Annotated in this window: 49 protein-coding genes (2 of these 49 cut by a window edge); 28 read left to right on the top strand and 21 right to left on the bottom strand. The window is 43.3% G+C overall.

The genetic code is table 11. The features are described from left to right. The 9 genes from ABD036_RS06775 to ABD036_RS06735 all read right to left on the bottom strand — a co-directional run. Window positions 1-6: the 5' end (the start) of a hypothetical protein gene (locus tag ABD036_RS06775; protein WP_343857879.1), read on the bottom strand. 123 nt of this gene lie to the left of the window's left edge; the window shows 6 of its 129 coding nt (coding positions 1-6); the start codon lies at window positions 4-6; its stop codon lies off the left edge, out of view. A gap of 391 nt (window positions 7-397) precedes the next feature. Then, window positions 398-517, bottom strand: coding sequence for a bacteriocin (locus tag ABD036_RS06770; protein ID WP_343857876.1), 120 nt, complete (start codon window positions 515-517; stop codon window positions 398-400). A 130-nt stretch (window positions 518-647) separates the two neighbouring features. Continuing rightward, on the bottom strand, window positions 648-770 hold the full coding sequence (locus ABD036_RS06765; RefSeq protein WP_343857874.1) for a hypothetical protein: 123 nt from the start codon (window positions 768-770) through the stop codon (window positions 648-650). 130 nt (window positions 771-900) lie between these two features. Further along, entirely contained in the window at window positions 901-1,023 is a 123-nt protein-coding gene (locus ABD036_RS06760) for a hypothetical protein (protein ID WP_343857871.1), read from the bottom strand. A 339-nt stretch (window positions 1,024-1,362) separates the two neighbouring features. Continuing rightward, window positions 1,363-3,579, bottom strand: coding sequence for a peptidase domain-containing ABC transporter (locus tag ABD036_RS06755; protein ID WP_343857868.1), 2,217 nt, complete (start codon window positions 3,577-3,579; stop codon window positions 1,363-1,365). Next, a complete protein-coding gene (locus ABD036_RS06750; RefSeq protein WP_343857866.1) occupies window positions 3,579-4,823 on the bottom strand; it encodes an HlyD family secretion protein in 1,245 nt (414 codons plus the stop codon). The genes ABD036_RS06755 and ABD036_RS06750 overlap by 1 nt, the downstream gene beginning before the upstream one ends. Before the next feature lie 6 nt (window positions 4,824-4,829). Next, complete coding sequence (locus ABD036_RS06745; protein WP_343857863.1) at window positions 4,830-5,174, bottom strand: nuclear transport factor 2 family protein; 345 nt, start codon at window positions 5,172-5,174, stop codon at window positions 4,830-4,832. Between the two features lie 753 nt (window positions 5,175-5,927). Next, a complete protein-coding gene (locus tag ABD036_RS06740; RefSeq protein WP_343857861.1) occupies window positions 5,928-6,518 on the bottom strand; it encodes a hypothetical protein in 591 nt (196 codons plus the stop codon). A gap of 211 nt (window positions 6,519-6,729) precedes the next feature. Then, window positions 6,730-6,915 carry a hypothetical protein gene (locus ABD036_RS06735; protein ID WP_343857858.1) on the bottom strand — a complete coding sequence of 62 codons (186 nt, stop codon included), beginning with the start codon at window positions 6,913-6,915 and terminating at the stop codon, window positions 6,730-6,732. 530 nt (window positions 6,916-7,445) lie between these two features. Between ABD036_RS06735 and ABD036_RS06730 the strand changes: the two genes are divergently transcribed. Continuing rightward, window positions 7,446-10,625 carry a lantibiotic dehydratase gene (locus ABD036_RS06730; protein ID WP_343857855.1) on the top strand — a complete coding sequence of 1,060 codons (3,180 nt, stop codon included), beginning with the start codon at window positions 7,446-7,448 and terminating at the stop codon, window positions 10,623-10,625. 301 nt (window positions 10,626-10,926) lie between these two features. Here the strand turns inward: ABD036_RS06730 and ABD036_RS06725 are convergent, their stop codons facing one another. After that, complete coding sequence (locus ABD036_RS06725) at window positions 10,927-11,790, bottom strand: YicC/YloC family endoribonuclease (protein WP_343857853.1); 864 nt, start codon at window positions 11,788-11,790, stop codon at window positions 10,927-10,929. A gap of 247 nt (window positions 11,791-12,037) precedes the next feature. On the opposite strand from ABD036_RS06725, the gene ABD036_RS06720 reads away from it, so the two are divergent. The 4 genes from ABD036_RS06720 to tusA all read left to right on the top strand — a co-directional run bounded on the left by ABD036_RS06720 (window position 12,038) and on the right by tusA (window position 15,761). Beyond that, window positions 12,038-13,999, top strand: a complete 1,962-nt coding sequence (locus ABD036_RS06720) for an alpha/beta hydrolase family protein (RefSeq protein WP_343857850.1) — start codon at window positions 12,038-12,040, stop codon at window positions 13,997-13,999. A 138-nt stretch (window positions 14,000-14,137) separates the two neighbouring features. Further along, complete coding sequence (rph, locus tag ABD036_RS06715; protein WP_343857846.1) at window positions 14,138-14,851, top strand: ribonuclease PH; 714 nt, start codon at window positions 14,138-14,140, stop codon at window positions 14,849-14,851. A gap of 18 nt (window positions 14,852-14,869) precedes the next feature. Next, window positions 14,870-15,511 carry an orotate phosphoribosyltransferase gene (gene pyrE, locus ABD036_RS06710; RefSeq protein ID WP_343857844.1) on the top strand — a complete coding sequence of 214 codons (642 nt, stop codon included), beginning with the start codon at window positions 14,870-14,872 and terminating at the stop codon, window positions 15,509-15,511. A 4-nt stretch (window positions 15,512-15,515) separates the two neighbouring features. After that, entirely contained in the window at window positions 15,516-15,761 is a 246-nt protein-coding gene (gene tusA / locus ABD036_RS06705; RefSeq protein WP_343857841.1) for a sulfurtransferase TusA, read from the top strand. A gap of 110 nt (window positions 15,762-15,871) precedes the next feature. Here the strand turns inward: tusA and ABD036_RS06700 are convergent, their stop codons facing one another. The 7 genes from ABD036_RS06700 to ABD036_RS06670 all read right to left on the bottom strand — a co-directional run bounded on the left by ABD036_RS06700 (window position 15,872) and on the right by ABD036_RS06670 (window position 22,748). Continuing rightward, window positions 15,872-16,492 (bottom strand): immunity protein Imm33 domain-containing protein, encoded by a 621-nt coding sequence (locus ABD036_RS06700; RefSeq protein WP_343857839.1) that lies wholly within the window; start codon window positions 16,490-16,492, stop codon window positions 15,872-15,874. Window positions 16,493-16,509: 17 nt separating this feature from the next. Further along, on the bottom strand, window positions 16,510-18,360 hold the full coding sequence (locus ABD036_RS06695) for a hypothetical protein (RefSeq protein WP_343857837.1): 1,851 nt from the start codon (window positions 18,358-18,360) through the stop codon (window positions 16,510-16,512). A 125-nt stretch (window positions 18,361-18,485) separates the two neighbouring features. After that, entirely contained in the window at window positions 18,486-19,256 is a 771-nt protein-coding gene (locus ABD036_RS06690) for a class I SAM-dependent methyltransferase (protein WP_425542549.1), read from the bottom strand. A gap of 42 nt (window positions 19,257-19,298) precedes the next feature. Further along, a complete protein-coding gene (locus ABD036_RS06685) occupies window positions 19,299-19,868 on the bottom strand; it encodes a YqaA family protein (RefSeq protein ID WP_343857835.1) in 570 nt (189 codons plus the stop codon). A gap of 11 nt (window positions 19,869-19,879) precedes the next feature. Next, entirely contained in the window at window positions 19,880-21,193 is a 1,314-nt protein-coding gene (locus tag ABD036_RS06680) for a metal-dependent hydrolase family protein (protein WP_343857832.1), read from the bottom strand. Window positions 21,194-21,356: 163 nt separating this feature from the next. Then, complete coding sequence (locus ABD036_RS06675) at window positions 21,357-21,893, bottom strand: DUF1285 domain-containing protein (protein WP_343857829.1); 537 nt, start codon at window positions 21,891-21,893, stop codon at window positions 21,357-21,359. A gap of 12 nt (window positions 21,894-21,905) precedes the next feature. Continuing rightward, window positions 21,906-22,748 carry a DUF3014 domain-containing protein gene (locus tag ABD036_RS06670; RefSeq protein ID WP_343857827.1) on the bottom strand — a complete coding sequence of 281 codons (843 nt, stop codon included), beginning with the start codon at window positions 22,746-22,748 and terminating at the stop codon, window positions 21,906-21,908. Between the two features lie 372 nt (window positions 22,749-23,120). Between ABD036_RS06670 and ABD036_RS06665 the strand changes: the two genes are divergently transcribed. The 3 genes from ABD036_RS06665 (at window position 23,121) to ABD036_RS06655 (ending at window position 25,470) form a co-directional block, all read left to right on the top strand. After that, window positions 23,121-24,371, top strand: coding sequence for a sterol desaturase family protein (locus ABD036_RS06665; protein WP_343857824.1), 1,251 nt, complete (start codon window positions 23,121-23,123; stop codon window positions 24,369-24,371). A gap of 304 nt (window positions 24,372-24,675) precedes the next feature. Then, on the top strand, window positions 24,676-24,969 hold the full coding sequence (locus ABD036_RS06660; protein ID WP_343857821.1) for a DUF6482 family protein: 294 nt from the start codon (window positions 24,676-24,678) through the stop codon (window positions 24,967-24,969). A 60-nt stretch (window positions 24,970-25,029) separates the two neighbouring features. After that, entirely contained in the window at window positions 25,030-25,470 is a 441-nt protein-coding gene (locus tag ABD036_RS06655; protein WP_343857818.1) for a VOC family protein, read from the top strand. Between the two features lie 33 nt (window positions 25,471-25,503). Here ABD036_RS06655 and ABD036_RS06650 read toward each other — a convergent pair whose 3' ends face one another. Continuing rightward, window positions 25,504-26,130 (bottom strand): hypothetical protein, encoded by a 627-nt coding sequence (locus tag ABD036_RS06650; protein WP_343857815.1) that lies wholly within the window; start codon window positions 26,128-26,130, stop codon window positions 25,504-25,506. Between the two features lie 187 nt (window positions 26,131-26,317). Between ABD036_RS06650 and ABD036_RS06645 the strand changes: the two genes are divergently transcribed. The 11 genes from ABD036_RS06645 to ABD036_RS06595 all read left to right on the top strand — a co-directional run bounded on the left by ABD036_RS06645 (window position 26,318) and on the right by ABD036_RS06595 (window position 46,341). Continuing rightward, window positions 26,318-27,649: a DASH family cryptochrome gene (locus ABD036_RS06645; RefSeq protein WP_343857812.1), complete on the top strand. Its 1,332-nt coding sequence runs from the start codon at window positions 26,318-26,320 to the stop codon at window positions 27,647-27,649. A gap of 371 nt (window positions 27,650-28,020) precedes the next feature. Beyond that, window positions 28,021-29,214 carry a hypothetical protein gene (locus tag ABD036_RS06640; protein WP_343857810.1) on the top strand — a complete coding sequence of 398 codons (1,194 nt, stop codon included), beginning with the start codon at window positions 28,021-28,023 and terminating at the stop codon, window positions 29,212-29,214. A 166-nt stretch (window positions 29,215-29,380) separates the two neighbouring features. Further along, entirely contained in the window at window positions 29,381-30,553 is a 1,173-nt protein-coding gene (iadA, locus tag ABD036_RS06635; protein ID WP_343857808.1) for a beta-aspartyl-peptidase, read from the top strand. A 2-nt stretch (window positions 30,554-30,555) separates the two neighbouring features. After that, the gene (locus ABD036_RS06630) at window positions 30,556-31,371 is read left to right on the top strand and encodes a cyanophycinase (RefSeq protein ID WP_343857806.1); all 816 of its coding nucleotides are present in this window, start codon (window positions 30,556-30,558) and stop codon (window positions 31,369-31,371) included. Between the two features lie 214 nt (window positions 31,372-31,585). After that, entirely contained in the window at window positions 31,586-34,402 is a 2,817-nt protein-coding gene (gene cphA, locus ABD036_RS06625) for a cyanophycin synthetase (RefSeq protein ID WP_343857804.1), read from the top strand. Further along, window positions 34,402-36,099, top strand: coding sequence for a Mur ligase family protein (locus ABD036_RS06620; protein WP_343857801.1), 1,698 nt, complete (start codon window positions 34,402-34,404; stop codon window positions 36,097-36,099). Before cphA ends, ABD036_RS06620 begins: the two co-directional genes overlap by 1 nt. 293 nt (window positions 36,100-36,392) lie before the next feature. Then, window positions 36,393-38,840 carry a S8 family peptidase gene (locus tag ABD036_RS06615; protein WP_343857799.1) on the top strand — a complete coding sequence of 816 codons (2,448 nt, stop codon included), beginning with the start codon at window positions 36,393-36,395 and terminating at the stop codon, window positions 38,838-38,840. Between the two features lie 132 nt (window positions 38,841-38,972). Beyond that, window positions 38,973-43,541 (top strand): hybrid sensor histidine kinase/response regulator, encoded by a 4,569-nt coding sequence (locus tag ABD036_RS06610; RefSeq protein WP_343857796.1) that lies wholly within the window; start codon window positions 38,973-38,975, stop codon window positions 43,539-43,541. Window positions 43,542-43,547: 6 nt separating this feature from the next. Further along, a complete protein-coding gene (locus ABD036_RS06605) occupies window positions 43,548-45,311 on the top strand; it encodes a two-component system response regulator (protein WP_343857794.1) in 1,764 nt (587 codons plus the stop codon). Between the two features lie 130 nt (window positions 45,312-45,441). Next, a complete protein-coding gene (locus ABD036_RS06600) occupies window positions 45,442-45,801 on the top strand; it encodes a TerB family tellurite resistance protein (RefSeq protein ID WP_343857792.1) in 360 nt (119 codons plus the stop codon). A 132-nt stretch (window positions 45,802-45,933) separates the two neighbouring features. After that, on the top strand, window positions 45,934-46,341 hold the full coding sequence (locus ABD036_RS06595) for a hypothetical protein (RefSeq protein ID WP_343857789.1): 408 nt from the start codon (window positions 45,934-45,936) through the stop codon (window positions 46,339-46,341). On the opposite strand, the gene ABD036_RS06590 is transcribed toward ABD036_RS06595, so the two are convergent. Continuing rightward, the gene (locus tag ABD036_RS06590; protein ID WP_343857786.1) at window positions 46,338-46,835 is read right to left on the bottom strand and encodes a DUF6702 family protein; all 498 of its coding nucleotides are present in this window, start codon (window positions 46,833-46,835) and stop codon (window positions 46,338-46,340) included. The two genes, ABD036_RS06595 and ABD036_RS06590, sit on opposite strands and share 4 nt — an antisense overlap. Beyond that, on the bottom strand, window positions 46,835-49,282 hold the full coding sequence (locus ABD036_RS06585) for a M1 family aminopeptidase (RefSeq protein ID WP_343857784.1): 2,448 nt from the start codon (window positions 49,280-49,282) through the stop codon (window positions 46,835-46,837). The genes ABD036_RS06590 and ABD036_RS06585 overlap by 1 nt, the downstream gene beginning before the upstream one ends. 195 nt (window positions 49,283-49,477) lie before the next feature. On the opposite strand from ABD036_RS06585, the gene proB reads away from it, so the two are divergent. From proB to ABD036_RS06560, 5 genes are all read left to right on the top strand, one after another. After that, a complete protein-coding gene (proB, locus tag ABD036_RS06580; protein WP_343857781.1) occupies window positions 49,478-50,575 on the top strand; it encodes a glutamate 5-kinase in 1,098 nt (365 codons plus the stop codon). A gap of 13 nt (window positions 50,576-50,588) precedes the next feature. Further along, complete coding sequence (locus ABD036_RS06575; RefSeq protein ID WP_343857779.1) at window positions 50,589-51,839, top strand: glutamate-5-semialdehyde dehydrogenase; 1,251 nt, start codon at window positions 50,589-50,591, stop codon at window positions 51,837-51,839. Between the two features lie 350 nt (window positions 51,840-52,189). Further along, entirely contained in the window at window positions 52,190-53,089 is a 900-nt protein-coding gene (locus ABD036_RS06570) for a DMT family transporter (protein WP_343857776.1), read from the top strand. A gap of 190 nt (window positions 53,090-53,279) precedes the next feature. Beyond that, the gene (locus ABD036_RS06565; protein WP_343857773.1) at window positions 53,280-53,792 is read left to right on the top strand and encodes a helix-turn-helix domain-containing protein; all 513 of its coding nucleotides are present in this window, start codon (window positions 53,280-53,282) and stop codon (window positions 53,790-53,792) included. A 47-nt stretch (window positions 53,793-53,839) separates the two neighbouring features. Continuing rightward, on the top strand, window positions 53,840-54,277 hold the full coding sequence (locus tag ABD036_RS06560) for a hypothetical protein (RefSeq protein WP_343857770.1): 438 nt from the start codon (window positions 53,840-53,842) through the stop codon (window positions 54,275-54,277). A gap of 88 nt (window positions 54,278-54,365) precedes the next feature. On the opposite strand, the gene ABD036_RS06555 is transcribed toward ABD036_RS06560, so the two are convergent. Continuing rightward, entirely contained in the window at window positions 54,366-54,638 is a 273-nt protein-coding gene (locus ABD036_RS06555) for a hypothetical protein (protein WP_343857768.1), read from the bottom strand. Window positions 54,639-54,797: 159 nt separating this feature from the next. On the opposite strand from ABD036_RS06555, the gene ABD036_RS06550 reads away from it, so the two are divergent. From ABD036_RS06550 to ABD036_RS06535, 4 genes are all read left to right on the top strand, one after another. Continuing rightward, window positions 54,798-55,292, top strand: a complete 495-nt coding sequence (locus ABD036_RS06550; protein WP_343857766.1) for an RNA polymerase sigma factor — start codon at window positions 54,798-54,800, stop codon at window positions 55,290-55,292. Beyond that, a complete protein-coding gene (locus tag ABD036_RS06545) occupies window positions 55,282-55,872 on the top strand; it encodes a hypothetical protein (RefSeq protein WP_343857764.1) in 591 nt (196 codons plus the stop codon). The genes ABD036_RS06550 and ABD036_RS06545 overlap by 11 nt, the downstream gene beginning before the upstream one ends. Window positions 55,873-55,950: 78 nt before the next feature. Beyond that, window positions 55,951-56,535 carry a carbonate dehydratase gene (gene can / locus ABD036_RS06540; protein ID WP_343857762.1) on the top strand — a complete coding sequence of 195 codons (585 nt, stop codon included), beginning with the start codon at window positions 55,951-55,953 and terminating at the stop codon, window positions 56,533-56,535. A gap of 305 nt (window positions 56,536-56,840) precedes the next feature. Then, window positions 56,841-57,671: the 5' end (the start) of a TonB-dependent receptor plug domain-containing protein gene (locus tag ABD036_RS06535; protein ID WP_343857760.1), read on the top strand. It continues 1,776 nt past the right edge of the window; the window shows 831 of its 2,607 coding nt (coding positions 1-831); it begins with the start codon at window positions 56,841-56,843; its stop codon lies off the right edge, out of view.

Raw genomic sequence — 57,671 nt, 5'->3', positions numbered from 1 at the left:
TTTCATAATTAACCTCACTTTTGTTTAAAATGAGACGAAGATAGGACTTCATCTCGCACATTCCTTATTACATTGTTGAAAACTGATGGGGTCTCCGCCAAGATTGCCACCAGCAATAGGAATTTTTATTGAGCCTACTAACCGCAAGGGCCAGAAACTTCAGGCTTTCCCTCTATTAGTTCTATTAGGTCTTGTAGGATTTTTGTGATGATGCCGCCATTTACATCATGAATTTGCTCTCTATTTAATTCATTCATAATCTATTTCCAAAAATTAATATTTATAAACTTCTGCTCATTGAGATGAGTTTCATCTCGCGTTTCCCCACCAAATAGGTACTAACGTATTACAGCTGCACTGACTATCTAAAACGCCGACTATCGAATGTAGCTTGAAACTAGGGATTGGTAACACCGGGTGCCAACTTGCCAATCTCTCTCGCCACGGGGAGTGTCACTAAAATGATTGCCATGCCGCCACTAACATTTTCTAGTTCAGATAGATTTAAAGTTTTCATTTTGGATCTCACTTTTGTTTAAAAATGAGATGAAGATAGGGCTTCATCTCGCACATACCTTATTACATGTTCTGATTTGAAGATTACGCCACCCGCCAGAGGGGTAATCCAAAGCCAATACTAAATTGTATTAGTTAACGCTAAGTAAATACGGATACTTGCGCATTAGCTCAAGCCACTCTTGGTAATCACCGCCGGTGTATGCCAGGCCACCATTTACTTGTTGTACGTCTGATTGATTTAATGTTTTCATTTTGGATCTCACTTTTGTTTAAAAATGAGACGAAGATAGGACTTCATCTCGCACATACCTTATTACATGTTCTGATTTGAAGATTACGCCACCCGCCAGAGGGGTAATCCAAAGCCAATACTAAATTGTATTAGTTAACGCTAAGTAAATACGGATACTTGCGCATTAGCTCAAGCCACTCTTGGAGATCACCGCCAGTGTATGCCAGGCCACCATTTACTTGTTGTACGTCTGATTGATTTAATGTTTTCATTTTGGATCTCACTTTTGTTTAAAAATGAGATGAAGATAGGACTTCATCTCGCACATACCTTATTACATGTTCTGATTTGAAGATTACGCCACCCGCCAGAGGGGTAATCTTTTTGTTTAAGGTTAAATCCGCCAACTCAACCTTGAACTCTACACTACGCTTTTAATTTCAAAATGTCAATAGAAGAAAGTAAAAATATCTTTAATAATCAATGGTTTGACATCGTTTTTGCGCGCATCACAAAGGATCCGCACATGCATTAAATAACGCGGACGTCGCATCATCACGGCTCATTGGCTAACGTTACTCGTTGCACCAATAAGCCACTAAAACACTAAATTAAGCCAACTCTAAATCACAATCTAACGGGCCATCCATACCAGTAGGAACTTCATTGCTAACATCGAGATTTATCTTTTTCGACACTTCCCGGTTTCCGCTCAGTGTGGGTTTTTCAACTTCAATCACTTTGCCATAGCGTAATTCCAGTACTCTGTCCGCACTGGCTATCGTTTCAGGCCTGTGGGCAATAATAATACGGGTGATATCCAACCCTTTAACCGCGTCGTTAACAGATGCTTCAAGTTTGGTATCTAGATTACTTGTAGCCTCATCCATAAATAGGATTTTGGGTTTTCTATACAGTGCCCTTGCCAAAAACAAACGCTGGATCTGGCCGCCAGAAAGTGCAGCCCCCATGTCACCAACAAGTGTGTTGTAGCCCATTGTCATTTGCATAATATCTGTATCTATCGCGGCCACTTTGGCAGCCCACTCTACTTTCTGCATATCTAACTCTGGATCAAAGAACCCAATATTATCGGCAATAGAGCCAGAAAGAAGTTGGTCGTCTTGCATGACCGCCGATATCTGTTTACGGTATTCACCTAATCCCAATTGCTTAATATCAACGCCATCCACTTCGACTTTTCCAGCTTCAGGCTCAAACAACCCCAACATAATTTTTGCCAATGTCGTTTTTCCGCAACCCGATGGACCAACCAGAGCGACTGATTCACCTGCATTTATCTTTAAATTGACGTCACTAAATACTGGCTCTTCCTTTTCACTATATCGGTATTTCACGTTTTTAATTTCAATGCAGCCGGTTAACGTTCTGGCCGTGCTATTTCCTTGCAGATTTTGCTCTTTATCAGTTAATGAAATGTCCGCTAATCGATTGAAATGCAAGCTTAACATTTTGAATTCTATGAACTTTTCAATTAGGCTTGCGGTCTTTTCGGTGAATTGGCGTTTATACGCCATAAACGCAAATAACATTCCAACAGTGAGCTCACCTTCCATTACCAACATCGCTGCAAAATACACCACGACTACATTTTCCAGGCCGAAAATAAACTTGTTAAATGCCTCATAACCTATATTGAGGTGCCCAACGCGGATGCCTGCATTTAAACTGTCGGCAAACTTATTGTGCCAAACACCTTGCCTTTGTACTTCTCGGCCGAACAACTTAATGGTTTGGATCCCTCGAACCGTCTCCATGAAATTGGACTGTTCTTTGGCTTGATTGACAATGACCTCTTCCGACATTTGTCTTAAGGGACGATACATTACCACCCGAAATACCGCATAAAGTACAATTGCGATCAGGACCACGAAACTCAATTTAGGGCTATACAGAAAGATCATCACCAAGGTCGTGATTGCCATCAGCCCATCTATAACCGCCTCTATTACGCCTTTGGTGAGTAACTCTTTAACCTGCTGTAACGAGCCGAAACGAGAAACTACATCACCTATGTGACGCTTCTCAAAATATTGCAGTGGCAAACGGACTAAATGATGGAACAAATTTGCTCCTAGCTGGATACTCATCAAGTTCCCAAAGTGCAATAAAAGCGTGCTTCTCACGGCCCCCGTAATCATTTCAATGAACATCAATGCGCCAAACCCAATGGCTAATACCACGAGTAAGTTTTGGTCATAACTTAAGATGACTTCATCGACAACAAGTTGCATGTAGTAAGGACTGGCAATGGCAAAAATCTGTAATAACAAAGAAAGCACAAACACTTTGGATAACGTTGATTTTAAGCCGGTGATGGCTCCCCAAAAGTCGGATAACTTCATGTTTACGCGCGTATCTTCTGATTTAAACTCCTTTGTAGGAGCTAACTCCAGAGCGACGCCGGTAAAGTGTTTAGAAAACTCTTCCAAAGAGTATCGACGTTCTCCCAAACCAGGATCATGAATATCGACACTGTTTTTTCTGACTTTTTTAAGGACCACAAAGTGATTCATATCCCAATGCAAAATGCAGGGCGTTTTAAGCTGCGGAAGGTGTTCTAGCTCTAACCTTAACGCGCGCGAGCTCATGTGCATCTTGTCGGATATTTCCATCAGTTCTTCAAGGCTTGCTCCCTTCAAAGATACGGAATGATTCTGACGTAAATGTGTTAAATCCGTTTTGTAACCGTGATAACCGGCAACCATTGCAAGGCACGCCAGACCACACTCAGCGGCTTCGGTTTGCATTATTAGCGGCAAGCGTTTGGTACCGCTAAATTTCAGTAAGTGTCTTGGGTTCTCCATTATACCGCTCCCTTGATACTGTAAATTGGTTCAAATAACCACTCAAAGAGTGTACGACTGTCGACCATAATGTCAGCTTCCAACAACATGCCTGCCTGCAAAGGAACAGAAACGCCATAAGCCATTGCGCCTTGTTCTTGTAGCTTAACTACCACCCGATATACAGGTTCATTAAACGCAACCGGTAAAGAGGTTTCATTGGGTAAAATAACGGACTTAGAGACTTCTACAATTTCTCCTTCATAGATGCCGAATCGCTGATAAGGAAACGCTTGATAACGAATCCGCGTAAGTTGTTTTTCTTTTACAAATCCATAGGCTCTAGTTGGCACAAATAAAACCGCTTCTAGCGAGGCTTCAACGGGTAAAATAGTCATGAGCGGCTGATTCGTGTTTGCCAACATGCCAGGTTTAACTAATAAGCTTGTCACCGAGCCTTCTCGATTGCTGACAATATCAAAACTACGCTGCGAATCTGCTTGAGAGATCTGTTGATTGATACCAGCCAATTGTGACTTTAATTGGCCAACTTGCTCTTCATACTGAAGTGGCATTTGCTTATACTGATAACGTAATTGGCTCAATTGATCTTGCATAGACAAGATGTTTGTTTGGGTATCTTCCAGTTGTTGCTTGACGGTTAGAAGGCTGTCCTGCTGATTGGCATACTCTCGTTGCGAAGCAAACCCTTTAGCTATCAATGACGCTATGTCAGCTAACTTCTTCTCACTTAATCCCAATCGCTCTTGTAGCAGTTTTTGTTGATTATTGGCCTGTTGTAACTGCGCTTCAGCACTTTTTATTTGTGCGGCTAGCTTGTCTGTATTGACACTAAGTAATTGCTCCTGACTACGCATATTGCTCGTCACCAGGTTTTTTTGAATAACTAGCTCCTGAATAATGGCATCATTGACTCGGGTGCCTGAGCTCAAGTGCCTATCCAGTCGTATCCTCGCTAAGCGCTGACCTTTAACGACCGTATCGCCTTCTTTTACGTAGACCTCGTCAACTAGACCTGGAGTAACCGAATACACTTTAGTTAGTCCTGTGGTTGGCCTTAAGTATCCGGAAACGACTTCTTTACGGTGGTATTCGCCCCAAAACAAGTAGACTGTGCCAATGACGACAATGAAGACGATTAAAGCGGCAACAACGTTAAATGACATGTGGGTCGCTATAGTCACTTCACCATCGAGCTTCTGACCTTGATGATCTATCGCTTCTTTTCTGAATAAATTCGACATTTGTCGTTATGCCCCCGCAATGGAAATACAAGAAGTAGAGTGAACTCTCCATTCACCTTCGTGCTTTCTCGTTAATATATGGACATTTCCAGAGCGATTTTTCTGAGTTGCGCCGTCTTTACTTCCTTCGAACAAAATATTGTCTCGTACAACCAGTAAATCGTCTTGTTTTGCGACCAGCTCTAAAGACTCAATTTCAATTTTCATCTCTAACTGCTTGCGAATTGACTCATATTGACTTTTCACACCTATCAAAAAAGGTGAATCACTGTGATAAAGCTGGTCTAAACCATCTAAATCCCCATTACATACTATGTCGTAATAATGTTTGAAAAACTCATTAATTGTCATACTGCATTCCCGCCTGCTGTCGTACTTACGGTCAATACCATCGTTAGTACTTGCTCTATGCGCTTCAATATCTGGAAGCAAAGCCGTTATAAGTTGTACTCATCATGTTGAGATTTAACGGTAAAGTCAAATATCACTCCTTGATCGAAAAACTTTCGTATTTTCAATGGCTTGAGTCTATTTGTTATCGAGATATAACGATTGAAAAATAACTTTATATGTGTTGCTAAGGGCATTTTTTTATAGGCGTAATAGCTAAAAAACCATGCAAAAAAACTAAACGGGAACGCGATACATATGATTGTGTAAACCCGCTTCCTATTCAATCTTTACGCTTTTGAGAGCCTTCGTATGAGACAGCTTGCAAACGAATTCAGCCGCAACAACAAAGAACGGCCCACTGTTATTTGGGCCAAAAGGCGCAAGGTATTCTTCGACTGGTTTGGTGTTTACATACCCAAGGCGAATGACCGAATAATAAAGTAAATAGAAGACAGGTTTTAAGCGTTACGCAGCTCTATAAAAGTAATTTTTATTAAGAAATATATTTGCAATTAGAGCTACTTTTTTGTGTCGAATGGCGAGGTACATTCCAAGGCTAGAACTTAAAGCGGCCAATGGGAGGTGTTAATGAGTAAAGCCGCTGAATTTAACGTGTGTATGCTATTCAAATGTTTCTGGGGAGGTTAAACGCAAATAGGCACTCCCCTCTCAGTATTGAATGGGTTTCCAATGCATAGCGATAGAGCACGGCTACTTTTTAGATAACATATTCTGCGATGGTGCTATCTTTTCAACAAACTCAAACCTAACATTTGGGTTTGCAGCAGTATTGTCTTGTATCAATGACAGAAAAGCAGGGCCATCGAGAATGGAAAAGTAAAACCAGGTGACTTTACCGACTTTTTTAATATCTAAAATTTGGATGTTAAAATCAGTATCGCCAGCATTCAAACAGCAATAAGTGCTTTGCGTACTTAATAAATGAGGAAAAGCGTCTCCTTCTTTGGAAACCAATGCGCCTTTTACTTCATCATTTACCAATACCGCGATGACGTCCCCTTTTTGAACGTCAGCCCCAACACGAATGGCCTGTGCATAGTCTTTTAGCAAGCCATCGGAGGGGGCCGTGACGCTTTGACGTTCTTGCCCATGATAAAGAATGAGAATTTCTTCTCCACTTTGCACCAATTGATTAATATCGAGCAACTTTTCAGCCACTGTCCCTTCATTTCTGGCAACGACAATGGTAGAGGTTTGGTCAAATAGGTGAACATCTATTTCACTGCTAACTGCACCACTTCCCCAAATTAATAGTGCCAACCCAACTTTGCCTACAGACATCAAATTTCCTTCTCAAATGGAGACATCGGGTTAACCTGACGTTGCTCAAAAGTAGTAGGACGAAAAGTAGCGTAGTTTGCGCGACAACTCCCCCCAACTACGTTTGCGGCAGCGTCACGGGAAAGAACTCTGATAGTCCGCTCAGAGCTCTCCTTATTAGTCACACCTAAACGCTCTACAAAAAGCTTACAAGCCATAATATTTACTAATTCTACTTTCGACCATTCAAAAGCGTTCCGGTTAATGACGTTTTGGTAATCGAGTTAGATGGAGCGGCAGTCAAGCCACCACCAATTTGATCTGTGAAGCTTAGTGGTATTACCTTTTCATCTAACGTTAAATTTTTAAGATTCTTCTTGTTTAATTTAAGTTCTAATTTATTTGTTACGTTCATCATGTATTCCTTCAATTATTTTTTGTTTTTTGGTAATACCCAATTTGCTTAGGCAGATTTACCTTAACAAAAAAATGGCAAATGTAACTTATGAACAAATTATTAATTACCCATAACATTCCATGCTATTTCATTGTTTTTATGGGTTTTTATAAATCCTGATAAGAATTCATAATGTTTTATATTTGGCTTCCTGCAAAGATTCTTGAAAGTCATTGATTAATTTATCTATGTAACGTACTCTTTATATTCCTTATTACATCTGCGTTTTCTCGCACATGTAGGTTGAAGCCCCTGCACCGCCATGCTAGGGGCTTTATTATTTGTCTTCCGAATACGCTCGAACATCTATTTAGCACGCTAAGCTCTTCCACCTTTAATAAAAAACCCTTTGTTTACAAGCCGCTCGAAATGAATAATCATTTGTTCTTTTATGTCGCTACAAATCAATAATTTATTGCTGAACTTAGTTGATTTAGACATTAGCCCTGCAATCCAAAACAATGAAAGTTGAATCAAAAATAGGGAAATAAATGGGACAAATAATGAAATCCGATAACTTTTTTGTTATTCGCACGCCTCGAATGTCATTCATTAACCTTTTTGAGATCCCAAAAGATAGACTGGATACTAGAAAGCACATTTTAGAATGGTTAGATAAAGACGGTGTTATTGAAAGCCTTTATATTGCCAGTCCATCTCTAATTGACAGATTAGATACATGGAAGAAGTCCCCTAATTCTAAACAAGGGAAAAAGATAGAATTAGCTTTATTGAAGTATTTTATTCGGATGTGCTCCCGTCCAACGCCTTTTGGGCTTTTTTCTGGCATACATATGGGGGCGATCTCGCAATCGACCCAATTGCATACTATGGAGTTCAAATTTGACAAAAGAAAAACTCGTTTAGACATGTTTTTCTTATCAACACTAAAAGAATATTTTCAAGGTCTGAGTGCAGATTCCGTTTCATACAGCCCAAATAATTCACTTTATAAAGTCGCTAATCAATATCGCTACATACAGGCTTATCATTCAAACAATACACGACAGTTTCGATTAAGTGCGGTTGAGGCTGATGAGTACTTTACCTTTATTATGGATGCTGCCGCGCAAGGTGGATCCGTTACCGAATTAGCTGAAAAATTTGTAGAGCGCTATCCCAACGCAAATATTCAAGACGTTACAGACTATATATCGCTGCTGATAGAGGAGTCGTTATTAGTGGCTAATATAACGCTACCTATTACTGGGATTTCGCCGGATGAGGCGTTTCTTCGTTCTATTAAAAACCTTAATCAGGACGCCATTTCAACAATTTATGAATCAGCACTCAACAGTCTCGAGACAATAGATAACAAAGGTGCGGCTACAGTTGATGATTATAAAAAATTACACCAGCATCTTCGACAGCTGCCAATTTCAGTCGAAGAAAACAAGCTTTTTCAAGTGGACATTTACCAAGATTTTAAAAAATGCGAACTAGATGAGAAGTTAGCTACCACACTTTACGATCAAATTACGCTGATTCATGCGTTATCCAATGAGCATAAAAATCCACTGACAGATTTTATCAACCAATTTCATGCTCGATACGAAGGGCAACTTGTGCCACTCAATTTATTACTCGATGACGAGACTGGAATTGGTTTTTCGAACGAAACGGGTTATGAATCATCACTTATTGCGGGGCTAAACTTATATGCAGAATCCAGTGAACAGCATGCAACTGATGAGCCTGTTTCTGTTTTAGAGTCCGCTATTTTACATGCACTTAGTTTGCCAGAAAATAGTGGTAAGCCGATCATTCAACTTGATCGTAAGACCCTTAAAAAAGCGACTAATGGACAACAAAAGCTCGACAGTCTTCCTGCCTCCTTTGCCGCAATTGTTTCACTATTTCATGACAGCAACAATGAACCCATAGTGAAGCTGAGTAGCTGTTATGGTCCTTCAGCGGCAAATTTGTTGGGTCGATTCTGTCATTTAAATCAATCTCTCAAAGACCGCGTATCAGAGCTTCTTAGCAAAGAAGAGCAGCTATCACCGGATGTTATTTTTGCCGAAGTCGTTCATATGCCAGATGGGCGTCCAGGAAATGTCATTGCTCGTCCCAAGCTAAGGCGCTACGAAATTGTGTTTATGGCTGACACGGATATTGAAGATGAATACAAAATTTCTATCGATGATCTTTACGTATGGGTAGAAGATGCAACGGTGAAGCTTTGGTCTAAACGATTGAAAAAGCAAATAATACCAAGGCTCTCATCTGCACATAATTTTACGACGCGAAGTTTAAGCATTTATAAATTTCTTTGTACTATGCAGTATCAGTCTTCCTTTGCGCCAAATTTTTCAGCGCCATCCAGTTTTAAACATGCTCACTTTACGCCAAGAATAATGTTAGACAACCTAATACTTCGAGAAAAAACATGGCGAATTCCTAGAAACGAGTTGCTCGATTTGTTTGCCTGCGAAGATCAAAACGAACAGCCATTTAATCGTTTAAAGCAAAAGTATCACCTTGATCAATATGTTTGCTTTCACAATTCAGACAACGTGTTACATCTTGATTTAAAAAATAAATCAATGGTTGAGATTTTATCCTCCGAAACTAAAAACCTAGAATATGTAGAGCTTAAAGAAGCCTTAATTACCCAATATGATAGCCCGGTCCAAACATTAGATAGGGGAAAAATAAATAATGAAGTAATTATCCCGTTTTGGAATGAGTCAGCTAAGCCATATCAAACGTTCAACAGGAATATAAGCAGGAAATTAGATGGTCAAGATATTACCAGACGGTTTCCTCCCGGCTCTAAATGGCTGAGCTTGAAACTTTATTCGGGCAATACAGCCACTGAAAGCCTGTTACTAGAACAATTGTCATCGTTAATAGAGCAATGCAATTCGTTATACGAAAAGTGGTTCTTTATTCGATATGCCGATCCGCAATGGCACTTAAGAGTTCGGTTTTACGGTGATCCAACACTTCTTTACAGTGAGCTTCTACCAAGGTTAAGCCAAATCTTCGAGCCAATGTTAACCAGTGGAGCATTACATAAAGTTGAACTTTTCACCTATGAACGAGAAGTAGAACGCTATGGCGGTCCAGAGTTAATTGAACTAGTAGAAAGTATATTTAGTGCTGAAAGTGACCTTGTCGTTAACGGTCTCAAAGAACTAGGCGTTTTTACAGAGGATATGAGATGGCGCTTAGTCGCGATAATAACCGACCAACTGCTGGAGCTATTCAATTTCTCTAATGAGGAAAGATTGCTGTTAATATCATATTTAAGAGATGGCTTTGGACAGGAATTTAACGAAACCGGTGACTTACGTAAAATGATTGGTACTAAATATCAGACTCGTAAAGCCATTCTGAACAGTGATCTTGAGAAGCTCTCAACAACCGAACCAGCGGACTATGATGAAGTTCAACAGGTATTATTCCCTCTAATTCACAAATGGAGAGAAGCAGCACAACCATTGATAGAGAAAATTAACCAGTTACTTCTCACTACGGAGGCTATTTCTAAAGATGAGCTTCTAGAGTCTATTCTCCACATGACCAACAATAGAGTATTCAAAGCATACGGAAGAGAACATGAGTTCGCCATACATGACTTTATGAGGCGCTATTACCTTTCTAAAAGTAAAAGGGACAAAATAGCCTTGTCTAGTCCTAGTGACCATGAGGAAACGCTCGCGTGACATGCTAGCACTGGCTAAATAACGGTCCCTTCGACACTGATTCGAGAGTACAAAGACCATTATCAACTCAGTATCGATCAATTGTTTTGGCTCTAAATGGTGACCTGGTTTGGGCGCAATTGATGAGAAAGCGAAAATTGGTGAACGCTAGCTTTATCGCATAACCCTTAGAATTTCAGCACCTTTCCTGTCACCAAAATTATGACACTGCAAGGTGACAATTGAATTAATATGAACGAACGGCCAGAAAATAAAGCATGCAAAATCAATTGCTTGGTGTTTTTTGATTTATTGCGCTTTATTATTCTATGTTCTGGATCTGCTCACGCATTTGTTCAATAAGCACTTTAAGTTCGACCGCGGATTGGGTGATGTCGGCGTGAATGGATTTGGAGCCGAGGGTATTGGATTCGCGATTGAATTCTTGCATCATGAAATCGAGTCTGCGGCCAACCGCGCCACCTTTTTTGAGAATGTTGCGGGTTTCACCGATGTGAGATTCGAGTCGGTCTAGCTCTTCGGCAACATCGACCTTTTGGGCGAGCATGATCATTTCTTGTTCGACGCGTCCGGCTTCGAGTTCTATTTTTGCTTCTTCAAATTTGCTTAGAATGCGGTCTTTTTGCCACGCTAGTATTTCTGGCATTCTTGCTTTGACCAACACTACTTGTTCTTGGATGCCGTCTAATCGTTGCTCAATCATTGCTTTTAGATTGCTACCTTCGTCAGCTCTTGCTTGAATGAATTCGGTTAGGGTGTCATCAAATGCCGCTAAGATATCGGTTTGGATTGCATCCATGTCGGTTTCTTCGGTTGCGATCACGCCAGGCCAGCGCAGGATGTCAACGGGATTCACGCCGCTTGATTGGCCATGGGATTGGACCCAGTCGGCAGCTTGCATGAGCTGTTTTGCTAATTCTTCATTTAAATTGAGCTTGCCTACTGCACCATCGTTTGGAGTATAACGCAGCGCACATTCAACTTTGCCGCGTTGCAGTTGTTTGCGAAAGCGCTCGCGCAGTACGGGCTCTAAAGAGCGAAACTGTTCGGGCAAACGGAAAAAGGTTTCTAAGTAACGTTGGTTTACCGAGCGGATTTCCCAAACAGCAGTTCCCCACTCTGCGGTAATTTCTTTGCGGGCGAAGGCGGTCATACTGTAAATCATGGAGTTTCCTTTTTGGCGATTAAATCGTTCAACGTACATTTGCCTTTTAGTTTACCTACAAATAGTCGAAAAGTAGAGAAGGGCGTTCAGCATTGTTTATTTTTTGTTAAGGTAAAACTTGTACCCAATAAAAGTTTTGCTATTATCCGGCTGTAACATTTTGTTACAGGGACCCAATTCAACCAAAACAATAATAATATTACACAGGTAACAAGGTTTACCTGGCAGTAATCAAAAGGATACTTTGATGAAGTCAATCAACACACTTTTTGTCAGCGTGCTCGCTGGGCTGATAATCTTGCTTCTTTCTACCTCTGCTTACTCTCTTGAACCAGCCGATTTCGCCAAGGATTATCAGTATCAAGGCGCGAAGATTTCGCCTGATGGTAAACATATAGCGATGGCAATATTGCAAGATGGAATGCGTAAACTAGCCATTGTCAGTTCTAAAGATTTCTCGGCCGTTGGTGGCGCTAACTTTGGAGAACGACAGGAGGTAGGAAATTTCTACTGGGCTAACAATGAACGTATTGTAATGCAGGTTTGGGTGAATGAACCGTGGAAAGAAGAGCCTTCTAATTACGGTGAGCTATTTGCGGTTAACATTGATGGCAGATACGGGCGCATGATCTATGGCTACCGTGCCGGAGCAAGCTCTGTAGGCACTAAGCTTAAAAAGAAAGAAAGCACTTATGGGTGGGCGGAAATTATCAGCCTGTATCCTCAAGAAGAGGATGAGATTTTGATTTCCTCGACGCCAATGTCTGAAGGCGGAGAGCGTATCCCTACCGTCCACAGGCTCAACATTTATACCGGTAAAATGAGTGGTATTGTTGCAGGTGGTCCAGTTCCTTATGCTAACTTTATTGCCGATAGGCAAGGCAATGTAAAGCTTGCTGTAGGCACAGATAGAAATGATGAGAAGCGTGTTTATAGTTTCATAGAAGACGAAAATGATTGGCGAGAAGTGCCAACTGAGTCATTTGGTGATGGCTATTACCCATTGACCTTTGATGAGAGTGGTAAGAGTTTGCTGTTCATTGACAATAAAGATCACGACTTAGATGGTATATACAAACTTGATTTGGATACAGGTAAAAAATCGTTACTTTACCGCGACGACAAAGTAGATATCACTGGCATTGAATATAATTTAGATCGTTCAAATGTTTATGCTGTTCGAGTCGATCCTGACTATCCTACTTACGTGATGTTGGACAAGAAAAGCGAAGAAGGTCAAATATTCAAATTCTTGCTTGGTACTTTTCCTGGTTACAAATTAAACATTACCAGTCGTAGCAAGGATGGCAATTTATGGATGATATACGCTAGCAACGATCGTTCAGCAGGCGGCTACTATCTTTACAACAAGAAAACGAATAAATTCTCACTGCTTTTTGCCAATATGAACCATCTTCCAGCGAATTCTCTTTCAGAGTCTATTCCGATTGCTTTTAAGGCCTCAGATGGTGTCACCGTAAGTGGTTACATTACTTATCCTGCGGGCATCCCTGAAACGCAGAATGTACCAATGATAACGTTAGTTCATGGTGGACCAATGTCCCGTGATTTCTGGACGTTCGATCGCGAACTGCAGATGCTAGCTTCACAAGGATATGCGGTGCTGCGACTCAATTTCAGAGGATCTACTGGATATGGCTCTAAATTCCAAGCCGGCTCTAAAAAACAATGGGGAAGTCGAGTTCAGCAAGACATTATTGAAGGTACTAAGTGGGTGATTCAACAAGGAGGTATCAGTCAAGACAAAGTGTGTATTATGGGCAGCAGCTTTGGCGGATACTCTGCTCTGCAATCAGCAACTATGGCACCTGATCTTTTTGCATGTGTAGTGGGCATTGCCGGCGTATATGATTTGCAAATGATGTTTGAAGAGGGAGATATCCCGGATCTTCTTTATGGTAAATCGTACTTAGAGAGCCAACTTGGTACAAACAAGCAATTAATGCGAGAGTTTTCACCAGTACATAACGTGCACAAACTTAAAGCGCCTGTGCTGATTGCCCATGGCGAAAAAGACGTACGTGTTCCTATAGAGCACGCAGAAGCGCTACGTGACGCTATGGAGAAACACGGAAAGAAATTTGAGTGGTTTGTAAAAGATACAGAAACCCATGGTTTTTACGATGAAACTAATCGAACAGAGTTTTTCCAAAAGGTATCTGAATTTCTTCGCAAGCATCTTAAGTAGTTGGCTATAGAAGAAAATCATTATCTAGTTCCAGAGACAAAGGACAGTTAATCACTGTCCTTTTTTATTTCTTTCTCAGCTCCAACATTGGCGCCAGTTGCGCTATAATCCTGCGCCATATCAATTAGGAGTGTGAATATGCGTCCAAGTGGAAGAACTGTCAGTCAAATCCGTCCGGTTACCTTAACTCGTCAATATACCTGTCATGCAGAAGGGTCAGTACTGGTTGAGTTTGGGAATACCAAAGTGTTGTGTAATGCCACTGTAGAAGAAGGCGTGCCACGCTTTATGAAAGGGCAAGGAAAAGGCTGGATCACTGCGGAGTACAGTATGTTACCGCGCGCCACTCACACTCGCTCTGGTCGTGAAGCTGCTCGTGGCAAACAAGGTGGCCGGACACTTGAAATTCAGCGTTTAATCGCCCGTTCGTTGCGTGCTGCGGTTGATCTGAAGTTATTGGGTGAGAACACCATCACCTTGGATTGCGATGTGATACAAGCTGACGGCGGAACCCGCACTGCATCTATTACCGGCGCTTGTGTTGCTATGGTCGATGCGCTGTCGTACATGCGCAGCAAAGGGATCATCAAAACCAACCCGCTTAAACATATGATTGCAGCCTTATCGGTTGGTATTTACAAAGGTAACGCCATTGCCGATCTTGAGTATCTTGAAGATTCTGACGCTGAAACCGATATGAACGTGGTCATGACCGATACTGGCAAGTTAATCGAAGTGCAAGGCACCGCTGAGGGCGAACCTTTCAGCTTTGATGAGATGACCGAAATGCTTGAGCTGGCAAAGCACGGTTTGCGTGAATTGTTCGATATTCAAAAAAGCGCCTTAAACTAGTCTGTTTGGAACTCAGTTATGCAAGATTATCAAAAAGCCTTTATTGAATTTGCCCTTCAAAGGCAGGTGTTGAAATTTGGCCAGTTTACCTTGAAATCCGGGCGCACTAGCCCGTACTTCTTCAACGCAGGTCTTTTTAACACCGGCAAAGACTTGGCTAAATTGGGTCAGTACTACGCCCAAGCGCTGGTGGCCTCGAACATTGAGTTTGACGTGTTGTTTGGCCCAGCCTATAAAGGCATTCCCATCGCGACCACGACAGCGGTGGCGTTGGCAGATAAGCATGATATCGATACGCCGTATTGTTTTAATCGTAAAGAAGCCAAAGCGCACGGAGAAGGTGGTACTTTGGTCGGCAGCCCACTGTCGGGTCGTATTATGCTGGTGGATGACGTGATCACTGCTGGTACTGCTATTCGTGAGTCGATGGAGCTGATTGACGCCCATGGCGCGTCTTTGGCAGGGGTATTAATCGCACTGGATCGTCAAGAGAAAGGTAAAGGTGAGCTTTCAGCAATCCAAGAAGTGGAGCGCGACTTTAACACTCAAGTCATTTCCATCGTGTGTTTAGCTGATCTGGTTGAATATTTACAAGATCAGCCAGATATGGCCACGCACTTGGCTAACATTGAGCAATATCGACAAGATTACGGGATCTAACCTTATGGCGGAAAGTCGTTTTGAGGCCGATTTCCATCTCGACGCACTGGGCTTGCGTTGCCCTGAGCCGGTGATGATGGTGCGCTTGAAAATCCGTCATATGCAAGACGGTGAATCTTTAAGTGTGATTGCGGATGATCATTCTACTACCCGAGATATGCCAAGCTTCTGTCGATTCATGGGGCACACCTTGGTAAGCGCTTACACTGACGATAGCCCCTACGAGTATTTAATTCGCAAAGGTAACTAAACCGAGTTTTGTCCAACGAAGATAAAAAAAGCCGCTGTGATAGCAAGCCGTTTACTTAACGTGGATCTATAAAGCCCTCTGATGAGGGCTTTATTTTTATATCTCTATAGTTAACTTTCTTCGTAGGTTTTGGTCGATGGATTCCACGTATATTGTGTGTCATACGGTGCATCTAACAGGTGGACAAACCTATCACATCTATTTAACACCGCACCGAGGGAAACGTAGTGCCAATTATCACCGTTATCTAGGTACTCGTCAGTTTCGTGACCATTAATGAATGTCCAACCACTGTAATTGTCTTGCTCTTTAGTTGGCTCCTCTCTATACATAACCTCAACTGACTGACCGTCATATAGAACAGCACTAGATACAAAACATCTGGCTGAATACTTCTCTACGATGTTTGGCTCTTCGTCTTCTATATCGGTCTGAATAATGTGGTTGATGCAAAACTCAATTTCGTCGCCTGCTGTTAAATCTGGAATATAGTTTGGGTCATTATCAAGGTTGCCTTTAAAGCGGTCTCCCTCGCGTTGCGTTATTTCAACCCACATCCTTTCTGCCGACCACCCATTATCATTTTCAACATCGCAGTCGAAAATTAACTTAACGAAATTACCTTTTGATAATCTAGATAATGTGCAATCAGGAGGAATATAGAATGTATATTTTGCTTCATTGGCACGCTCTTTTGCGTCACCCAATGTCCATGTTCTTGTTGTATCCATGTCTTTAATTTTTAGTCCTATTTTTCATACTTTCCATAGTAAACTATTTTCTCAGTGGCTACAGGGCCATTAGCTAACCCCAGTCTCATAGCTGGCGTTTCTCGTTTGTCATTAATGTTGACGTAGTTGTAATAGACACGATAGATATCGCCCAATTTGGTGAGCATAGCAGGGTCATAGGGTGAATAGCCATTCCAAACTCTGGATTGATTTGTTGCCGAGTGAAACGGCCTCTCTAACAAGTTTACGTCTCGTCTGGCTACCATGAAAAACCTATCAATGGCATGTAGAGATGCCTTTCGGTATAAGTGCGCTTTGTGTTGTAATTCGTATCTCGATATATCGGTAATGGCGGCAACTACTTTCTCTGGCTCAGGCATAGTCGCAATAGGGTAACGCAGCCACAGTTCAGGTGAATTACCAATTCTCACCATGTTATTCAGAGCCTCACCAACCAACGCTGTTACAACCTTGATAAAATCTCTGCTGCTAAGTTGCTTGCGAGGTACGCCAGTTAACCTGCGGATGAGAGCATTAGTTTCTGCTAGTGCTCTGCGCTTATCGTCAACGGTGAAGCCCTTTTCGGAGCGGACTAGGAAACCGTCACTATTACCAGCCTTAATCTCATTGTGGAAAATGCTTAAGTACGCATTTTTCATACCTGCATCCTGATCCATATAGAAGCGTGTTTTACCCACATGTCGAAACAAGTGCTTTAAGTGTAAGAAATGGCCTAGCATTGTATATTCGTTATGAACTAACACGCCTTTTGCGGGAAGCCTAGTGGACGAATCAAAGTCTTCTGAGGCAAGGTTTTCGTTAAAGGCTTCGTCTATTTTCGCCTTCTGCGCAGCGGCATCAATTAAGTCCATTGCAGCTACAGTAGGTGCTTTCATTGCCCTCTTAGCTGCTTCTTCAAACTCTTCCTCAAGCCATACTCTTGCAGTGTCACGGTGATGCTTAGGGCGAGCGCTATCGTTAACGAATCTGGCATAGGCTTCTATGTCTTCTTGAAGCTCGTGGTGATCAAAGTTGAAGTTAAATGCAAACACGTAGCCTGTTTTCAAACAAGCTGTGCCAATGCCGTACAACTCTGTATTTCGTTTATCTTCACGCTTAACCCAATTGGTAATTTGGACTTGTCTATCCGTAGAAAGATACAGCCGATGTAGCTTGAGCTTTCCATCAAGTAGCCTCTGCTCTCTCTCCGCAACGAACTTCATACACTGGCTATGTATGAAGTCGATTTTGTCGTAGATGGTCTTCTGTGAAATGTGAAGTAACTTAGCAATTTTACGAAGTGGTACTTTGGACACTAACAGGTCGAACAGTCTTAGGTTTATCTCCGCTCTTCTGTGTGTTCTGGAACCATCGCTATCTGTAAGGCTTTTGCCACAAGTTAAGCATTGGTAGCGCTGATGACCAGCCTTGGTAAACCCACGCTTTTTCAGCTTCAGGGGCTTACCATTCAAATTGGTTGGGCATTCTCTATTTCGACACTTTAGCTCATCAGATTCCAGATACGCAGAAATGCGGTGGTACTCTTCATTTACCGCTTGGTTGCTCTTCATCATAAATGAGACTTGTACTGGCTCACCATCAGCTTTTCTTGCACTACATAGTTTACAGACTAGTGATGCTTCGCCCTTACCAGTGCCTGATGTCTTATAAACGACATGAGCTTTCCTTGCTTGACCCTCTTTAAGGCCGCCAGTAACCTGTTGAATTTCATTATTTTCAACGACAACACTCAACTCAGGAGCAAGCCCAAAAGCAGGGCATGTAGGAGATTTGCAGAAATTGATTTGTAAGTCTTGGTGGGGTTCAGGGAACTGCGGCCAATCCTTCTGGCAAGATTTCTTTCTCAATAAAAAAGCACCATAACCGAAATAAGTATTTCAATTATAGTGCTTTTGTTACCCAGCGCCAGAAATTAGATCCACGTTAAGTAAACGGCTTGCTGTGATAGCGGCTTTTTAATGATATTCAATACTTAGGGTTTACGAAACTTTAAGGTCCAGCGGTCGGTATTACCGGTGACTGATTTAGCACCTACTTCGTACTCAAGCTCATCGTCTTCACGATAATGTAAGTCACTGTAATCAACAAACTCAAAGCCCGCCGCTAAAATCTCTTTGATGGCAAGTACTGGATCGACACGTCGTCCATTAGACGCATTATCAGGTTCCATATGGCGTGCAGTGTGATCAACCACCGCGTAAATGCCGCCGGATTTGAGCGCTTTAAATGCCACGTTATTCATCGCAGCACGGCCTTCGGCGTTAAAGTTATGGTAATTACGGAAGGTTAGCACCATGTCCAAATTGTCGACGCCCAGTGAATCAATTTCCATGGAGTTGAATCGAGCGCCTTCTTCACGCCATATTTTGGCATCTTCTGCGACAATTTGGATTTTTTCAAAGCCTGGTTTTCCGACCAAGGATTCTTTAATCCGTCGAGTACCAATGGCACCGTAGTATTGGCCTTTTTCGGCTACTAAAGGTGCTAATATCTTGGTATACCAGCCGCCGCCAGGGATGAGTTCAGCGATACGCATATCGTCTCGCAAACCAAAGAATTCAAGTGTTTGCGCCGGTTTGCGATTTCTATCACGTTGTTTTTCACTTTCGGTGCGCCAATCACTGTCAAGTAATGCCTTCACTTGCTCTTTAATGTCGTGACCGTGGCCATCTGCCAATGCAGGCGCGCTTATTCCAAGCGCCATGGTGACGACCAGTGATAAAGCTGTTGTGCGTAACTTCATGGTTTCTATCCTCCTAGAGTGTTTCCATTAAATCGATGCTATTCATACTTTCCACCACCAAAAAATGACCACAAAAAATGTCAACGCGATCATGAAGGGCAGTTTATATTTTTTAAACCAGTTTTCGGCTTGATTACCCGCAACCTTAACTAAGATCGCCAAGCCAAAATAACGGATTGAACGAGCAATCAATGTGGCGAGTAAAAATAGCCAGATTGAATAACCTGTCGCACCGGCTGCCAGCATTGCAATCTGAAACGGCACAGGGATAAGGCCTATCGTTAACACATACCAAAAACCGTCCTGCGCTATCTTGTCTCTAACGGTTTGCATTTGATCTGGATTGGAAAACCAGTTGACTAAGGTGTCGCCAATGAGATCAAACAGCAAGTAGCCAATACCGTAGCCCACCAATGCACCGGCAATACAGCCCAGAGTAGCCATCAGGGCAATTGACCAAAGTTTATCGCGCTTTGCTTGCATCAACGGGATCAATACCGCTTCTAACGGAATCGGCACAATTGTCGATTCCAAGAAAGAGGCAAACGCCACACTCCACAACATGTGTTTAGAGTCGATAAGTTTGCGCGTTTTATGTGCTAATTTTCCCATTGTTCAGTGGCTTATTTTTGTATATAGACTTTGCCGTCTTTCATAACAAAATCGATATCTTGCATTTCACTGATGTTGGTTAACGGATCACCTTTCACGGCAACCATATCGGCCAATTTCCCGGCTTCCACTGTGCCTAAACGATCGAGCTGATTGAGCAAGGCTGCACCGTGGTAGGTGGCACTGCGGATCGCTTCGATGGGCTTCATGCCTGCTTGCACCATCAACACAAATTCCAAGCCATTATCGCCATGGGCGGAAACGCCAGAATCAGTGCCAAACGCAATCTTAACGCCGGCATTGTATGCAGCGGCAAAAGTCTGTTGGATAAGGGGGCCAATTTTGGCGGCTTTGGGTCTGACAATATCAGGGAAAAACCCGTCGATCTTGGCTTTTTCTGCCACCCAAGCGCCCGCCATTATAGTGGGTACGTAATAGGTGCCTTTTTGCTTCATCAACGCAAAAATGTCTTTGTCCATGTAGGTGCCGTGTTCGATCGAATCTACTCCGGCTTCGATGGCGCGTCGCATGCCTTCCTTGCCATGAGCATGCACAGCCACTGTCATGCCGTAGTCTTTGGCGGTCGCTACTATGGCCTCGAGCTCGTCATCCATAAATTGCGGATTCTGGCCGCTTTTAGCAACGGAAAGTACCCCACCGGTGGCGGTAATTTTTATTAAATCAGCACCGTCTTTATAACGTTGTCGAACTGCTTTTCGGGCCTCGGCAACGCCATTGATCACCCCTTCTTTGGGACCTGGATCTGTTTCAATTAATTTAGCTCGGCCATTGGTAGGATCGGCATGTCCGCCGGTTGTGGCTATCGATTTAGCTGCGGTAAAAACCCGTGGCCCTTCGATTAACCCGCGGTCGATGGCTCTGCGCAGAGCAACGGTTTCATTGTGACTATCCCCTAAGTTGCGCACAGTGGTAAATCCTGCCATTAGGGTTTTCTTGGCAAAACCGACTGACTGTAATGCGTAATCGGCCTCGTTAAGGGTAAAGCGTTGTAAGTAGCTTCCCGGTCCACTTTGTTCAAAGGTGAGATGGGTGTGCATGTCCATCAGCCCGGGCATCAAGGTATATTCTGATAAATCAATTACAGTGTCGTTTGGTGTGCCACTGACAAAGCCAGACTCGATGGATTTAATAATGTTGCCATCTACCACTACGGTGACCTTGTTTTTCACCTTATCTGAGTCCGCGGTGATCAATTTACCAGCATGAATATAGGTCGCGGCATAAGCTGAGGTAGTTAACAAGGAGGCGGTAATTGAAAGGGTAACTAAAGAAATTTTTAATAAAGACTTAGACTGGCTCAACATGTTTTTTCTCTTGTTTTGTGTCGATATAACCACAGTAGGGGAAATCAAAGAGTAGGTCAAAAGCTTCCGATTCAATTGGATCTTATCAATCGGACTGTTTTGTTTACTGCCCTAATAGTGCCTACTGAAGAGTTATGAAAACTTTAATAGCATCATGATAGCTTTAGTAACTTCCTAAGGAGAATGTGTAATCTCCGCTACTAAGCATTAATTGTTGCTGATCGCCCTGATGAGTTGGATTGGCAATCTCAACTAATTGATAATAAACATTTTGATGCAGTCGCGCCCATAAATTGCGACGAACTAACACATAAGGAAGCCAAGCTTGGGTTTTTGCGTCTTGATGAATTTCAACTGGATGTTCATCACCGACCACAAATGAATCATCAGTTTGGGTGCTAAATACCAGTAACGAGTCGCGCCGCTCCCATTGGGTAATAACAAAGGGCACGTCTTCTACTTGAATACCCACTTTCTCAACCGGTGTAACCAACACATAGCGGTCATCGTCTTTGCGGATAACGCTAGCAAACAGTTTGACCATGGCTTTGCGACCGATTGGCGTACCCATGTAAAACCAACTGCCGTCATGCTTAATGACCAGGTCTATTTCGCCACAAAACGCAGGATCCCACTTTTCAACTGGTGGGATCTTGCCTTGTTGCTCGGCGAGTTGCTGCTGCAGCTGATTTAAGTCCATCGCTCGTGCGTTTTATTGGATCGCTTGTTTGATGTCTCTCAGCTTAGCTTTAATACGGCGCATATTTTCTGGTCCAGTACGAAGTAGCTGTTTTTGCGGTGAAGATAAATTCTCAAGACGTTCATCTTTGAATTTAAACATCACACTGTCAGTGTGGACTTCAATAGGCACGGGCACTTCAGGAGTATCGAGCAAGTGGTTGATAGCGTCCATCATCACAAACTTGAAATCATCCTGTGGATCACCTATCTCTGCATAAATATCTTGCATCGCAGGTTTGTAGGTTTCCAGCATCGATACCAACGCATCGGTTTCCATTGATGTAAGTGTTTCAACATAGGGCGTGTAACGTTTGAAACTGGCGGCGTCAATAAAGGTTTGTCCTGCTTGATTGTAGACCTTAAAATCCTCCTCAGGCTCAACCACTACTTGATGATTATTGGCAGTCGATTTGTTCGCGATGTTTTGAGTGAGCACCACAAAACGTCTTAGCAGATCATCGTTGACTAACAGTTTGGCGGCAGCTTCGTAATTCGCGATATTTAACAGCGATGTCTTAATCGTCGCATCACTGGTATCTAGCGGCTCAGGAACAGGCTGTGGTTCTGGCATATCTATGATCACCGGCTCTTCAATAACAGGCGCATTATCTTCAGTCGCATATTCATCGGTTAAATCAAATTCGGACTCTGGCATAGGCTCTGCAATGGTTTCTTCAACCGCAGTTGGTAAATTACTTTGCTCTTGCTCGTCACCCTTTGAAAATCCAAAATAGGCAATAATCACCACGATGACCACAATAACCGTGATAATAATGTGTGGCGTTAACGATTTGGCTTGCGTTTCTTCAGTCATTTCGGTTCCTTACTAAAACAGTTCCCAGATATAGTATGACAACCTGATGCGCAGATTGTTGAATTTTTTTTAGCTTTGGTTAAATCATAGTCAAGCATAACTTAAGTTACAGGTTTGAATTTGTATTTAACCTGAACAGAAGGATAATAAGTGCCCTTCAATAATGCCCTATTTACGTTTATCTGCGTTGATTTTTCTTTTTTACTTGTCATCAGCAACACTTTAAAACATATAAGTAATATTTAGTTGCTTGACACATCTTATCCAGAGTTCAGGTTAAGTAACAAGTGTCTTTTTACGTTGCACTTGCGGTTTGTATTGGTCAGAGCATAATAGTCGAGGTGTGAACTTGAAAATGTGCTCGTTGCCGATATGACAATCATCTTATATGCCATTCCCGTGTTCTTTCTATTGATCGGTATTGAACTGCTCATGGAAAAGCGACGCAATACCCAATATTACCGAGTCAATGATGCAATTAGCAGTTTGAGTGCCGGTGTGCTCAGTCGCATGGTAGGTATTTTCAAAAGTCTGGTGCCCTTCACATTGTATATCTTGGTATATGAAAATGCGGCGCTAATGACTTTGCCTGAAACGCTTTGGGTTTGGATAATCGCGTTTGTGTTGTATGACTTTTTTTACTATTGGAACCACCGCTTTGGTCATGAAGTCAGTTTATTTTGGGCATCCCATGTGGTTCATCACTCCAGCGAAGATTACAACTTAACTACGGCGCTGCGGCAGACTTCTGGCGGCTTTTTTACCTTTATATTTTACATGCCTATGGCGTTGCTTGGGTTTGACCCGGTCATGTTACTCACCGTTGGGGCGCTCAATTTAGTCTACCAGTTCTGGGTGCATACGCAGCATATTGGCAAACTAGGCTGGTTGGAGTGGATCTTGGTTACGCCGTCCAACCATCGTGTGCATCACGCCCAAAACCAAATCTATCTTGATCGAAACTATGGTGGGGTTTTTATAATCTGGGATCGGCTGTTTGGCAGTTTTCAAGATGAACTTGAGGATGAAAAGCCAATCTATGGCGTGCGCAAGGCGCTGCATAGTTGGAACCCCTTTTGGGCCAATTTACAAATCTATTCGCAGCTGATAAAAGACAGTGTGCACACTAAAAAATGGTCAGATAAAGTGCGCGTGTGGTTTGGGCGCACCGGTTGGCGACCGGCAGATGTCAGTGCTGCCTATCCAATCACACCGGTCGATTTAACTCAATTTACACGCTTCGACACCGAGCTAACAAAAGCCACTAAAGTGTATGTCATTGTACAATATGTGCTGACTGCCATTGTCGGTGTGTATTTAATGATGAACGCCACTAATATGGCGATAGTCACACAATTATTAGTCGCTAGCTATGTGATCGCCAGCAGTGTTAATGTCGCTTGGGTGATGGAAAATCGCAGCGCCGCGATGCGTATAGAGTGGCTGAAAAATAGCCTAGTAATGCTGGCGAGTTTGCTCGTTTATATGCCTCAGTGGTTGTCGGCTACTTTGTTTGTAGGCGCGCTTTTATCACTCTGCCTTTTAGTTGCGGTGAAACGCAGTCAACCACAAGTTGATCAATCATCAGTGTCCCAACAAGACAGCTTGCATAAGTTAACCTGAACGGTAGGTTAATAAGTGCCCTTCAATAACGCCCTTTTTACGCCTATCTGCGTTGAGTTTTCTAGCAATAGGCCAGCTATTACGTACGAAAACTCGCCTTGAAAATCGCAAAAATTGCATCATTGAAGCGTGTTTATAAAGATTTGTTTTTATTTGTCCTTACTAACACATTGAAATACATGGGTAATCTTAATTTTCTCGACACATCTTATCCTTCAGCTCAGGTTAATATAGATACACCTTCAGTAAACTGAACTATTCTCCTTATTGCGACGTTCTATACTCAATGAACGAGGGGAGCGACATGAAGTTTGACTATGACAACGTGATCAACGGCAAGATAATCATCGAAGAGCTGGAAGTTCAATCGTTTGAAATGAATCTGTATCTGGTTAAACTAAAGATTGATGGTTCGAGCGGCATGTTGTATCAAAATAAAGCCTTAAAACGTTTCCATAGCGCTGAGCAGATACGCGATGAATTCAAAAGTGTGCATGTGGTCAAGGCATGGATGGTACATGAGTCGCCCTATGATGAAATGATAGGTAATCCGCCTAAATCAAGTACATCAATGACCCTGCCTTTTTCCATGACATAGTCTCAATGAGCTACGGATAGGTCTAACCTGAACAATAAATAACACGGTGATTTTTAAATTATGCAATATCTACACACTATGGTGCGTGTTTCTGATCTAGATGCTTCGCTGGCATTTTATTGTGATCAACTTGGCTTGATCCAAACCAAACGAACTGACTATGAAAAAGGTCGTTTTACTCTGGTTTATCTTGCGGCACCTGATGATGAAGAGCGCGCCAAAAGCGACTCTGCGCCATTAATTGAGCTCACGTATAATTGGGATCCTGAAGAGTATGATGGAGGACGTAACTTTGGCCACTTAGCCTTTAGCGTGGATGACATCTACGCCCTTTGTCAAAAGCTAAGTGATGCTGGCGTGACTATCAATCGGCCCCCTCGCGATGGACATATGGCTTTTGTGCGCTCACCGGATAATATCTCGATCGAACTATTACAAAAAGGTCAGGCCAAAGATCCACAAGAGCCGTGGGCGTCGATGCCAAACAGTGGCCAATGGTAGAGTGGCAATAACCCCTTAGTTAACAATCGTCGGTCAGGACTTTTTATCTATGGGTACGGCTAGTCCGAAAAGCGGAAAATAGCGCAGCAACCATTTGGTAAATTCTTGCCGACTCATGTCGAATTGCTCGTTAACGGTTTTTTTCCAACCCCGCTTGCCCATGCCTGTGGCTTTACAGGCACTGATGAATTGTTCGACGATCTGTGCGTCAACTTTTTCGACGTTTTTATTTCTCGCATTGACTTGTTCAGATGCCGTAGGCTGTACGCCAGGCAAATGATTGACATGATAGAAGCCGTCACTAAGCTGAATTGTTTGGTGGCCATTTCCAGCGTGATTAAGCAACCGTTCCATTCCCCTTACTGCAATCGCATTTTCGTATATGGCTCCATACTTGGTTTTTATTACACGATTACCCGGTTGTGAGTGGTTATGAAGCGACTTGGCCTTTTTTGAGCAAAGCTGATCGAAGATGCGATGTGCTTTGGTAAGGGCATCAACTTGTGGCTCATCATGGTGCTTTTCGGCTGGATTGTTTTGCTCTTCCAGCTTTTCGATCTGTTGACCTAACATTTCTGCTTGCTCGCAATTCAATCCTGAGTTGAGCACGGTCTGTTCCCACATTTCCCACAGGGTATCGATATCATTGGGAAATTGCATATTCAAAACCTCATTCGTTAGCAACGCAGTTATTGGCAGTTTCTTATATATGTGAATAGCGCAAAAAAAGATCGCAATTTAACGGTAAAATTAAGTCAAATCGCAGTAATTCAAGACGATATATTAAGCGTAGCAAGGATTACCGATTTAGTGATCCAATTGGTCAAAAATCACATACACTTTTAGCATGCATACACACACTCCGCTGGGCATACATTGGTTTAACCACGATTTACGCCTAGATGATAATTTGGCACTGCGTGAGATTGCCGGCAAAGTCAGTCATTTGCTGTGCGTCTATGTGGTTGATCCCCGCTGGTTTAAATCAGGTCATTATCAATCCGCTCACATGGGACAGCATCGTTGGGCGTTTTTGTTGCAAAGCTTAAAGGACTTAGATCAACAACTTAAGCAAGTAGGTAACGGCTTGCATGTGGTCTATGGTGAGCCGGTAGAGCAATTAAGCAAATTGATCAGTGAATCTGGCGCAAGCGTTTTATCTACCAACAGTCATAGCGGTGTCTATGAGCGTCAACAATGGCAAAGATTAAAGCGGCGCTTCGCAGGGGTAATTTACATCGAGCGGCCGGGCCATTGTTTGTTCGATTCCTCACAATTGCCTTTTGCTTCAGACCAACTTCCTGATTCATTTACGCCTTTTCGTAAACAGGTTGAGAGCATCAAGGTCGATCACCCGAGTAAAGCGATCGAATACCTGCCTACTTGTGGCGAACACGTTATGCCAAGTTGGGCTGCGCAACTGCCAACGAGCACCAGTCATTGCGATTTTGCTCAAGGTGGAGCGACAGCCGCTAAACAGCAACTCGCTTACTATTTGTTTGAAAGTGACTTAATTCAAAATTACAAACACACCCGTAATGGCTTAGATGGATGGGACTTTTCTAGCAAGTTATCCGCGTGGCTAGCCAATGGCAGTCTGTCTGTTAGGCAAGTATACGCTCAGATAAAACGTTACGAGGCACAAAGGACCAGTAACGAATCTACCTACTGGTTGGTCTTTGAGTTGTTGTGGCGAGAATATTTTTATTGGTACGCGTTAAAGCATCAACACAAACTGTTTCGCATTCAAGGCGTAAAATCCAAAAAGCCCCTGACCAGTTTTTGGCCACAACGTTTTGCTAAATGGTGTGCGGGTAATACCCCATATCCCATCGTTAATGCTTGTATGAAACAACTTAACCAAACCGGTTATATGTCGAACCGAGGACGACAATTAGTTGCAAGTTGTTTGGTTCATGAGTTGGAAATGGACTGGCGTTACGGCGCGGCATACTTCGAACAACAACTGATCGACTTTGACGTCGCGTCCAATTACGGTAATTGGCAATATTTGGCAGGTGTGGGCGCAGACCCCCGTGGTCATCGACGTTTCGATCTAGAAAAACAAGCGCGTACTTATGATCCCGATGGTCATTTTGTTAGCCGCTGGTCAGGTGAGGTGTCCTCAAAACAACTGGATGACGTTGACCCTTCCGATTGGCCTATATTCAGACACTAGATAGGAACATGCATTGTCGATGTGCTCCGCGCAAACATGTTATCCATTTTTGCTACTCTGTTTAGGTGCGACTAACTTACCACTTTCATATATAAAACCTGTTTAATACGTAATAAAATGTGTCATTGTTACAATTAACAGCTTGGCGCTACAGGGTACTGTTTTCAAGCGGTTGACCTGTGGCGAAGGTTGCAATATTGGGACAATAACATCTAATTTTGAGCCCATCTATATCTTGAAACATTTTCAAACACGCAATTCAACCCTACTGCCACTATAGTCTAATCAACACTTAATCAGTTATGTCCCAGTAAAACCTAACGAAAGGTATTCGTTAGCTCGATGGACTGAAAACAACAAGGAACACGACAATGCGCGCTTTAAAATCACTTATTTGTGCTGCAGCTCTAACATTACTTTTTGCACCTAGCTATGCTGCCGGTTATCTAACGTCAGTGGATGGATATCGATTCGATCAAGGAGATGCCAAGTTATCTCCCAACGGAAAGTATCTCGCCTTGGCTATCGTCAACGAAGGACGTCGCTCCTTGGTAGTAGTGGAAACGGATGGGTTAAATTCAGTTGGAGGCGTTAACTTTGGGCGCTGGCAGGATGTTGGAAATTTTCATTGGGGTACTGACGAGCGATTAGTGATGGAGATCTTGCATCGTGAAGAGTGGGATGAAACCCCGAAATTTTATGGCGAACTTTACACTGCCAAATATAACGGTAAACACGGTGAGCTGATCTACGGCTGGCGTGCGGGCGAGGAGCAAGTCGGTAGCAGACGCAAAAAGAAAGAAACGATCTACGGCTGGGCGAAATTGATTTCCTTGATGCCAAATGATGACGAAGAAATTTTGATCTCGTCTACCGAGATGCCAGGTGGTAGCGAATTATTTGAAGATCGCCAAAAGCGTGATTTAGTGCGAGGGGCACAGGTCAGCAAGCTATATTCTTCTGTTCATCGCCTCAACCTTAAAACGCGCAGAATGAGTTCGTCTTACACCCGTTCACCTGAGCCGAACACGACTTATATAGCGGGTAATGACGATAATTTGCTGTATGCATTTGGTGGTGAGCCTGGTACTCAGGTCCAGATGTATCGTTACGTTAATGATGATTGGCAAAAAATGAATATTGGTAACGGTGACTCTTTTATGCCCGTTGCCTTTAGCGCCGATCGCACAGAAATGGTGTACTTAGATAACTCGGCTTCACAGGCAGGATGTTTGTATCGATATAACCTGATGACGCAACAAAAGACCCAAATTTATGACCATTGTGATTTAGAGCCTGAACAATTGGTGTTGACTATTGATCAGTCAAATGTGTATGCGGTAAAGACTAATGATCTCGAAAGTCCCTATGCGATCATTGAACGTAACAGTGTCGAAGCGGATTTCTTTGCGCAAATTGTTGATATGTTCAATGGCCAAAAAGTCGACGTATACAGTCGTAGTAATGATGGCAAGTTTTGGATTGTGCGCACTCAAGGGGTGGACGATAAGTTAAATTTTTATCTGTACAGCACCAGCAAAAATGAATTTACGCAGATTTTGTAATAGGCCAGGTTAACTTTTGACATCTGGGGTACTCGTTATTAAAAAGAGTAGCCCTTGTCTATTTTTGAGATAAACCACCCCATGGTTTATCTCAGTTATTATTTTGCTTAACGGCCACGCTTCGATTAGGATCTCGCAGTAAATTGGCCTATTCAATGGACCCACAGTGACAAATTCATGCTCTATGATCCTGCTTAAAAATGCCAATGTGTATGCCCCTCAAGCGTTGGGAATAAAACACATATTGCTGGCAGCGGGTAAAATCATCCAATTGTTTGATCAATGCCCGAGTCTACCTAATGTTTTAAATCTTCAAACTCTCGATTTACAGGGTGCCACCTTGATCCCCGGTTTTATCGATGCGCATACTCACATCACCGGTGGTGGTGGCGAAGCTGGCTTTTCAACGCGTGTTCCACCGGTAGGCTTAAGCCAGTTCACTCGTGCTGGTGTGACAACCGCGGTGGGTTTACTTGGCACTGATGATACCACTCGTAGTACAGAATCATTGGTAGCTCAGGTCTATGCATTGCGAGAAGAGGGGCTTTCGGCCTACTGTTACACCGGTGGTTATCACCTGCCAGCCACTACCTTAACGGGGTCAGTAAAGACGGACATCGTATTTATTGAACCTATTGTGGCAGTTGGCGAGCTGGCGATCAGTGACCATCGTTCCAGTCAGCCAACGTTAAACGAATTGCTCAAGGTTGCCTCTGAAGCTCATGTTGCAAGATTAATGACTGGTAAAGCGGGCGTTGTGCATTTGCATTTAGGTGACGGTGAACGTGGCTTAAGCTTAGTGCGTGAAGCGCTAGAAGGCTCAGAAATCCCAGCCCGCACCTTTAATCCAACCCATATTAATCGACGCAAAGCCTTGTTTGAAGAAGCCTGCCAATTAACCCAGCAGGGCTGTTGGGTGGATGTCACCGCTTTTGAAACCGGTGATGTCGGTTATGAGCCCGCCGATGCTTTAATGCGTTATATGCGCAGTGATTTTGCCCAAGACAAGCTGACCATCAGCTCAGACGGTGGTGGGTGTTTGCCGTGTTTTGATCAACAAGGCCACTTGACCAAAATGGACTTTGCTAACTCCAGTGCCATGACCGATGTGTTCTATCAAATTTTAGGCGAAGGCGTGGCGTTACAAGATTGTTTACCCTTTTTCACTCAAAATGTCGCGACCTTGATGAATTTTCATAAAAAGGGCCAGATACAGGACGGCTTTGACGCAGATCTTGTTATACTAGATGATTCGCAACGCATCAGTCATGTTATGGCAAAAGGTGTGTGGCACGTGTTTGATAAATCCCTAGTTAAAAAAGGGACGTTTGAGGATTGAATATGCCGTCTCCCAATATTGAAGGACAGCAAAGAGGTTATGTGATCCCCATCGGCGGTGCCGAGGAAAAGATAGATAACCCTGAAATTTTACAAAAATTCGTTGAATTGGCCGGTGGCAAAGATGCTTATATTTGTGTCATTCCAACTGCATCGCAGTTGGAAGATACCGGTGATCGCTACCAAACCTTATTCAATGATCTAGGCGCGGGTAAAACCGTCTCTTTACCAATTACCGAGCGTAGTGATGCGCAAAATCAAGCTTATGTCGATTGTTTAGAAAATTGTACCGCGGTGTTTATCACGGGTGGTAACCAATTGCGTCTTTCCACCATACTTGGTGGTACACCGATTGCCAAAACCATCCGTCAGATAAATGCCCGAGGCGTGCACGTAGCAGGTACTTCAGCTGGTGCGGCTATTGTTTCACAGCATATGATCACCGGCGGCAGCACCGGTATTGTGCCTACCGAAGATGGCGTGAACTTAGCGCCAGGAATGGGCTTAATTAACACCGTTGTCATTGATCAACATTTCAATCAACGTAATCGTCTATCTCGATTGCTGAGTGCCGTGTCTTACAATCCGTTTTTAATCGGTATAGGCTTGGATGAAGATACCGCCGCATTTATTGATGAAAACAATGAGTTTACCGTAGTGGGGAGTGGCGCAATCACAGTCGTCGACCCTTCTGACATCGAATATTCATCGATGGCAGAAGCCCGACGTGGAGATGCACTGACGTTATTGAATTTGAAAGTTCATATTTTGGCGGCTGGAAGCAGATACAATATTGGTAATCGTCAAGCATTTGCTTAGGCCATTATTTTTCACTCAAGCTTTTTTAAAAACAGTGGCTTATGCCACTGTTTTTCTATAATCTCATTTTAAAGCTAGGGTAGTTTGCCTTTCATTCGCGATTTCACTACCCCATTTCTTTTCCAAAATTTGTCTGTTTTCCAAGGGCAGTCCATAATCAATTCTGAATTCTTGGCAAGCAAGATATAAGCATATGCAAGGGAACCACAATTATATGAAGATCCTCAGCAGAAACGTTTATGTTGGTCCTAACATTTACGCTAATTTTCCAGTAATACGCTACGAAATTGACTTAGGCGAGTTAGAGCATTGGCCTTCAGTCAAATTAGGTGACGAATTTATTAACGGATTGATCAGCGCGATCCCAACGCTTCAAAGCCATGGTTGCTCTTACCAAGAAGAGGGCGGCTTGATAAGACGTTTGAAAGAGGACGAAGGCACTTGGATGGGACATATCTGGGAGCATGTTGCACTGGAATTGCAAAACTTGGCTGGCTCTCCTGTAGGATTTGGCCGCACCCGAAGCCTTGAACAACCAGGTTGTTACAATGTGGTTTATCAATATAAGCAACAAGATGTTGGCTTGGAAGCTGGCGCGCTGGGCATGCGATTACTCATGCATCTTCTTCCCGAGCATGTGCAAAAATCGATACATGCTGAGATTGACGAACATTTTAATTTCACCGATGAACTGCAATCATTCGTGCGCATGGCGCAAAAGAAAGAATTTGGGCCTAGTACCGGCAGTTTGGTTAAGGCCGCAGAAGAGCGCGGTATTCCTTGGCTTAGACTGAATAATTACAGCTTGGTGCAATTTGGTCACGGCAAATACCAAAAACGTATTCAAGCCACTATCACCAGCGAAACTAAACATATTGCGGTGGAAATATCCTGCGATAAAGAAGACACCCATAATTTACTCAATGATTTGGGGTTGCCCGTACCTCAACAGCTCATGGTTTATTCTGACCAGCAAGCCGTTAGAGCGGCTCGTCGAATTGGTTACCCGGTCGTGATCAAGCCTCTCAATGCTAATCATGGTCGCGGCGTCAGTATCAACCTTACCGATGACCAACAAGTTATCACGGCATTTAATGATGCTCAGCAAGTGGGTACCAGTCGCGCTGTGCTGGTGGAAAGTTATTTGACTGGCTTTGATCATCGTATGCTGGTGGTGAATGACGAGCTCGTGGCCGTGGCCAAACGAGTGCCTGGTCATGTTATTGGCGATGGAAAACACACCATCGCTGAGCTGATTGATATTGTCAATCAAGATCCTCGTCGAGGTATAGGGCACGAAAAAGTCCTGACCAGATTAGAACTCGATAGCCAAGCAATGCGATTAATGTCAGAAGCAGGCTACGATGCAAACAGTGTACTTGAGGAAGGGCAACAATTTTTCCTTCGCTCGACAGCCAACTTATCTACCGGTGGCACAGCCATAGACGTCACCGACAGTGTGCATCCAGATAACCGTGATATGGCAGTAAGAGCAATAAAAGCCATAGGCTTGGATATCGGTGGAGTGGATTTTTTAACGGACGATATCAGCAAATCCTATAAGGACATTGGTGGCGGAATTTGTGAGTGTAATGCCGCGCCGGGGTTTCGTATGCACGTTGCTCCAAGTGAAGGTACGCCAAGAGATGTGGCTGGCAAAGTCATCGACATGTTGTTTCCTCCAACGGAGCAGTCACGCATCCCCATTGCCGCTATTACTGGCACCAACGGCAAGACGACTACTTCTAGAATGTTAGCCAGTATCATGAAGTCCGCCGGGTTCACAACCGGTATGACTTCCACCGATGGGGTTTACATCGACGGCGATCTAACCGTCAAAGGCGATATGACCGGCCCTACCTCAGCGCAAATTGTGCTTCGAGATCCGAATGTTGACTTTGCGATCATGGAAACAGCGCGAGGCGGCATTTTGAAGCGCGGTTTGGGCTATACCGATTGTAATGTCGGTGCCTGTTTGAATATCAGTGCCGATCACTTAGGTCAGCGCGGCATTGATACGCTCGAACAACTCGCTCAAATTAAACGGGTTGTAGTTGAAGTCGCCAAAGACTGTGTCGTGCTAAACGCGGATGACCGCTACTGTTTAGAAATGGCAGATTTTTGTGACGCTAAGCGAATTTGTTATGTCACCACAGATCCAGGACATGGCCTAGTCAGAGAGCATATCCGTAGTGGTGGTTTGGCGGTGGTACTGGAAAAAGGTATCAACGGTGACATGATCACTATTTACGATAAGGGCTCGCATATTCCACTGCTGTGGACTCATTTGATCCCAGCGACCATCGAAGGAAAAGCGACGCACAATGTGCAAAACGCCATGTTCGCGGCCGCCATGGCGTATAGTTTTGATACGTCATTGGAGCGTATAAGGCAAGGGTTACGCACCTTCAACACGTCTTTCTACCAGGCACCAGGTCGCTTGAATATCTATGATGAACATCCTTTTAAAGTGATCCTCGATTACGCGCACAACCCAGCGGCAATGAAGACCATTACCGATCTTGCAATGCGTTTAGACGTATCAGGCAAGCGCAGGTTAGTGGTTGCCATGCCTGGAGACAGACGTGACGAAGATGTGATTGAAGCGGCCACGATTACGGCTAAAGGGTTCGATGAAATTATCTGTAAAGCTGATGACGACCGCCGTGGACGCGGGCACGATGAAATACCGCAATTGCTCAAGAAAACCTTTATGCAAAATGGCATCGCCGAGTCAGCCATTCAGGTTATTCCGTCAGAATACGACGCCATTGAAAAAGCCTTACAAGACAGTGATAAAGGAGATCTGCTCATTATTCTAGGCGACAATATTACGCGCTGCTGGAAGCAAATAGTGCATTTCCAAAGTGATGGAAAAGCGGAGCCAATAACCGAGACTCCTTCGCAAGACTTCCCTGAGAAACTGTTTGAACCAGTAGAGCATGTGTTTGAATTGCAAGACGGGCAATCTCTCGTCCATGACGAGCGAGGTGTCCGATTGGTTGTAGAACGTGATGAAGACTCTGACTAATGCGCCTTGAACTTGACGAGGTTCGCCGACTCACCGGACCTAACTTGCTGTGGGATGAGCCTGGTGCCATTCTAGACGTTTTCATCAGTGGTACCGACAAATTGGCGGTGATCCAAACGTGGCAACAGTGGATGGATAAACTGTTGCTTGCGTTTGGTTGGCAACAAACTCACACCTACCGACTCTACTCTGGCGGTGCCAGCATGGCGTTGAGTGCGCCCATGGATGCATTATATGTGGCGTGTGATTTAGCTGAGCTTGCATGGGATTGCTGTGTTGCTGAGTTTGACCAACAGCCATTACCCGATTGGCGTAACCGGCTAGATGAACTGCGCATTGAACTCAATGACGAACTCAATCCAAGATTGATCACCTTATTAGGCTTAGCCAAGCAAAAAGGGGTGAGCGCGATCAGTGATGATGATGAGTTTAGTTTGGGGATGGGGGCCAGCGCTGAGATTTGGCCAATTCGTGCTTTACCCGATCCGCAGCAATTAGACTGGAGCAGATATAGCGATATTCCACGGGCGTTTATTACCGGTACCAATGGCAAGTCCACCAGTGTTAGGTTAGCCAGTGAAATCGCCAAAGCCGCCAATTTCTGTGCCGGTGTTACATCAACTGACTTTATCAAAGTCGGTGATGAAATTATCGATGAGGGTGACTACTCAGGCCCTGGCGGTGCGCGAATGCTACTGCGTGACTCGCGCACGGAAATGGCCTTTTTAGAAGTCGCTCGCGGTGGCATTTTGCGACGAGGCCTACCAATAGAAAAAGTCGATGCCGCGCTGATCACTAACGTCGCCAGCGACCACTTAGGACAATACGGTATTAATACCGTGGCTGAATTAGCCCAAGTCAAATTTGTAGTGACTAAGGGATTGGCTGACACGGGGGTGTTAGTCACGAATGCCGACAATCCATGGACGGTAGAGCAGGCTAAGTATGTCAACTGTGAGATTTGCTGGTTTAGCGAGTCTGCAAGCAATCCTCTTATCATGAAAAACCTTAGTGAAGGAAAGCCCGTCGTTTACGCAGACAATGGCAAGGTGATCTACGTTGATAACATAGGACAAAAAACCACTGCCACAGCGATTAAGGATATTCCTATGACCATTGCCGGAGCTGCCCATCATAATGTGCAAAATGCATTGGGGGTGGTTGGTTTGTGTATGGCGTTGAAGTTGCCATTGACGGCAATCCGTTCGGGATTACATTCTTTTGGTAGTGATGCGCAGGACAATCCCGGTCGAGGTAACTTATATCACTATCATGGCGCAACTGTGATGGTCGATTTTGCGCACAATGCGCACAGCGTTGCAGCGATGATCAACACTGCTAAACAGATGCCAGCGAAACGTTACATTGTGATGTTTAGCAATGCTGGGGATCGCAGTGACTCAGAAATTCGAAACCTCACTCAGGCCGTTGCTGATCTTAATGCTGATATGTATCTGGTGGCTGAAATTGAAAAGTACCTGCGCGGACGCAAACCCTTTGAGTTAGTAGAGATTGCGACTCAGGCGTTGATTGCGGCGGGTATTGAAAGTGAAAAAATTGTCACGCAGGACTCTCCTGTAAAGGGCGCGAAACTGGCCAAGCAAATAGCAAAAGACGGCGATGTCATTTTGTTGTTTACCTTGGATCAAAGAGACAAAGTGCATCAGCTATTTAGTGATACAGACAGCCTAGAATAAAAGTCTAATGCCGCAGAAATCATCTGGTCCAGGTGATTTCTCAAATACTTAAATAATGAACTAAAACCCATTTTTAGTTCATTATTTAACTCACCGCCTCAGCATCGACTCCATTTATTAACTCATTATTTTTATTTTGATTCAAAATTTAAGTCTATTTGTAACGCGGTCAAGCTTGATGTAATTTAAGTTGTTGATATTTATGAAATAATTTACGCCCCTGTTGCTTTGGCATTATATGTGCATTGGTTAGTGGAAATGTCATATGCAATATGTCGTAAATGAGGGAACAAATGTTAAATAAAATTGTGATCGTTGCCGTTAGTTTGGTGTGTATTGGAGGCGGGATTTCAGCACTTACCAGTTCTGAGCAGTCTAAAGCCTCATTTATTGTCCAAGGTGCTAGCCAAGATACCATGTACAAACAAATCGTCGCTGTGGGTGGTGAAGTCACGCACACGTTTCAAGTGATTGAAGCCGTTTCCGCGCAATTAACTGAAAATCAAATTGATAGGGTTAAACGAGTCAACCCTTTATTGCGCTTTTTCAGCAATGCCGATGTTAATATCAGTAGTAAAAATGGCTGGAAAACCAATAAACCGCTTAAGTACAAAATAAATAAAGATAAAGTGGTTTGGGTTGCTAAAAATCGAAGTGATGTAGATCAAAAAATTGAGCACATTTTATTAACTTGGCCTGCCGCAAACGGAACGCTCACCAAGTTGAAAGTCGCGGGCAAAAAATTACAGCCAGGCAATAGGAATGTCGACTTTGATCTCACCGGTGATAGCGCAACCATTACTTTGAAAGGCAAAAAGAAAATCTCAGTAAATGCAGGCAAGAAAGTCAGAATCATGATGGAATTTGATAAGATTTCAAGCGTTGTTGACGCTGACTATCAGATTGCCTTGATGATGCAAGACGGAACTTTAGTGCAGTTGCAAAAGGATCAAGACGTTACTCCAAGTTTGCCAATTCGATACAGTGTGGGTAAAAATGAAATTAGTTGGACCACTGCGAATAAATCTGAACGTGACCAATATGTTAGTAAAGTGACTTTTGATTGGCCTGCAACTAACGGGTTGGTCGAGCAACTTAAAATAAATGGTAAGAATGTACTGGCAAAGCCTGTCAGTGGCGGTACATCGTCAGTGAAACTCTCTGAGTATATTGCAATTGAAGGTGAAAAAGACATTGTTATCTCGATGGCTTTCTCAGAGCTTGCATCAGTAGATGATTTGGAATATGACGTTGAACTGGAATTTGCAGACAGAACCACACAGCAATTCAGAACCACCAATGCTACGCCTCAACAAGGTAATGATCGCGATACCTTTTATCCTTCGGTAGTCAACGCCGATCAGGCGCACGAAAGGGGCATTACTGGCGCTGGCGTAACCGTGGCGATCATTGACACTGGTTTTGAAGGGTATAAAACACTTGAAAAGACCACATCATCACAAGATCGATTCATTCATACTTATAATGTGTTGGATATCGAAGAAAGCGACAAGGTTGAAGATGGTAACGGCCATGGTACGCACATTGCCAGTGTGATAGCTAATAGTTCACAAACGTTCTCGCTAAACGGTCAAATGAGACATAGTTACAATGGCATCGCTCCTGATTCTGATCTGGTTATCATCAAAGCATTTGATGAGCAAGGTCGAGCAAGTTACGCAGATATCCTCAAAGCCATTGAATATGTGATTGAGAATCAAAGCCGATTAAATATTAAAGTGCTAAATCTGTCATTCAGTGCCACGCCAAGCTCAAACTATTGGGATGATCCTATTAACCAAGCTGTGATGCGCGCTTGGGATGCGGGTATCACCGTATTGGCTGCAGCAGGTAACCAAGGTCCTGAAGCTATGACCATTGGCGTACCGGGTAACACTCCCTACGTTATTACCGTTGGCGCTATGTCAGATGCCTATACGCCAGAAGATCCCAGTGATGACTTTGTCACTAGCTTTTCAAGTGCCGGACCGACTTTTGAAGGTTTTGTGAAGCCTGAGGTAATTGCGCCAGGAGGTCATATACAAGGTCTATTGGACGATGATTCCTATATCGGTGAAAACTACGAGATCTATGACGATAATGATAATTACTTTATTTTGTCGGGTTCATCACAGTCTACGGCTATTACCTCTGGTATCGTTGCGCTAATGCTACAGGCTGATCCCAGCCTGACACCAGATGACATCAAATGTCGTTTAATGTATACCGCCAAAATTGCTATTACTGAGGAAGGTGATTTAGCCTATAGCATATTTCAACAAGGTGCAGGACTGGTAGATGCCATTGCTGCAATCGATGAATCTGCCAAAGGCTGTGCTAATGAAGGCATGAGCATTGCACTAGACCTTGCGGGTGAAGATCATTATATCGGTCCAGCAATGCGCTACGAAAATGATGGTGATTACTATGTGCCGGGAACAGAAGGTATGAATTGGAATGGTTTGTACAATGATTCTCAATTATGGGGCAACAGAAATTTTGTAAGTAACTCGCAGTTATGGGGTAACCGTAACTTCAATAGTGATTCTCAACTATGGGGCAACCGAAACTTTAGCAGCGACTCACAATTGTGGGGCAATCGAAACTTTAATAGTGACTCGCAATTGTGGGGCAATAGAAACTTCAGTAGTGACTCGCAATTGTGGGGCAATCGAAACTTCAGTAGTGATAGTTCACTGACTGCAGATGCCGTTTCAATAAAATGGGTTGAACAGCAATAACGCTGCCAGCGTAGAATAATAAAGCGAGCCAATAAGGCTCGCTTTGTTATTGCATAATTTTGCTTATTACTATGTACAATATTAAGCAGAACCAGTAACGTAGATGCAATCCAAACTCCTTAAATGTATTAAATGACGTTTGCCAAAATAAACTTAGTTACGATTTCCATTGCCGTTTTCTGTCTACTTTTGACTGTGAGCGCGCCTGTCGCAGCAGACCACTCTCCAGATATTTTTAATGCTGACTTCCAACAAATTTATTTCAACAATATTGATGCTGAAAACTTCCCTATACACCCTGCAGTCACTGCGATTGAGCAAGATAAGCAGGGCTTTATTTGGTTTGGAACCCACGATGGCTTAGAACGCTATGATGGAAAAAACATGCGTCACTTTAGTGTGGTGCGAGGAGACCCTACAAGTTTAATCAATAACTGGGTGCGAGATTTACACACTGATAAGGAAGGGCGATTGTGGGTTGCCACTACAGGCGGCATCAATCTGTATATACCCGAACAAAATGGATTTAAACGATACACAAGTGAGCAATACTCCAACCTTATTGGCAAAGACTTTAATTCTATAGCGGAACAAAAAGACGGCAGTCTGTGGTTTAGCACACTTGCTAATGGGATATACCACTATGATGTGAATACCGACAAACTCATTCGCTATTCACACCAAGAATCTGATCCATCTAGTATTGTAAGTAATACCGTTTCATACTTGATGGTGGATAAAAATGATAATTTATGGGTAGCCACTAGCGATAATGGGATCTCTGTAAAGGCACCTGATGCGAGCGGTTTTAGACATATTTCTACCGTCACCGATATGCCCTTGCCCAGTGATAAAATTACCGCACTACATGAAGACTCCAACGGCTTAATCTGGGCGGCGACTCGGGGAGCTGGGGTGTTTGTTTATGACCCTTTAAACGGCGTGCAAGCTCACTATCAACATGATCCGGCGCAACCAAACAGCATCTGCTCGAACGAGCTGTTAAGCATCCATCAAGATACCCAAGGACGCATGTGGTTTGGCTCAGAAAAAGGGTTGTGTGAATTTAATCCCGACACTAATCGATTTCATTCCCATCAGCACGAGCCGGGTCGTATCAGTAGTTTACTCGATAATCGCATTAACACTTTGTTTCAAGACCAAGGCGGGGTGATGTGGGTCGGCACCATGAGTGGCATCAGTAGTTGGAACGCCTCCTTAGATAGCTTCGTTCACGTGAGTAAACACTTTGGTGTAGGTAAAGGGTTGACTAGCAACGTTATCACCTCTTTTGCAATGGATAGGGCTTCTCACATTTACGTGGGCACGTGGGGCGGTGGTGTTAATCGGATCAGTGCTCAAAGTGGCGTTATAACCCAAGTCAGTTCAGCAAATAGCGATGCGGGTATTAAAGACGACCGAGTAATGTCCCTGTTAGTTGATAACCAGGACACCTTATGGGTAGGCACTTATAGTCAAGGGCTGTTCCAACAACATTTGCCTAATGGTAACTTTAAAAATTACTATTTAGACGAAAGTGTTGAAAATTCGATAAGCTCAAATGCCATTAGTAAGATTATTCAATTACAGGATAATCGCATTGCAGTCGCGACCTATGGTGGCGGTTTAAATATTCTAGAGGCGGATGGGTCATTTACAGCGTATCAACACATCCCAGAACAAAATAATTCCCTTTCAGACAATAATGTCCTCGATCTAATTCAAGACACCGAAGGCAATATTTGGTTAGCGACTAACGGTGGTGGTCTCAATAAGTTTAATCTTGAGAGTCAAACCTTTGAGCGATTTATTGCAAATTCAGAGGTGGCGGGTTCATTACTTAGTAACGCGATATATGCCATCTTGGAAACCGATGACTTTCTTTATTTAGCCACTCAAAACGTTGGATTAGCGCGATTAGACAAACAGAAAATGGCTAATGGTGAAATTGTTTTTGATCATTTTACAATGAATGAGGGGCTCCCCAGCAATGCTGTTTATGGTTTGGTAGAAGATCCCAACGAGCAAATATGGTTCAGCCACTCGCGCGGACTTTCTAAATTTAACCCTGCAGACCAGTCTGTACAAAACTTCAATACGAGCCACGGTTTACAAGGCCGAGATTTTACTGCTGGTGCCTATTATCGGGCCGAAAATGGCAGAATGTTTTTCGGCGGTGCTAATGGATTTAACACCTTTTTAGCGGATCAGACACCGATCAACAAAAACAATGCGCCGATAAAGCTTCTGTCATTTAGTTTGTTCAACAGCAAAATTCCGCTTCACACGGTATTAAGAAGTGATGGGGTTTTACAACTGAATTACTCTGACTCGGTCATTGGTTTTGAATTTGCGGCACTGGATTACACTAAACCCGCTGACAATCAATACAAATATAAAATCAATGGTTTGCATGATAGTTGGATCAGCCTGGGAACCAGTAACAGTATAACCCTTACAAATATAACCGATGGTAACTATGAGTTGCACATAAAAGGGTCAAATAATGATGGCTTTTGGAGCGCTAATGAGCTGGTTATTCCTTTCGAAGTTTTGCCTCCACCATGGCGCTCGACTTGGGCATATTTATTATATGGGTTAATTTTCTTAAGCATTGTTTATGCGCTTGTTCGGCATCAACAGGGCAAAGCACTTAAGCAATTAGAATATCAACAACAGTTGGAAAAAGATGTTGCCCAGCGAACTATTGAACTGAAAGAAACCAATGAAAAACTTGCGACATCGGTGGTCGAAACCAACGCAGCTAGAGCAAGAGCGGAGAGCGCAGCTAAAGCAAAATCTGAATTTTTAGCCACCATGAGCCACGAAATTAGAACCCCAATGAACAGTATTCTTGGTATGGGGGAGTTGTTACTAAACACCAAATTAACGCCGGTGCAAAGACGCTATGCTTCAACGGCATATCGCTCGGGCGAAATGTTGTTAGAGTTGATTAACGATATTTTAGACTTCTCTAAGATGGAGGTCAGTAAAATAAAACTGGAGAGTACCGCCGTCGACTTTCCTATGCTTATCGAAGAATGTGCGTTTTATAATGCCGGTCGAGCTCACGAGAAAGACGTTAACATGAGCCTGTTCATTGATCCGCAATGTCCCGAACTTATTGTGGGCGACGGCTTGAGGATGCGTCAGATTATTACTAATTTAATCGGAAATGCGATTAAATTTACTGAGCAAGGTTTCGTACAGGTTAAGGTTAAAGTGAGTCAAGATCGCTTAATCATTGCGGTTAAAGATAGCGGTATTGGATTGAGCCAAGAGCAGCAAGCAATCATTTTTAGACCCTTCGAGCAGGCGGACAATTCCACAACCCGTCAATATGGTGGCTCGGGCTTAGGCTTGACCATCTCAAAAACCCTAATAGATTTGATGAAGGGAGAAATCTCAGTATCCTCGACACCGAATGAGGGATCTGAATTTACCGTGTCGTTGCCGCTAAAAGCAGCCGAAAAGCAGTCTGATAAATATCCAATGGAGCAACTGCAAGGGATAAAAGTAGCGGTTATAGCCCGCGACAATATGACGAATAATATGGCGATGAATTGTTTGCAACGCATGCACATTGACGCCTTCCAAATAACGACTCCTGACGACCTAGAGTCCAAGCCTATGGCCTCTAAACTGGTTTATTTAGTTGATGAAGACATGCTGAAAGAATCTAACTGGATTGAAAAGCTCAGGATGAATCAGCCGTCATCGATTGTCATGACAAAAATCAATACGGATATACAAAGCTTCTCATTGACCGACGTACACACCGTTAATAAACCTCTAATGCGCTCTAAATTAGCCGAAGCATTATTAGATAAGTTAGGCCTGCTAAGTGAACTTGATGTTTCCAATTCTCCTTTGTCATTTGGTCAACATCATCGCTTTGCTGGAAAGGTGCTGTTGGTTGAAGATTCTAAAACAAATCAGCAAGTGGCATTAGATATGTTATCTCTATTAGGTTGTGAGGCCGATGTCGCGGACAATGGTGAAGTCGCAGTAGATAAAGTTAAGCAGAATGATTACGACCTTATTTTGATGGATTGCCAAATGCCCGTGATGGACGGCTTTAGTGCTACAAAAGCGATTCGCCAACTGCAAGCGCAAGGTAAAGTAGAACCCACTCTAATTGTTGCATTGACCGCAGGGATGGGGAGTGGCTTCGAGCAAGAATGTATGGACAGTGGTATGGACGATTGTATGCTTAAGCCCTTCACTGCAGCGCAACTACTTGATACATTACGCAAGCACATAGGTCATTTATTGGTGTCGACGCGCAATGTTGCCGGCATGACGTCTAGTGATGACCCTGATGCTGCAGCGGCTCCGTACTTGGAACAAGAGACAAGTCACCTTGATTTAAAAACGATACAATCAATCCTTGATATTGAGAAGCAAACTGGCCGTAAGCTTTTGTCGCGGATCATTGCTACCTTTGAACAGGAAGTGACTAATAAAATGCCACTGCTATTTGACCGTTTTCAGGCCAACGATGCCGCCTCAGTTGCGAATGTTGCACATGCGATAAAATCTATTGCGGGCAATGTCGGGGCTCATACATTGATGGTATATTGTCGTGAAATTGAGCAGGCTGCAGTTCAAAATGACCTTGCTTCTTGCGCGGTAATTTTGGATGAATTCGAAGATTGTGCCAAACAATCACGTAAACAATTAACCAGTTTGTTGGGGTAGTGCGACTTGCCAGTTGAGCGTAAAAAGAAAGTCAAGGTGTTGGTTTGCGATGATGACCTCACTTATCTAATGATAATGCGAGATACTCTTGAAGTTGAAGGCTTTGAAGTGTTTGAAGCAAGTGATGGCGAAATCGCATTAAGCGAATTTTTTAAAGTCTCACCTGATATCGTGTTGTTGGATGTTAAAATGCCACTGCTTAGCGGGTTTGATGTTTGCCAAAAAATCCGTTCTTCTGAGCAAGGTGCAGATACGCCTGTGTTAATGGTGACAGGTGCTGACGATTACAAATCGGTCGAGTCTGCATTTGCCGCTGGCGCCACTGACTTTTTGCCCAAGCCAATTAAATGGCCAATGGTGACGCACCGTATCAATTATATGCTGCGCAGCAGACAAGCCGTTGTCAATTTGCAAAAGAGTGAAGAGCGACTGCGGTATCTAGCTTATTACGATCCACTCACCGGCTTGCCTAATCGACAACATTTTAAAGAACAACTTGAAGTTATTGTAAATTTAGCCAAACGTGGAAATTATCACGTGGCGGTGTTTTTTATTGATTTAGATCGATTTAAGCGGATTAACGATACGTTGGGTCATTCCTATGGCGACAAATTGCTGCAACTGGTTGCTAAAAAGTTACAAGTTAACTTGCGCCAAAGTGATATGGTGTTGCGCACTAGCGATGACGCGAATACTTCAGAGCTTGCAAGATTAGGTGGTGACGAGTTTACTATTGTATTGAGTAACGTTGGCAGCACTGATGGCGTCAGTGTTGTTGCACAACGATTGATCAATGAATTATCAGAACCGATCAAGCTAGAACAATACGAAGTGGTTGTAACACCTAGTATTGGTATTTCAATTTACCCTCACGACGGTGATAACGTCGAGACCTTGATTAAAAATGCCGATGCAGCGATGTACTTTGCTAAGGAATCGGGGCGTGGATGCTTTAAATTTTATTCCGAGTCACTTAATTCAAAGGCTATTGACCGCTTAAAGATTGAAGAGTCAATGCGAGAAGCACTGAAAAATGACGATTTTGAGTTGTATTATCAACCGCAAGTAAAGCTTTCAGACGGTTCAATTAGTCATGTGGAAGCGCTGATTCGCTGGCGTCATCCCGAGCGTGGATTGATATCTCCCGGCGAGTTTATTCCTATTGCAGAGGATTCGGGGCTGATCGTCGAAATTGGTCGGTGGGTGTTAAACACCGCTTGTGTGCAGGCCAAACATTGGCAAAATACGCTGCCAAACCCGATCAGAGTAGCCGTCAATATTTCTGCCCGACAATTCAAATCGGCATCTTTTTCTGATGAAGTCGCAGAGGTGCTATTGCGAACGGATTTGCCTGCAGAATTACTTGAACTTGAGTTGACCGAAAGTGCGGTGATGAACAATGTCAAAGAGAACATCATTCGTTTGCATAGTTTAAAAAGTATGGGAGTCTCATTGTCGGTTGATGATTTTGGTACAGGGTACTCGTCGTTGAGTTACCTGAAACGCTTCCCTATAGACACCTTAAAGATTGACCGCTCATTTATTATTGATATTTCCAATGATGAAAATGATGAAGCCATAGTCGCTGCCATTCTAGCCTTAGCTAACTCACTGAAGTTAAATATCGTTGCTGAGGGAGTTGAAACCTTGCGTCAATTGGAAACATTGAAAAAGCTTGGTGCACAATCAATATTGATTCAGGGTTATTATTTTCATAGACCTATGCCTGCAAATGACTGTGAACAGGTATTAAAAAGCGCAGCCAAATGAAAATTGTTTAGCAATAGGGCGCTGGCCGAAATATTAGGTAAAGGCTTCTTCGACCTTTTGCCAAAATTCAATTGAAAAATCCTAAATAACACCCACATTAAGACTGTGTCAGTTTGTATTTGGATGGATAATGGAACAGCAATTTAACGAAGCTTTGCTCAAGCTATGCATGTTGATGTACCGCATCGACGGAAAAATCACCCTTTCAGAGCAAGACTATTATCACGCCATCCATGCTCATCTAGACTGGCAAGGTGAGCAGGATCTAGAAGAGTTCGAAAGGCAATCTATTCATCAAGTCCGCGATGCAGTAGACAAAGGAGAAACCAAGAAATTTTTACTCACGTTGCGAGACGCATTGTGCTTAGATGCCAAAAAGGCGTTGTCAATCGCACAAGGCATCGCCTTTATCGATGGTGAGATTGCTGAGTCAGAGCAAGAGGCCCTTGATTATCTACAAAACCGCGTACTGGCTAGAGCCCTCAATTAATGAACCTGAATTGTAGGATAATAAGTGAGCGCTGCAGGATTGTCTGCTAAGGCGGCTAAGCTTGGCGTACTGGCTTTCCCTTGTTTTTGAAATATACTTAATTTAAATCAATCTGATTTTCAGGATGTTCGCTTGTTACAGCAATTCGAAGCGCATGGCACACTGACCACAAAGATCGAGGGACGCATCTTGGTTGCCGAGGGTACAGGACCTTGGAATCTGGAATCACTTGATAAGTCTGGTAACGCCGCTGCACCACAGATAAATGTACTTGCTGGCAAACCTTGGGCAGCCTTGGTGATCTTGCACGGCGAATGCATCTATGTGCATGAAGCGAGTAAAGTTCTGATTGAAATCATCAAGCAAGAAAGAAAAGAAGGTCGTCGAGGCTCTGCCATTTTGGTTAACGACAGTGACTCACCAAGTTTCGCCAAACAACACTTAACCGATATCTTTAATCAAGCCGGTGAAACGTTCGACTTTTTCGACAATGTTGAAGCGGCACGAGCATGGTTAGACCATTTAATTAAAGATGCTTAAAACGTCACTTCAAGTAATTCGACGTTTTGTTCGAAAGTGAGCGTTTTGATGTCACCCACCCCTTCAATATTGACCGTATTGGTCTGCTGTGACCAGATATCTTGCAGTGCACTATGCTGTATTTTCAGGCCGACTAAATTGGCAGACTGCGGCGTTTCTTGATATACCCAGAAATGCTGCCCATCAACTTCATATCCAACCGCTTTTAAATTCAAATAATTACCGTCTTGATCGGTCATCACAAAACGTGAAGCAACGTAGTCAGCAAAGTGCTGTTGGGTTTGCGCAGAACTTAAAATATCAGCCTGCTTTCCGATAATCTCTTTTACCGCATGCTCAGCATCGTGGATGTAGAAGCGATGCATGATTTCGATATTAGTAGTTCGCGGATTAAATAGCACTTTAGTGATGGCGGCTTTTTGCTGGTGCGCAAACGCGTTAGCAGCCACTAATGTGGCCACTAACATCAGACTATAAAAGCTGAACGTTCTCATTAATCGTTATCGTCAAATTCGGTTTTCACCTTAGTGTTGATATCGTGCATGATATCGCGTCTGACTTTACTATCGCTTTTTTCTGACTTGTACGCTTCGATGCGCGACGGGATGAAGCGGCGTGGATAATAGTTGTTCTCTACATCAACATCGGCTGTTTCCCAGTGAGGATCAACCGCAACAGACGTTAAGACTCTATCTTTATCTGTCACTATTAGTTTATTCACAGCCTTAGGTGTGCGACGCCAAATCTCGGCGGGAATACGCATCATCTCGGTGCTGCCGTCTTCGAAGGTCAATTGCAAAATAATCGGCATGACCAAACCACCTTTATTGGAAAACTCCAATACATAGTAATTTTTGTCTTCTTTTACCGCTCTTTCAAACGCAGTGCGCTCCCAATCTTCCAAGTTGTGTAGGAATTTTTGGTATTCATTACGTTCTTTGTTAGTAACAGTAAAGCGATCGTTCTCGTCGTAAAAGTCTTTCAAGTCCGGGAATCTATCTACCCACAAGGTGCGACCTTCTTCACGATTGCGCTTGTCGGTCAAAGACATCGGCTTATCCGCCTCGTATTGGCGCTCGCGGTCAAAATCGATATCAGGATCTCGGGTATCAATACGCAATTGATAAACGCTATCTAGCGAGATATCGACATGGTCGGTGGTGTAGAACCAGCCGCGCCAAAACCAATCTAGATCAACCCCACTGGCCTCTTCCATTGTGCGGAAAAAATCAGACGGCGTAGGGCGTTTGTATTTCCAGCGCAGCGCATACTCTTTGAACGCAAAATCGAACAAATCACGGCCTAAAATGGTCTCACGTAATATGTTTAATGCCGCAGCGGGCTTGGTATAGGCATTGGGTCCTAGGCGCAACACGCTGTCTGATTGCGTCATGATAGGAACCTGTGTCGATGACTTCATGTAATCGACGATATCTCTTGGTTCAACGCCCCAAGGAATGCTTGGATCCCATTCACGACCGGCTACACCATCTAAAAAGCTGTTAAGGCCTTCATCCATCCACGTCCATTGACGCTCATCAGAGTTGACGATCATAGGGAAGTATATGTGACCCACCTCGTGGATAACTACGCCTATCAAAAAGCGCTTTTCAGCCTGAGAGTAGGTGCGCGATCCATCATCTTGTAGGGTTGTTCTAGGACCATTAAAGGTGATCATCGGGTATTCCATACCACCCACAGGACCATTAACTGACTGTGCTACTGGATAGGGATAATCAAAGGAAAAGCGGGAGTACACTTGCATGGTGTGAATAATTGACTCGGTTGAGTACTTCTTCCACAAGTCGCCGCCTTCTTTGGGATAAAACGACATCGCCATCACTAAGGGTTGCTCGTCACCACCTTGTTGGTATCCACGCGCATCCCAGATGAATTTACGCGACGATGCCCACGCAAAATCTCGCACATTCTGAGCCTTAAATTTCCACGTTTTCATCTTTGACGTGGCACTCTTTTCTTTCTCTTTTGCTTCTTCTTCGGTGACAACAAACACGATGCGGTCTGCGGTTTCAGCTTGTTTGAGACGTTTACGTTGGCTTGACGTTAATACCTCTTTCGGGTTCTGTAAGGAACCTGTGGCCGATACGATATGGTCGGCAGGAACCGTTAGCTCAACATCGTAATCACCAAATTCTAGGGTAAACTCGCCGCGACCAATAAACTCTTTGTTGGTCCATGCTTCGTAGTCGGTGTAAGCAGCCAAACGCGGAAACCACTGTGCCAATAGGAAAATATCATTGCCGCCTTCACGGGGGTCATCAGGGAAATGTTCGTAACCAGAACGAGCAGATACGGCATCTTCTTCAACGATGTTAAAGCCAAAGTCGACATTAAAAGCGATTTGCTTGCCCGGCTTTAAGGGAGTGCGCAGGTCTACTCGCATTAAAGTGCCGACTATAGTGTGCTGCAATGGCTTGTCGTCACCGTCGGTCACTTTGACGATTTGGTAGCCCAGCTCATTGTCGTCTTCAAATTGTTGTTTGCGCAGTGCTGCAATACTAATTTGCGCTGGTTTATCGCCAGCAGCGCCTTTAGTCGCTGGCCCACGGTTACCTATGCCACCAAAGGTAGTGGTCAAAGCCGACATTGAATCATTGCGAAACTTATTTTGATCGAGTTGTACCCACAAATACTTCAAAGTATCAGGCGAGTTATTCTGGTAAGTAATGCGCGATGTGGCTTCAAGCCGTCGCTTTTTTTCATCCAGCTTAGCTTTGATTTGATAATCGACTTTTTGTTGCCAATATTGGTGGCCTGGCTCACCGGCGGCATTTCGATATACATTGGGAGTAGGTAAGACTTCGTCTAACTGACGAAATTTATCTTCAAAATCGCCTTTAGTTTGCTGGATTGCGGCTTGACTGATGCTACTCAACAACCCGATTAGAACTAAACTAAAAGTTACTATTTTCAATTTCATACGACCGACACTCATTTAATGCAGAGGTTAAGCGAGCGATAGTAACTTAAAACACTCGTTATCTGCCAATAAAACTAGGGTTTTAATGGAATTTTACTGGCAGCTAAACTTTACCTATAAGATATATCTCCTATCGCTTGTTTAGTTATCAATTTATCGTAATCTAATCCCTAGGAAAAACCACGAGATTTAATAATGGCGACGTTTAACTGGCAACGAGCGGTAATTAAGGTAGGAAGTGCACTGATTTCGCCTGATGGCAAGCAGTGTAGTGCGCGATATTTGCTGGCGATAGCACGTTTTATTACGGCGAGTAGAGAGCAGGGGAAAGAGGTGGTTTTAGTCTCTTCGGGCAGTGTAGCCGCTGGAAGGGCCGAAATTAACATTCACCATCCCCCATCGATTGCTGAGAAGCAGGCGATGGCTGCCATTGGTCAATCAAAAATGATGGCAAACTGGTCGCGCTTTTTCGATTTTCCGTGTGCACAATTACTGTTGACTTACGATGATCTGCATAACCGAACGCGTTATGTAAACATCAAAAATACGCTTCGCGAACTACTCAATCACGCCGCGTTACCGATCATCAATGAAAATGACACAGTCGCGATCAATGAACTCAAAGTGGGTGATAATGATAATTTGGCAGCGTATGCTGCATTGGTTGCCCAAGCAGATACCTTAATCATCTGCTCTGATGTAGATGGTCTGTTTGACCAAGATCCGCGCTTAAATCCGCAGGCCAAACGTCTCGATGTGATTGAAGAGATCGATGAGGAAATCTTTGCTTTGGCCGGTGGCGCAGGCACTAAAATGGGCACGGGCGGTATGCAGACCAAATTACAAGCCGCACAAAAGTGCACCCAAAGCGGCATCCAAACATTGATAGTCAACGGTCAAAAAGGCGATGTATTTGACCAATTGTTAGAAGGTAAAATAAATGGCACCTTGTTCAAGCCCGTTGCTAGTCGCGATAATGCTCGCAGTCAATGGCTTAAACATACCTTGAAAAGCAACGGTAAAGTGAGCATAGATTCAGGCGCGCGCAATGCGATTTTAAATAAAGGTGCATCTTTATTACCAAGTGGTGTGGTAGAAGTAAGTGGTCACTTTAACTCTGGTGATGCGGTGACTATTGAATATCAAAACACGCCGTTGGCGAAAGGCTTGGCGTTATATGGCCTAACCGATTTGAATGCCATCAAAGGGTTAAGAAGTAGCGAAATAGCCGGGGTGCTTGGTTATACCTTTGGCGAAGCTGTCGTTCATCGAGATGACATGGTACTGCTGTAAATAAAGGATCAATATGACATTTTCTATTGCTAAATCAGCCAAGGCTGCGCGCCTTGCATCTCGCACTATCGCCACCTTAGATAGTCAAAAAAAGAATCAACTGTTATTGGAAATTGCCGCGCAGATTGAACGGCAAAGTGACACCATATTGTTAGCTAATAGTCGTGACCTGCAAAGCGCACAACAAGATCAGCTTGATGATTCGATGCAAGATAGGCTCAAGTTAACGCCACAACGTCTAGAACAAATTGCCGATGCAGTGCGCCAAATTGTTCAACAGCCTGATCCTGTTGGCGCTATCAGTGACGTGCAACCTCGTCCCAGTGGCATCCGAGTCGGCAAAATGCGCATCCCCTTGGGGGTCATCGCGATGATTTATGAAGCGCGGCCTAATGTGACTATCGATGCCGCGGCTCTGTGTTTAAAAGCGGGCAACGCGGTGATTTTACGCGGTGGCAAAGAAGCCATCCATTCCAATTTGGCCTTAGCGAGTTGTATTCATCGAGCCCTTGAAAAGTTTAATTTGGATCCGGCCATTGTTACTGTCGTGCCGGATACGGATCGCGCTGTGATGAATGAACTGATGACCCTTCATCAAGATATTGATTTGATCATTCCTCGTGGTGGCGAAGGCTTGATCCGCTTTGTCACTGAAAACAGCCGTATTCCCGTAATTCAACATTTCAAAGGCGTATGTCACTTGTACGTTGATGCGCAAGCGGATTTGAATAAGGCGCTGGCGCTGTTGACCAATGGTAAAACGCAGCGCACCAGTGTGTGTAACTCGTTAGAAACGCTGCTAGTACATCAGTCAGTGGCGCAACAGTTTTTACCCATGGCCGCGACAATGTTCGCTAAAAAGCAGGTCAAAGTGCATGCTTGTGAAAAAAGTATCGAATATTTTCCCCAAGCGTTAGCCGCCACATACGCAGACTGGCATGCCGAGTACTTAGCCTTAGAAATTGCAGTTCGGGTGGTAAACGACTTTAACCAAGCGATTGAACACATCGAATTATATGGCTCTGGGCATACCGAGGTCATAGTGACGCAAGACTACAGTGCGGCTAACGAATTTATCCGTGTGGTTGATTCCGCTGTGGTGATGGCCAATGCCTCGTCGCGTTTTTCTGATGGCGGAGAATTAGGTTTAGGCGCTGAAATTGGTATTTCTACCAGCAAATTGCACGCTTATGGGCCTATGGGTGCCCAATCGCTGACCACTGAAAAGTTTGTTGTGTATGGCGATGGCGAAATTCGGCAATGATACCCAGTGGCAGAAAGGCTCACTAACCAATGAGCCTTTCAATTCTTTGGTTGGCAACGACACTAACCTTTCGCGGTATCGAAAAGTACCGCGAGTCAATGCCACCAGCAACGAAATAAGGCGCAACTAAGACTTCATTGTTTAGACAACGCGCGTTGCTAACCGCACTTACTGATCACTGAAAACCATCTCGACTCGTAACCAAAGGATTGCCACCAATATCACCAACGTTAACACTCAAAACATGACTATTTTTTCATATTTCGAACTTAATCTAGTTGCTTGTCACCAGTATAAACAACAAAATCCGTATCTGACTACGAAACCGGCATAATCACGAGGCAATTTAAGTGTCGAATATTCAACTGTTCTTAAGTTGCACCATCATTTGGGGCTCTACGTGGATTGCTATTACCTATCAACTGGGAGAGGTGGATCCCGTGCTATCGGTTGCCTATCGATTTACCATCGCATCCGTTGTGTTAGGAGTCTTTTGTAAAATCCGCAAATTACCATTGGCTATGCCTGGTCATATTCATCTTAAAATGGCCGCAGTGGGGTTGAGTTTATATACGCTGGATTACAGCTTTTTGTATGAGAGTCAGAAATACATTGTTAGTGCGGTGGTAGCCCTGATGAGCTCCTGCATTATTTATATCAATGTGGTGATGCGCAGGGTATTTTTGAAAAAACCGATCCGAATCGAAGTGTTAGTCGGTGCGACCTTTGGATTAGTGGGCATGGCGCTTATATTTGTACCGGAGTTTGCAAAAGTACACAATGATCAGTTCCTAGCGCTGGGCATAATATTGGCTTGCATATCCTTCGTCTGTGCATCGATTGGCAATGTAGTATCAGAGCGCATTCTCGATCACGGCACACCGGTGATTCAAATGAATTTCTGGGCGATGACCTATGCACTGATTTTTTTATACGGTTACGCTTTTATCAGTGGTGCTGAATTTATACTGCCCACGGCCAGTGAATATTACCTGTCGTTGGTGTTTCTAGCCGTGTTTGGTTCGGTGCTGGCATTTGGTGCTTTTATGAAGTTAGTTCAGCAAATAGGTTCTGATAAAGCCGCTTATGTGGTGCTGATGTACCCTCTGGTTGCGCTGTTTATTTCGACTTTTTTCGAAGGGTATCAATGGCATTTACAATCAGTTATTGGCGTGATCATTGTGTTATTTGGCAATGCCATTGCGATGGGAAAGCTGACATTTCCCCGTTTGAAACGCAAAGTAGCCTAACTTAGATGAAAAACTCGAATCTTTCGTTAAATTTAATTATCTAATAAAAACAAATAGATAACATAATTATTTGCTAAGGTGACGGCTAACTGTCATATTACTTACGTCTGTCTAACCTATAACTGTCGTCATAGGAATTCGGTTTGATTGCTAGTCTGATAGCTCGACTACAACCAAGGAAGCCGAAACAATGAAAATGCAAATAAACGCTCAAAAAATAAAGCAACTTCGCGAACAACGCTGCTGGTCACAACTTCAGATGGCAGAAATGGCAGGGATCAGTCTACGCACTCTGCAGCGAGTTGAGGCAAAATCGGTCGCTTCACAAGAAACTATCAAAGGCATTGCCTCGGTTTTAGATATAGACTGTGAAAGCCTTTTACCTGAGACAAATGACACAACCCCGTTAACGGCTGCTCAATTAGAGCAACCTGTGATAACTCAGCAAAGTGTTGAAACAACGCAAAACCCAGCTTCGACAGCTGAAATCCGCAAGCAATTTTTGATAACCCTTACGGTGATCATCGTTTCTGCTGCCATCGGCTTTGCTGGGGTATTCATTGCCTATTCAGAAAATCGCATTGATCAAGAACAGTTTGTGTTCTTCAAAGATCTGGTTGCTGGTGGATTCTTGCTTGGCCTTCTCGGTTTAGCTTATCGCGCCTACAAAGCTGACCTAATTTCACTGTCTAAATTTCACTAATTTTTAACTCATTTTAAATTATTAGCTTAATTGCTAAGGGGATTTTTATGTCTACACAAACGTATACGGCGACTAAACCAGCAAATCTTTCGATTAAATGGAGTCTTTTAGGACTGATTATTTACTTAATTATTACCGTGATTGGCAGCGTGTTTTTGTCATCTACATGGATGGCAAACAACGATATTAGCAATTTGAGTTCACAACAAATTAGTTTGCTGATGGATAAGGATGTGAGTTTAGCGCTTTACACTAGCTTATTGGGAGGTTTGAGTGCGTTATTTTGTGGATGGTTGGCCACCAAAAAAGCGGGCAGTAACCACTATAATACCGCACTTATTTTAGCGTCATGTCTGGCAGTGTATGGTGCAATTAGTATTATGCTTCACCCAGAACACCAATTACTTCATCAAGCTGCAAAAATCATTGGGCCATTTTTAATGTGTGGTTTAGGAGCCAAGTTAGCGTTATTAAAAAAGCCCTAAAAATAGCAATAATCTCGTTTAGCCTGATACCAAGGCGACACCTTTGGTATCAGGTATTTTATCCTACCCTTTAGGTTAGCTAGCATCATTACAACGAATTGATTTTTTTGTTGAGCTCATATGCAGGCTCAGTAACAATTTTCTCAAGAATTTGAATACGTTCTTTTAGCTCTGCAATTTCAGCGTCTTTATCGGATATGGTCGCCTGAGCTTGGGCAACCTTATCGCTGATAAAGGGGTTGCTGGTTTCACCATTGAACCAATCGATTAACTTCCATTGTTTCTTACTGTCTAGCCAGGCCATAGCTAAGTATAATGAAATACAACCAAATCCAATTAATGCTATCTGTAGTGTCGTCATAGTTTATTTTCTCCAAGTGCGAATTAAATAACGTTCAATCACACTAGTCATCATTGCCTCAAAATTATTACAAAAATTTTGTAATAAAGTTGATCTGTTGCAGACTACTAGGCATAACACTTTGATTTTATTGATGTGACAGGACGCGAAATTAGCCACATGGAATTCGATTCTATAATTACTGAGCACGGCCCATTGTTGAGCCGGGTTGCCTCAAGTTACGAGGCAAACCCGCATTTACAGCAGGAACTGTTACAGGAAATCAGTTTGGCAGTCTGGCAAGCCATGCGAGCTTTCAAAGGCAATAGCAGTGTCAAAACCTATATTCTGCGTGTTGCTCACAACAAAGCAGTAACCCATGTGGCCTATCATGCTAAGCAACCTAATAACGAAAGTTACTGTGAAATAGACAACCCAAGTTCAGCTATTGGGATTTCGGCAGAAAGCGTTATTGACCAACAATCCAACGTTAGCGATTTACTCCAAGCGGTACGAAGATTACCAATGCAAGCACGGCAAATAGTCACTATGTCTATGGAAGGGTTAAGTTATCAAGAAATCGCTGAAGTCTGCGGCGTAAGCAGTGTCAATGTTGGCGTTATCCTCAATCGAGCCAAGAGAACGCTAATGGAGCAACTAAATTATGAGCAATAACATGAGCAATGAACCCGATAATCTAGATAAGCTGTGGCAGCAACAGCAAACCACAACTATCGATGTAAAAGCGCTATCCCGTCAATGGAAATTGACTCGTATAAAGCAATATATGTATAGCCTTATGGATGCGATGGCATTGATGCTTTTTCCACTCGTTATTTACTTTTTCCCTAAGGAATTAAGTACTTTTGAATTTGTGTGGCTGAGCGGTCTTTTTGCGCTGATGACCGGATGGTTTGTTTTTATAGTGTGGCTGCGTCGCTTCTCGTTAGGGTTTGACGATGGCGGCACATCCACACAAGATTTTGTGTATCGAATGAAAATGCAGTATCGACAGAACATTCGAATCGCTCATTACAATAAGCTACTTTGCTGGGTCGTGCCCGTGGTTTTCCTCACATATATAGTCGTAGCTTATTTAGGCGAGTACGTCAGCCCAGACGTGTTGTGGCGAAAAAGTAAATTGCTGTTTGTAACCAGCCTGGTGTTCCTACCTGCCACTTGGATTTGGGCGCATAAACGTGAACAAAAATTTAAAAGGTTGCTGGCTGATTTTGACGCCCGCTGGGTGGCTTGAAATGGCTGCAAAGCACAATCGAACTCGTTGGACCTTGTTTTTGTATTATTCACCGGTTAAATACATTAGACTCATTCCATGAACGAAATCAAACAGTTACTTGAAAGCAATCGCAAGTGGTCTGAGGCGCAAAAGAGCAACGATCCCAGCTTTTTTGAATCATTAGTTGCAAGGCAAACGCCACGATATTTGTGGATAGGGTGCTCTGATAGCCGCGTGCCAGCAAACCAGATCCTGAATTTACCGCCGGGCGATGTATTTGTGCATCGTAATGTGGCTAATTTGGTGATCCACACTGATTTTAACTGTTTGTCGGTACTGCAATATGCGGTGGAAGTGCTAAAAGTAAAACATATTATCGTGTGCGGCCACTATGGCTGTGGCGGTGTGGAAGCTTCGTTGGTAGGTGGCACGAAAGGCTTGATAGACAATTGGTTAGGTCATATTCGCGACTTAAGTCAAAAGTACGATGATGAATTAAGTCAACTTAGCGGTGAGCAAAAATCCGCTCGGATGTGTGAGATCAATGTCCTAGAGCAGGCCGAAAATGTACGTCGTAATAGCATTGTCAAAGAGGCGCTCAAACGCGGTCAAGACTTGCATGTGCATAGTCTTATTTACAGTTTGAAAAATGGCTTATTAAAAGATCTCAGTCAACATTAACTTACTCTCTTAGGCTGCATACCCAAAGATTGATCAATCTTCTTCAGATCAAAATTTGCAAGTCAAAATTCTCTTTATAGATCATCAACTTCTTGTGCTTTGGATAACATTATTTTAATGTAAATATTCACTTACAGTTTTACCGGTAATCATCACAAAAATTACCAAGAGTAATTATTTATCCTGTGATATAAACGTATTGTTGCTCAAGTAAAATTTAAAAAAATTACATTGAGTTACAGTGGATTACTATAAAAAAGTTCACGGGGTTAGTGGACATAAAGTCAATACTAGGGAGCATTCACATGAATAGAAAGATATTGAAGTTAGCAGCAACCTCAGCAGCGGTCTGTTTTGCACTTGGAAACACTTCGGCCTTTGCCCAACAAAATGAATCAATCGAAAAAATATCCGTCACCGGTTCTCTGATCAAACGTACTGATATGGAAGGTCCTTCACCTGTGACCACCATAGGTGCCGATCAAATAGCTAAAAGCGGTGTTACTGATTTAATCAGCCTTTTCACCAAATTACCCATTTCTGGTCAAGGTACCTTCTCCACCCAAGGCAACAGCAGTGATGACACAGCCAACGGTGGCTCCAGTGTATCATTACGCGGTTTAGGTGCAGACTCTACCTTAATACTTATCAATGGTCGCCGTGTGTCGGTGTCGCCTTTTGCCAAAGGAATCGATACTGCGTTTGTTGATATCAATAACATACCTTTGTCAGCAATTAAACAGGTCGACATTCTGAAAGACGGTGCATCGGCAACCTATGGTTCTGACGCTATCGCGGGTGTTATTAACGTCATTTTGCGTGATGATTACGACGGCGCAGAAATTTCCGCTAAATTAGGCACAACTGCCGATGGTGGCGGTAAAGAACAAAATGTCAGCTTGATCTGGGGAACCAGTGACGACAAGTTTAAACATACCTTCATTCTTGATTACTTTGATCGTGAAGAAGTGTTGTATGGCGACCGTGATTACTCTCGTTCTGCCAACCAAGCAGCTTTAAGACCGAATGATCCAGATGCGGTTGATTTTAGAAGTTCATCAGGTATTCCAGGTACGATTGCACTGCGCTCTGATCCAACCAATCGTATTATCGATGAGTTTGGTAATGACCGTTGT

It is taken from the genome of Aliiglaciecola litoralis, from assembly GCF_039523355.1.
Classification (GTDB): Bacteria; Pseudomonadota; Gammaproteobacteria; order Enterobacterales; family Alteromonadaceae; genus Aliiglaciecola; species Aliiglaciecola litoralis.
Note: the sequence above shows the minus strand (reverse complement) of the source record. Positions and strands in the feature narration are given on the sequence as shown.

Bases quoted from the DNA above. Each gene is read 5' to 3' on its own strand.
- ABD036_RS06770 (WP_343857876.1), bottom strand. From the start codon at position 517: ATGAAAACTTTAAATCTATCTGAACTAGAAAATGTTAGTGGCGGCATG.
- ABD036_RS06765 (WP_343857874.1), bottom strand. From the start codon at position 770: ATGAAAACATTAAATCAATCAGACGTACAACAAGTAAATGGTGGCCTG.
- ABD036_RS06760 (WP_343857871.1), bottom strand. From the start codon at position 1,023: ATGAAAACATTAAATCAATCAGACGTACAACAAGTAAATGGTGGCCTG.
- ABD036_RS06755 (WP_343857868.1), bottom strand. From the start codon at position 3,579: ATGGAGAACCCAAGACACTTACTGAAATTTAGCGGTACCAAACGCTTG.
- ABD036_RS06750 (WP_343857866.1), bottom strand. From the start codon at position 4,823: ATGTCGAATTTATTCAGAAAAGAAGCGATAGATCATCAAGGTCAGAAG.
- ABD036_RS06745 (WP_343857863.1), bottom strand. From the start codon at position 5,174: ATGACAATTAATGAGTTTTTCAAACATTATTACGACATAGTATGTAAT.
- ABD036_RS06740 (WP_343857861.1), bottom strand. From the start codon at position 6,518: ATGTCTGTAGGCAAAGTTGGGTTGGCACTATTAATTTGGGGAAGTGGT.
- ABD036_RS06735 (WP_343857858.1), bottom strand. From the start codon at position 6,915: ATGATGAACGTAACAAATAAATTAGAACTTAAATTAAACAAGAAGAAT.
- ABD036_RS06730 (WP_343857855.1), top strand. From the start codon at position 7,446: ATGGGACAAATAATGAAATCCGATAACTTTTTTGTTATTCGCACGCCT.
- ABD036_RS06725 (WP_343857853.1), bottom strand. From the start codon at position 11,790: ATGATTTACAGTATGACCGCCTTCGCCCGCAAAGAAATTACCGCAGAG.
- ABD036_RS06720 (WP_343857850.1), top strand. From the start codon at position 12,038: ATGAAGTCAATCAACACACTTTTTGTCAGCGTGCTCGCTGGGCTGATA.
- rph (WP_343857846.1), top strand. From the start codon at position 14,138: ATGCGTCCAAGTGGAAGAACTGTCAGTCAAATCCGTCCGGTTACCTTA.
- pyrE (WP_343857844.1), top strand. From the start codon at position 14,870: ATGCAAGATTATCAAAAAGCCTTTATTGAATTTGCCCTTCAAAGGCAG.
- tusA (WP_343857841.1), top strand. From the start codon at position 15,516: ATGGCGGAAAGTCGTTTTGAGGCCGATTTCCATCTCGACGCACTGGGC.
- ABD036_RS06700 (WP_343857839.1), bottom strand. From the start codon at position 16,492: ATGGATACAACAAGAACATGGACATTGGGTGACGCAAAAGAGCGTGCC.
- ABD036_RS06690 (WP_425542549.1), bottom strand. From the start codon at position 19,256: ATGAAGTTACGCACAACAGCTTTATCACTGGTCGTCACCATGGCGCTT.
- ABD036_RS06685 (WP_343857835.1), bottom strand. From the start codon at position 19,868: ATGGGAAAATTAGCACATAAAACGCGCAAACTTATCGACTCTAAACAC.
- ABD036_RS06680 (WP_343857832.1), bottom strand. From the start codon at position 21,193: ATGTTGAGCCAGTCTAAGTCTTTATTAAAAATTTCTTTAGTTACCCTT.
- ABD036_RS06675 (WP_343857829.1), bottom strand. From the start codon at position 21,893: ATGGACTTAAATCAGCTGCAGCAGCAACTCGCCGAGCAACAAGGCAAG.
- ABD036_RS06670 (WP_343857827.1), bottom strand. From the start codon at position 22,748: ATGACTGAAGAAACGCAAGCCAAATCGTTAACGCCACACATTATTATC.
- ABD036_RS06665 (WP_343857824.1), top strand. From the start codon at position 23,121: ATGACAATCATCTTATATGCCATTCCCGTGTTCTTTCTATTGATCGGT.
- ABD036_RS06660 (WP_343857821.1), top strand. From the start codon at position 24,676: ATGAAGTTTGACTATGACAACGTGATCAACGGCAAGATAATCATCGAA.
- ABD036_RS06655 (WP_343857818.1), top strand. From the start codon at position 25,030: ATGCAATATCTACACACTATGGTGCGTGTTTCTGATCTAGATGCTTCG.
- ABD036_RS06650 (WP_343857815.1), bottom strand. From the start codon at position 26,130: ATGCAATTTCCCAATGATATCGATACCCTGTGGGAAATGTGGGAACAG.
- ABD036_RS06645 (WP_343857812.1), top strand. From the start codon at position 26,318: ATGCATACACACACTCCGCTGGGCATACATTGGTTTAACCACGATTTA.
- ABD036_RS06640 (WP_343857810.1), top strand. From the start codon at position 28,021: ATGCGCGCTTTAAAATCACTTATTTGTGCTGCAGCTCTAACATTACTT.
- ABD036_RS06630 (WP_343857806.1), top strand. From the start codon at position 30,556: ATGCCGTCTCCCAATATTGAAGGACAGCAAAGAGGTTATGTGATCCCC.
- cphA (WP_343857804.1), top strand. From the start codon at position 31,586: ATGAAGATCCTCAGCAGAAACGTTTATGTTGGTCCTAACATTTACGCT.
- ABD036_RS06620 (WP_343857801.1), top strand. From the start codon at position 34,402: ATGCGCCTTGAACTTGACGAGGTTCGCCGACTCACCGGACCTAACTTG.
- ABD036_RS06615 (WP_343857799.1), top strand. From the start codon at position 36,393: ATGTTAAATAAAATTGTGATCGTTGCCGTTAGTTTGGTGTGTATTGGA.
- ABD036_RS06610 (WP_343857796.1), top strand. From the start codon at position 38,973: ATGACGTTTGCCAAAATAAACTTAGTTACGATTTCCATTGCCGTTTTC.
- ABD036_RS06600 (WP_343857792.1), top strand. From the start codon at position 45,442: ATGGAACAGCAATTTAACGAAGCTTTGCTCAAGCTATGCATGTTGATG.
- ABD036_RS06590 (WP_343857786.1), bottom strand. From the start codon at position 46,835: ATGAGAACGTTCAGCTTTTATAGTCTGATGTTAGTGGCCACATTAGTG.
- ABD036_RS06585 (WP_343857784.1), bottom strand. From the start codon at position 49,282: ATGAAATTGAAAATAGTAACTTTTAGTTTAGTTCTAATCGGGTTGTTG.
- proB (WP_343857781.1), top strand. From the start codon at position 49,478: ATGGCGACGTTTAACTGGCAACGAGCGGTAATTAAGGTAGGAAGTGCA.
- ABD036_RS06575 (WP_343857779.1), top strand. From the start codon at position 50,589: ATGACATTTTCTATTGCTAAATCAGCCAAGGCTGCGCGCCTTGCATCT.
- ABD036_RS06565 (WP_343857773.1), top strand. From the start codon at position 53,280: ATGAAAATGCAAATAAACGCTCAAAAAATAAAGCAACTTCGCGAACAA.
- ABD036_RS06560 (WP_343857770.1), top strand. From the start codon at position 53,840: ATGTCTACACAAACGTATACGGCGACTAAACCAGCAAATCTTTCGATT.
- ABD036_RS06555 (WP_343857768.1), bottom strand. From the start codon at position 54,638: ATGACGACACTACAGATAGCATTAATTGGATTTGGTTGTATTTCATTA.
- ABD036_RS06550 (WP_343857766.1), top strand. From the start codon at position 54,798: ATGGAATTCGATTCTATAATTACTGAGCACGGCCCATTGTTGAGCCGG.
- ABD036_RS06545 (WP_343857764.1), top strand. From the start codon at position 55,282: ATGAGCAATAACATGAGCAATGAACCCGATAATCTAGATAAGCTGTGG.
- can (WP_343857762.1), top strand. From the start codon at position 55,951: ATGAACGAAATCAAACAGTTACTTGAAAGCAATCGCAAGTGGTCTGAG.